Annotated in this window: 47 protein-coding genes and 3 pseudogenes (1 of these 50 running past the window's edge); 15 read left to right on the forward strand and 35 right to left on the reverse strand. The window is 59.7% G+C overall.

What is annotated here, in order from left to right; translation table 11 throughout:
* Positions 1 to 114: 114 nt before the first annotated feature.
* From VC35_RS04320 to VC35_RS04335, 4 genes are read right to left on the reverse strand one after another with little or no spacing between them, the layout of a single operon-like run.
* A complete protein-coding gene (locus tag VC35_RS04320; RefSeq protein ID WP_046037983.1) occupies positions 115 to 1,728 on the reverse strand; it encodes an MFS transporter in 1,614 nt (537 codons plus the stop codon).
* Positions 1,725 to 2,921: a xanthine dehydrogenase family Fe-S subunit gene (locus VC35_RS04325; protein ID WP_046037984.1), complete on the reverse strand. Its 1,197-nt coding sequence runs from the start codon at positions 2,919 to 2,921 to the stop codon at positions 1,725 to 1,727. Before VC35_RS04325 ends, VC35_RS04320 begins: the two co-directional genes overlap by 4 nt.
* Positions 2,918 to 3,760: an FAD binding domain-containing protein gene (locus tag VC35_RS04330; protein ID WP_046037986.1), complete on the reverse strand. Its 843-nt coding sequence runs from the start codon at positions 3,758 to 3,760 to the stop codon at positions 2,918 to 2,920. The genes VC35_RS04325 and VC35_RS04330 overlap by 4 nt, the downstream gene beginning before the upstream one ends.
* Positions 3,757 to 6,141: a xanthine dehydrogenase family protein molybdopterin-binding subunit gene (locus tag VC35_RS04335; RefSeq protein WP_046037988.1), complete on the reverse strand. Its 2,385-nt coding sequence runs from the start codon at positions 6,139 to 6,141 to the stop codon at positions 3,757 to 3,759. The genes VC35_RS04330 and VC35_RS04335 overlap by 4 nt, the downstream gene beginning before the upstream one ends.
* Positions 6,142 to 6,490: 349 nt before the next feature.
* On the opposite strand from VC35_RS04335, the gene VC35_RS04340 reads away from it, so the two are divergent.
* Genes VC35_RS04340 through VC35_RS04355 form a run of 4 tightly spaced genes read left to right on the forward strand, consistent with a single transcriptional unit; the run spans position 6,491 to position 9,920 of the window.
* A complete protein-coding gene (locus tag VC35_RS04340) occupies positions 6,491 to 6,799 on the forward strand; it encodes a non-heme iron oxygenase ferredoxin subunit (protein WP_046037990.1) in 309 nt (102 codons plus the stop codon).
* Positions 6,800 to 6,803: 4 nt separating this feature from the next.
* On the forward strand, positions 6,804 to 8,096 hold the full coding sequence (locus VC35_RS04345; protein ID WP_046037993.1) for an NAD(P)/FAD-dependent oxidoreductase: 1,293 nt from the start codon (positions 6,804 to 6,806) through the stop codon (positions 8,094 to 8,096).
* Entirely contained in the window at positions 8,089 to 9,378 is a 1,290-nt protein-coding gene (locus VC35_RS04350; protein WP_046037995.1) for an aromatic ring-hydroxylating dioxygenase subunit alpha, read from the forward strand. Before VC35_RS04345 ends, VC35_RS04350 begins: the two co-directional genes overlap by 8 nt.
* Complete coding sequence (locus VC35_RS04355) at positions 9,378 to 9,920, forward strand: aromatic-ring-hydroxylating dioxygenase subunit beta (RefSeq protein ID WP_046037997.1); 543 nt, start codon at positions 9,378 to 9,380, stop codon at positions 9,918 to 9,920. Before VC35_RS04350 ends, VC35_RS04355 begins: the two co-directional genes overlap by 1 nt.
* 131 nt (positions 9,921 to 10,051) lie before the next feature.
* On the opposite strand, the gene VC35_RS04360 is transcribed toward VC35_RS04355, so the two are convergent.
* From VC35_RS04360 to VC35_RS04385, 6 genes are all read right to left on the reverse strand, one after another.
* A complete protein-coding gene (locus tag VC35_RS04360; RefSeq protein ID WP_046037999.1) occupies positions 10,052 to 10,555 on the reverse strand; it encodes a MarR family winged helix-turn-helix transcriptional regulator in 504 nt (167 codons plus the stop codon).
* A 131-nt stretch (positions 10,556 to 10,686) separates the two neighbouring features.
* The gene (locus VC35_RS04365) at positions 10,687 to 11,304 is read right to left on the reverse strand and encodes an N-carbamoylsarcosine amidohydrolase (RefSeq protein ID WP_046038000.1); all 618 of its coding nucleotides are present in this window, start codon (positions 11,302 to 11,304) and stop codon (positions 10,687 to 10,689) included.
* Positions 11,301 to 12,347 (reverse strand): 2,5-dihydroxypyridine 5,6-dioxygenase NicX family protein, encoded by a 1,047-nt coding sequence (locus VC35_RS04370; RefSeq protein WP_046038001.1) that lies wholly within the window; start codon positions 12,345 to 12,347, stop codon positions 11,301 to 11,303. Before VC35_RS04370 ends, VC35_RS04365 begins: the two co-directional genes overlap by 4 nt.
* Positions 12,348 to 12,349: 2 nt before the next feature.
* Positions 12,350 to 13,189 carry an alpha/beta fold hydrolase gene (locus VC35_RS04375; RefSeq protein ID WP_046038002.1) on the reverse strand — a complete coding sequence of 280 codons (840 nt, stop codon included), beginning with the start codon at positions 13,187 to 13,189 and terminating at the stop codon, positions 12,350 to 12,352.
* 9 nt (positions 13,190 to 13,198) lie between these two features.
* Positions 13,199 to 13,951: a maleate cis-trans isomerase family protein gene (locus VC35_RS04380; protein ID WP_046038003.1), complete on the reverse strand. Its 753-nt coding sequence runs from the start codon at positions 13,949 to 13,951 to the stop codon at positions 13,199 to 13,201.
* 53 nt (positions 13,952 to 14,004) lie between these two features.
* Entirely contained in the window at positions 14,005 to 14,928 is a 924-nt protein-coding gene (locus VC35_RS04385) for an amidohydrolase family protein (RefSeq protein WP_259674423.1), read from the reverse strand.
* Positions 14,929 to 15,607: 679 nt separating this feature from the next.
* Between VC35_RS04385 and VC35_RS04390 the strand changes: the two are divergent.
* Positions 15,608 to 16,271: pseudogene (locus tag VC35_RS04390) on the forward strand (tyrosine-type recombinase/integrase); the annotation flags it as partial.
* A gap of 172 nt (positions 16,272 to 16,443) precedes the next feature.
* On the opposite strand, the gene VC35_RS29870 reads toward VC35_RS04390, so the two are convergent.
* A complete protein-coding gene (locus VC35_RS29870; RefSeq protein WP_311132821.1) occupies positions 16,444 to 16,596 on the reverse strand; it encodes a hypothetical protein in 153 nt (50 codons plus the stop codon).
* A 40-nt stretch (positions 16,597 to 16,636) separates the two neighbouring features.
* Positions 16,637 to 17,335: a DNA-binding transcriptional regulator CsiR gene (gene csiR, locus VC35_RS04395; RefSeq protein ID WP_046038007.1), complete on the reverse strand. Its 699-nt coding sequence runs from the start codon at positions 17,333 to 17,335 to the stop codon at positions 16,637 to 16,639.
* Between the two features lie 192 nt (positions 17,336 to 17,527).
* On the opposite strand from csiR, the gene glaH reads away from it, so the two are divergent.
* The 3 genes from glaH (at position 17,528) to gabD (ending at position 21,342) form a co-directional block, all read left to right on the forward strand.
* Positions 17,528 to 18,505: a glutarate dioxygenase GlaH gene (gene glaH / locus VC35_RS04400; RefSeq protein ID WP_046038008.1), complete on the forward strand. Its 978-nt coding sequence runs from the start codon at positions 17,528 to 17,530 to the stop codon at positions 18,503 to 18,505.
* Positions 18,506 to 18,594: 89 nt separating this feature from the next.
* Positions 18,595 to 19,866, forward strand: coding sequence for an L-2-hydroxyglutarate oxidase (lhgO, locus tag VC35_RS04405; RefSeq protein ID WP_046038056.1), 1,272 nt, complete (start codon positions 18,595 to 18,597; stop codon positions 19,864 to 19,866).
* A 27-nt stretch (positions 19,867 to 19,893) separates the two neighbouring features.
* A complete protein-coding gene (gene gabD / locus VC35_RS04410) occupies positions 19,894 to 21,342 on the forward strand; it encodes an NADP-dependent succinate-semialdehyde dehydrogenase (RefSeq protein WP_046038009.1) in 1,449 nt (482 codons plus the stop codon).
* A 67-nt stretch (positions 21,343 to 21,409) separates the two neighbouring features.
* Here gabD and VC35_RS04415 read toward each other — a convergent pair whose 3' ends face one another.
* From VC35_RS04415 to VC35_RS04425, 3 genes are all read right to left on the reverse strand, one after another.
* Positions 21,410 to 22,078: a TetR/AcrR family transcriptional regulator gene (locus VC35_RS04415; RefSeq protein ID WP_046038010.1), complete on the reverse strand. Its 669-nt coding sequence runs from the start codon at positions 22,076 to 22,078 to the stop codon at positions 21,410 to 21,412.
* Positions 22,079 to 22,160: 82 nt separating this feature from the next.
* On the reverse strand, positions 22,161 to 22,598 hold the full coding sequence (locus VC35_RS04420; RefSeq protein ID WP_046038011.1) for an acyl-CoA thioesterase: 438 nt from the start codon (positions 22,596 to 22,598) through the stop codon (positions 22,161 to 22,163).
* Positions 22,595 to 23,746: an iron-containing alcohol dehydrogenase gene (locus VC35_RS04425; protein WP_046038012.1), complete on the reverse strand. Its 1,152-nt coding sequence runs from the start codon at positions 23,744 to 23,746 to the stop codon at positions 22,595 to 22,597. The genes VC35_RS04420 and VC35_RS04425 overlap by 4 nt, the downstream gene beginning before the upstream one ends.
* Positions 23,747 to 24,114: 368 nt before the next feature.
* On the opposite strand from VC35_RS04425, the gene VC35_RS04430 reads away from it, so the two are divergent.
* The 3 genes from VC35_RS04430 to VC35_RS04440 are packed head-to-tail and all read left to right on the forward strand — an operon-like array spanning position 24,115 to position 28,134.
* Entirely contained in the window at positions 24,115 to 25,554 is a 1,440-nt protein-coding gene (locus VC35_RS04430) for a phenylacetate--CoA ligase family protein (RefSeq protein ID WP_046038013.1), read from the forward strand.
* Positions 25,555 to 25,558: 4 nt separating this feature from the next.
* A complete protein-coding gene (locus tag VC35_RS04435) occupies positions 25,559 to 27,016 on the forward strand; it encodes an acyl-CoA reductase (RefSeq protein WP_046038015.1) in 1,458 nt (485 codons plus the stop codon).
* A 59-nt stretch (positions 27,017 to 27,075) separates the two neighbouring features.
* Positions 27,076 to 28,134: an NAD(P)-dependent alcohol dehydrogenase gene (locus tag VC35_RS04440; protein WP_046038017.1), complete on the forward strand. Its 1,059-nt coding sequence runs from the start codon at positions 27,076 to 27,078 to the stop codon at positions 28,132 to 28,134.
* A gap of 99 nt (positions 28,135 to 28,233) precedes the next feature.
* On the opposite strand, the gene VC35_RS04445 is transcribed toward VC35_RS04440, so the two are convergent.
* The 9 genes from VC35_RS04445 to VC35_RS04485 all read right to left on the reverse strand — a co-directional run bounded on the left by VC35_RS04445 (position 28,234) and on the right by VC35_RS04485 (position 42,795).
* A complete protein-coding gene (locus VC35_RS04445; protein WP_046038019.1) occupies positions 28,234 to 29,421 on the reverse strand; it encodes an acetyl-CoA C-acyltransferase in 1,188 nt (395 codons plus the stop codon).
* Between the two features lie 57 nt (positions 29,422 to 29,478).
* Complete coding sequence (locus VC35_RS04450; RefSeq protein ID WP_046038020.1) at positions 29,479 to 31,590, reverse strand: 3-hydroxyacyl-CoA dehydrogenase NAD-binding domain-containing protein; 2,112 nt, start codon at positions 31,588 to 31,590, stop codon at positions 29,479 to 29,481.
* A gap of 54 nt (positions 31,591 to 31,644) precedes the next feature.
* Positions 31,645 to 33,288 (reverse strand): fatty acid--CoA ligase, encoded by a 1,644-nt coding sequence (locus VC35_RS04455; RefSeq protein WP_046038021.1) that lies wholly within the window; start codon positions 33,286 to 33,288, stop codon positions 31,645 to 31,647.
* A gap of 17 nt (positions 33,289 to 33,305) precedes the next feature.
* A complete protein-coding gene (locus VC35_RS04460) occupies positions 33,306 to 35,084 on the reverse strand; it encodes an acyl-CoA dehydrogenase C-terminal domain-containing protein (RefSeq protein ID WP_046038022.1) in 1,779 nt (592 codons plus the stop codon).
* The gene (locus VC35_RS04465) at positions 35,077 to 37,641 is read right to left on the reverse strand and encodes an efflux RND transporter permease subunit (protein ID WP_046038023.1); all 2,565 of its coding nucleotides are present in this window, start codon (positions 37,639 to 37,641) and stop codon (positions 35,077 to 35,079) included. Before VC35_RS04465 ends, VC35_RS04460 begins: the two co-directional genes overlap by 8 nt.
* 16 nt (positions 37,642 to 37,657) lie before the next feature.
* Positions 37,658 to 38,752: a WD40/YVTN/BNR-like repeat-containing protein gene (locus VC35_RS04470; protein ID WP_046038024.1), complete on the reverse strand. Its 1,095-nt coding sequence runs from the start codon at positions 38,750 to 38,752 to the stop codon at positions 37,658 to 37,660.
* A 111-nt stretch (positions 38,753 to 38,863) separates the two neighbouring features.
* A complete protein-coding gene (locus tag VC35_RS04475) occupies positions 38,864 to 40,219 on the reverse strand; it encodes a DUF1329 domain-containing protein (protein ID WP_046038025.1) in 1,356 nt (451 codons plus the stop codon).
* 39 nt (positions 40,220 to 40,258) lie between these two features.
* The gene (locus VC35_RS04480; protein ID WP_046038026.1) at positions 40,259 to 42,130 is read right to left on the reverse strand and encodes a DUF1302 domain-containing protein; all 1,872 of its coding nucleotides are present in this window, start codon (positions 42,128 to 42,130) and stop codon (positions 40,259 to 40,261) included.
* A gap of 110 nt (positions 42,131 to 42,240) precedes the next feature.
* Positions 42,241 to 42,795 carry an RBBP9/YdeN family alpha/beta hydrolase gene (locus tag VC35_RS04485; RefSeq protein ID WP_046038028.1) on the reverse strand — a complete coding sequence of 185 codons (555 nt, stop codon included), beginning with the start codon at positions 42,793 to 42,795 and terminating at the stop codon, positions 42,241 to 42,243.
* A 258-nt stretch (positions 42,796 to 43,053) separates the two neighbouring features.
* On the opposite strand from VC35_RS04485, the gene VC35_RS04490 reads away from it, so the two are divergent.
* Entirely contained in the window at positions 43,054 to 44,073 is a 1,020-nt protein-coding gene (locus tag VC35_RS04490) for an AraC family transcriptional regulator (RefSeq protein ID WP_046038057.1), read from the forward strand.
* Between the two features lie 129 nt (positions 44,074 to 44,202).
* Here VC35_RS04490 and VC35_RS04495 read toward each other — a convergent pair whose 3' ends face one another.
* From VC35_RS04495 to VC35_RS29875, 11 genes and pseudogenes are all read right to left on the reverse strand, one after another.
* Positions 44,203 to 45,213 carry a YeiH family protein gene (locus VC35_RS04495; protein ID WP_046038030.1) on the reverse strand — a complete coding sequence of 337 codons (1,011 nt, stop codon included), beginning with the start codon at positions 45,211 to 45,213 and terminating at the stop codon, positions 44,203 to 44,205.
* On the reverse strand, positions 45,210 to 45,536 hold the full coding sequence (locus tag VC35_RS04500; RefSeq protein ID WP_046038033.1) for a Rieske (2Fe-2S) protein: 327 nt from the start codon (positions 45,534 to 45,536) through the stop codon (positions 45,210 to 45,212). The genes VC35_RS04495 and VC35_RS04500 overlap by 4 nt, the downstream gene beginning before the upstream one ends.
* Positions 45,533 to 46,195 carry a DsbA family oxidoreductase gene (locus tag VC35_RS04505; protein WP_046038034.1) on the reverse strand — a complete coding sequence of 221 codons (663 nt, stop codon included), beginning with the start codon at positions 46,193 to 46,195 and terminating at the stop codon, positions 45,533 to 45,535. Before VC35_RS04505 ends, VC35_RS04500 begins: the two co-directional genes overlap by 4 nt.
* Positions 46,192 to 47,523 carry an MFS transporter gene (locus VC35_RS04510; RefSeq protein ID WP_046038035.1) on the reverse strand — a complete coding sequence of 444 codons (1,332 nt, stop codon included), beginning with the start codon at positions 47,521 to 47,523 and terminating at the stop codon, positions 46,192 to 46,194. Before VC35_RS04510 ends, VC35_RS04505 begins: the two co-directional genes overlap by 4 nt.
* Before the next feature lie 108 nt (positions 47,524 to 47,631).
* Entirely contained in the window at positions 47,632 to 48,684 is a 1,053-nt protein-coding gene (locus VC35_RS04515) for a beta-keto acid cleavage family enzyme (protein WP_046038036.1), read from the reverse strand.
* A gap of 78 nt (positions 48,685 to 48,762) precedes the next feature.
* Positions 48,763 to 49,611 (reverse strand): TauD/TfdA dioxygenase family protein, encoded by an 849-nt coding sequence (locus VC35_RS04520; RefSeq protein WP_046038037.1) that lies wholly within the window; start codon positions 49,609 to 49,611, stop codon positions 48,763 to 48,765.
* A 14-nt stretch (positions 49,612 to 49,625) separates the two neighbouring features.
* Positions 49,626 to 50,606, reverse strand: a complete 981-nt coding sequence (locus VC35_RS04525) for a quinone oxidoreductase family protein (protein ID WP_046038039.1) — start codon at positions 50,604 to 50,606, stop codon at positions 49,626 to 49,628.
* 249 nt (positions 50,607 to 50,855) lie between these two features.
* Positions 50,856 to 51,824 carry a DNA-binding transcriptional regulator DsdC gene (gene dsdC / locus VC35_RS04530; protein ID WP_046038041.1) on the reverse strand — a complete coding sequence of 323 codons (969 nt, stop codon included), beginning with the start codon at positions 51,822 to 51,824 and terminating at the stop codon, positions 50,856 to 50,858.
* Positions 51,825 to 51,985: 161 nt separating this feature from the next.
* Positions 51,986 to 53,338 carry a D-serine ammonia-lyase gene (dsdA, locus tag VC35_RS04535; protein ID WP_046038043.1) on the reverse strand — a complete coding sequence of 451 codons (1,353 nt, stop codon included), beginning with the start codon at positions 53,336 to 53,338 and terminating at the stop codon, positions 51,986 to 51,988.
* Positions 53,339 to 53,381: 43 nt separating this feature from the next.
* On the reverse strand, positions 53,382 to 54,722 hold the full coding sequence (locus VC35_RS04540) for a GntT/GntP/DsdX family permease (protein WP_046038045.1): 1,341 nt from the start codon (positions 54,720 to 54,722) through the stop codon (positions 53,382 to 53,384).
* Between the two features lie 204 nt (positions 54,723 to 54,926).
* A pseudogene (locus VC35_RS29875) lies at positions 54,927 to 55,247 on the reverse strand (transposase); the annotation flags it as partial.
* Between the two features lie 573 nt (positions 55,248 to 55,820).
* Between VC35_RS29875 and VC35_RS04545 the strand changes: the two are divergent.
* From VC35_RS04545 to VC35_RS04550, 3 genes and pseudogenes are all read left to right on the forward strand, one after another.
* Positions 55,821 to 56,432, forward strand: coding sequence for a hypothetical protein (locus tag VC35_RS04545; protein ID WP_046038046.1), 612 nt, complete (start codon positions 55,821 to 55,823; stop codon positions 56,430 to 56,432).
* A gap of 54 nt (positions 56,433 to 56,486) precedes the next feature.
* Positions 56,487 to 56,954, forward strand: a complete 468-nt coding sequence (locus tag VC35_RS29435) for a hypothetical protein (protein ID WP_185754734.1) — start codon at positions 56,487 to 56,489, stop codon at positions 56,952 to 56,954.
* 119 nt (positions 56,955 to 57,073) lie between these two features.
* Positions 57,074 to 57,671 (forward strand): annotated as a pseudogene (locus VC35_RS04550) (tyrosine-type recombinase/integrase) (its annotated part continues 194 nt past the right edge of the window); the annotation flags it as partial.

Raw genomic sequence — 57,671 nt, forward strand, 5'->3', positions numbered from 1 at the left:
GCCCTCGACCTTGACGACCGTAGCCAGTACAGCATCGATCTTTGCACTGCTGGCTTGATCCACTGCATCGAGCAAGGCGTACAAATCAGACATTGCCACTCTCCAAGGTCATGTTCAGTGGATGGCTGCGCCATCGTCTTCAAGGGATCGGCCCCGCGTTTCCGGTGCAAAAACCAACGTCACCCACAACCCGAATGCAATGATCGATACGGGAAACCACAGGCCAAAGTAAGGATCGCCATAGGCCACGTTCAGGGCCGAAACGATAAATGGCAACATGCCGCCAATCCAGCCCGCGCCCAGATGGAACGGCAGTGAGAGCGAGGTATAGCGGATGCGCGCGGGAAACAGCTCGACCATGAACGCCGCCATCGGCCCATAGATCATCGCCAGATAAACCACCAGCAAGAGCATCAACACGAACAGCATCGGCCTGTTGATCTGCGCCGGGTCCGCGGTCGCCGGCCAGCCAGCGCTCACCAATGCCCGATGCAGATCCTCAGCGCCAGGGTCTACCAGCCGTTGCTGGCCGATGGTCACGATGACCGTCCCGGTGACCTCGGCGGATTGAGCCCGATAACCTACCCCTTGATCGGTCAGGTAACTGCGGGTGCGATCGCAGGCGCTGACGGGTGCAGAGAACAAGCGAAACTCACAGCCATCGGCAGCAACACTGATGGGTGTTTCCAGAAAGGTCTCCAGGGCCGGATTGGCGTAATGGGTCAGGCCTTTGAAAATGGGATAAGTGGTCAGGGCTGCCAGCAGGCAAGCCGCCACCAGAATAGGCTTGCGCCCCCAGCGATCAGACAGCCAGCCAAAGAACAGGTAGAGCGGGGTCGCGCATAACAACACGCAGGCCAGAATCAAATGGACGGTCTCAAGTGGCAACTTGAGCGTGCGATTGAGAAAGAACATCGAGTAGAAATGCCCGGTGCCGAAAATCGCCCCCAGTGCGGCGGCCACACAAAACAGCATCAACACCAGGCGCAGGTTACTCCAGCGCAGGAAGCTCTCGCGGATCGGCGAGCGGGAAGTACGGCCAGTGGCTTTCATGCGCTGGAACGTAGGCGACTCCTCAAGTTTGCCACGCACATAGACCGAGATAGCCAACAGCACCAATGACAACACAAAGGGCAAGCGCCAGCCCCACGCGCGAAAATCCTCTTCATTGATAAACCCCTTGAGGCTGTAGACCACCGCCAGCGACAGCAACAACCCAACCCCTGCGGTAATTTGCAGACTGCTGGTGTACAACCCCCGACGAGCCATGGGCGAATGCTCGGCAACGTACGTCACCGCGCCGCCGACTTCTCCCCCCAAGGCCAGTCCTTGCAACAACCGCAACAGCACCAGGCAGATAGTCGCGGTGATACCGATGTGCTCAAAGCTCGGCAGCAAACCGATGCCGACGGTGGCCACCCCCATCAGTATGATGGTGACCATGAACGTACGTTTACGCCCCAGGCGGTCACCCATCTGCCCGAACAGCAAAGCCCCCAACGGGCGAACCAGAAAGCCCGCACCGAAGGTTGCCAGGCTGGCGAGAAACGCCGTCGTGGCGTTTCCGGGAGGAAAAAACAGCACGCTGAAGTAGCCGGCCAACGCCGCATAAATGTAGAAGTCATACCATTCAAGCAATGCCCCGAAGGAAGAGGCAAGAATGACCTTGCGCTCTTCACGGGTCATGCCGCGCGCCTGCGAAACCGTAGCATGGGTCGCATTGTTCATCGGCCGAACCAGCCTTTGATGCGATTCCAGATGATGCTCATCCCCAAGGCAAAGACATTCAATTTGGCCGGTTGCGTCGATGGCTTGGCATTGGGATCCATACGTCGTTCGACGTTGCGACCGAAGTCAAGAATCATCCGGGCCACGAAGTCCTTCACCAGGCCCGAGCGCGAAAATTGCGCCAAAGGCCCTTGCAACGAGTAGAGCATTTCGACTTCGACCAGCGTGGCCCAAGCGTTATCGGACAACACCCGGTAGGTAATCTCGCCATTGGCCCGCGATTGACTGATGGTGTCTTGGCCTCCTCCCTTGAGCATGCCCGAACGCTGTTCCTCGTTACGCGTCAAGCGTGCCGCCCCGGCGAATTTGGCAGCCATCGGGCCGAACTTGATGGCAATGAAGCCCTTGACCCGCTCGCCGTCGTTTTCTTCCAGGTTGGCACCGGGAAGACATCCGGCAACCGCTTCCAGGTCGGCCATGAAAGCCCAGACCTGTTCTGGCGGATAGCCGACACTGAAGCGTCCATCCATCCGGGTTCCGCCCTTGATTCCAGCAGGCGCACGCTCGCTCGAGGGTTCTGGCGCAGGGCTGGTGGAAGGCTCGACAGCAGGTGTCTGCGCGCTGTGCTCGGCGGTAAAAGAAGCGAAAGACCCGCCACTGGTTGGTATCGCAACGCCATGGCCCGCCAGGGCCTGTGCACGGGCGGACTCGATCACTGGATCGGGCTGTTCACGTAACTGCGCAAGGACGCTGCGAATGGCTTCGACGATGCCCATGTAGCCCGTACAACGACAGATGTTGCCGGACAGCTCGACACGAATCCGATGCTCATCGGCCTCGGGCAAGCGCAGCACAATGTCGCGGGCAGTGGTCAACATACCCGGCGTGCAGTAACCACACTGCAAGGCATGATGTTCGGAGAACGCCTCACGCAGGAGCGCCATCACCGGGTCTTGCTCAAAGCCCTCGACAGTTGTCACCTGCCGGCCTTCACAGGCCACCGCGAATGTCGTGCACGAACGTACCGGCTGGCCGTCGAGCAATACCGTGCAAGCACCACACACGCCATGTTCGCAACCCAGGTGAGTGCCGGTAAATCGACCCTCTTCGCGTACGAAGTCGCCCAGGTGCATTCTCGGCGCGACCTCACGCTCGAGCAGATTACCGTTGACGTTGATACGTACAGAAGTCATACCCGAGGTTCCTTGAATATTGAATCGAGACACCGGCGCAAGGCGGTGAGGCTTTGTTGTCGGTCTACTGCGTCTTTACCGGGTGTCACGCTTGCCACGGCTTTTGCCAACGCGGCAGGTTCAAGTGCTGCAGCTCCCTGTCGGGCGACCGCCACCGATAACTCCCCAAGCAGTGAAGGTGGGCCATCCAGCGCGCCGAGGACAATCCTGGCCAGGCCACGGTCCGGGTCAAACACCGCCGCGCAACTGGCTTCGGCGAACTCGCCGGTTTTTCGGCAAAGTTTGTGATAGGCCCAGGTGGCACGCGGCCCCAGACGCGGAATGCGCAGCCCGGTAATCAGCTCATCTTCAGCCAGCACCGTGGTATAGGCACCGAGCATGAACTCGGCCATGCTCAACCGACGTTTTGCGCGAACACTACGCAACTCCACTTCGGCGCCCAGGGTAAAAGCCACCAACACCCAGTCAGCCGCCGGGTCTGCATGGGCCAGGCTGCCGCCGAGGGTTCCGCGGTTGCGAATAGCCCTGTAGGCGATCTGAGGAGCCACTTCGGCAAGCAAGGTTCCACGCAGTGCGGCGAACACGCCATCTTCAATCTGCGAGTGAGTAATCGCTGCGCCGACCAGCAGCCACTCGCCGTCCTCGCTCACCTGTTGCATCTCGGTAAACCCGCTGACATCCACCACCTTGTTCGGACGTGCCAGACGCAGGTTGAGCATGGGGCCCAGCGACTGACTGCCGCCCATGACCTTGACGATACCCGCGGACTGATCGGCCAATGCCTGCAGCCCGGCCGACAGGGTTGCGGGGCGTAGATAATCGAACGCAACGGCTTTCATGCGGCCACCTCCTGCTTGTTGCTTGCTGCCCGGGCATTGGCCAGCGCCTGTAGCAGGCGGCGCGGCGTCAATGGGGTTTCGGCGACCTCAACACCAAGATCCGCGAGGGCATCATTGACCGCATTGAAGATGGCGGCAGGCGGGGCGATAGCACCACCCTCCCCCATGCCTTTGGCGCCAAATTCGGTATGAGGCGATGGCGTCTCCATGTGGTGAATCCGCAAGCTGGGTACTTCGGTTGGACCTGGCAGGATGTAGTCCGCCAGCGTCGAAGCCAATGGCTGACCATTGACGTCATAAGGCGTTTCTTCGTACATGGCCGTGCCGATACCCTGGGCGATCCCGCCATAGGTCTGCCCCTCGACCAACATGGGGTTGATCATCGTGCCGCAATCCTCGACCACCACGTAGTCAAGGATTTCGACCTCACCGCTGTCGGTGTCGACGGCAACGAGTACCGCATGAGTGGCGTAAGTAAAGGCACCGGTATCGACGGCTGGCTTGAATCCCGTGGTGACTTCCAGCCCGGCAGGGTTAACGTCAGCCGGTAGCGTGTGGGGCCTGATGTACCAGGCCGCCCCTACGTCATCCAGCGACACCGAGCCTTGATCACACACCACCCTGCCGCCCTGCAGCTTGACCTGCGCATCGGGCACCCCCAGCAAAAAAGCGCCTATATGGGTCAGGCGCGGTAACAACTCACGACAGGCGCGCGCGATGGCGCCTCCCGCCATAACCATCGACCGCGACGCATAGGTACCGGTAGAGAACGGTGTCTGTCCCGTGTCGCCATGCAGCACTTTGATCCTTGCAATATCGATCCCCAGTACCTCGTGGGCCACCTGGGCGAAGCTTGTTTCCATGCCCTGACCGTGGGAATGCACGCCTACCCGCACTTCAAGACCGCCATCCGGCGTCATGCGCACAGTCGCCTGCTCGTGGCCGGGTATGACAGGCGTACCCCAGGTCGCGAACACCGAAGTACCGTGGGCCGACTGCTCGGTGTAGGTTGCGTAGCCAAGACCGATGCGGCGACCGTCCGCTTCGCCCAGACGCTGGCGCTCACGAATCGCCGACGCATCGATCAGCTCGGCAGCCTTGCGCAGGCTGGCCGGATAGTCACCACTGTCGAGATGCTTGTTGGCGACGTTGATGAAGGGCATTTGCTCAGGACGCACCAGGTTGTCCAGGCGCACGTCCAGGGGATCGCGCCCGACGGCTCGAGCCACCGCATCCATGGTCAGCTCCATGGCGAAGCAGACACCGGTACGAGCCACCCCGCGGTAAGGAACAAAGCCTGGTTTGTTGGTTGCCACGCATTCGGTGACGCAGCGGTAACCCTGAAAGGCATAGGGGCCTGGCAAATTGCCAACCGCCTGGCCCGGCTCCAGACCGATAGTGAACGGCCAGACCGAATACGCACCGCCATCGATGACGATCTTGGCATCGAGCGCCAACACCCGCCCCTTGGCATCCGCATGAGCGGTCATGACATATTCATGCTCGCGACTATTGGCCCCCGCCGTGAGGTGCTCCCGGCGATCTTCGATAAAACGGAACGGCTGCTTGAAGGTCATGGCCAGCCAGGCGATACATAGCTCTTCCTGCTGCAACACGCATTTGTAGCCAAAGGCACCGCCGACATCCGGCGAGATGACCCGCACCTGCCCCTGATCCAGCTTCAGGCACTGGGCCAGGATGGTGCGAATCATGTGCGGCACCTGGGTGGCAGTGACGACCACCAGTTGATCCAGGCTGTGATCCCAGTAAGCCAGAACCGCCTTGCCCTCCATCGGCACCATGCATTGACGTGCCAGCTTCATTCGGCGCGTGACCGTCACGCTCGCCGCCGCCGCACGCTCGGTAAATGCCTTGTCGGCATACAAGGTGACGAAGCGGTTGTCGTGCCAGTCGTCATGGATGAAGTCACCTGTAGCAGCGACGCTGCTGGCAGCGTCGGCGTACACGGGCAGGTCTTCGTAATCGACCATCACCTGTTCCACCAGGTCTTCGGCCTCGGCACGGGTCGCCGCGCAGGTCATTACCACGGGCTCGCCCACAAACCGCACCTTGCCACTGGCCAGCGGCGGCTGGACAGAGGGTTGATAAGTAGGGAGCGTCGAGTCGGCAACGATGTCGCTGGCACTGATCATGTCTGCGCGCACGAATGCCTGGCCCTTCAGGGCTGGCGGTACGTCTATCGAGGTGATCCGGGCATGGGCCAGAGGGCTGCGCAGAAAGGCCACTTCCCGAAGTCCTGGCATGTGGTAGTCGGCAACAAACTTCCCGCGACCGTGCAGGTGCCGTTCATCTTCCTTGCGCCTCACTCGGGCGCCCACACCCTGACCCGATTTGGCAGGGTACTCGTTCACTTCGCTCATACCTTACGGCCCCCTGAGTTTCCGATGTTCAACCGGTCGGCATGCGCCACGAAATGACGGGGGCACTGACACTCGGCACCCAGATTTTTCAGGAAACGGCGAAGCTGCATGATCAGTGTCCTTTAAGGCTGTTTTTATAATTTCGTCAGCTAACGTATGAATTTAATCAGTACACTTACATAATAATCATCCCCCCAGCCACGTCAACGACTAGCCGCTAAAAATTCACAGACGGGCGTTTCTTCCGTTCACGGGCTCAATGAGGATGTCGATCCGGGGCTCAAATCATTTGACATATTAGTCAGTACACTGAATATTATTTGTGGGCATACTGACAATGGACAACCTAATGAACTGGATAAAAATAACAACGGTGGACGTCCTTCAGGACGACCAGGTAATGGCCTTCAAACTACCCGAAGCACACCTGGCGCTGTATCGCTGCGATGGGGAGTTTTTTGCAACAGACAACATTTGCACCCACCAGCATGCCTTGCTCTCGGAGGGCTATCTGGAGGATGGCTGCATCGAATGCCCGCTGCATCAGGCGACATTCGATGTACGCACCGGCGCGGCCCAATGCGCGCCCGCCACCGAATCCCTGAAAACCTACACCGTAAAGGTCGAAGGTGACGCTGTACTCGTGAACCTGGGTTAACGCCATGACCATTGAACGCATTCTTATCGTCGGTGCCGGTCAATGCGGCGCCATGGCCGCCGCCTCATTGCGCCAGCGTGGTTTCAGTGGACGGATTGTGCTGGTGGGCCGAGAGTCTCATCCGCCCTACGAGCGCCCCCCTTTGTCCAAATCGGTGCTGACAGAGTCCACGCAAACGGTCAGCGGCCTGCACAAAACCGACTTTTATCGCGAACATGAAATCGAGCTGCACTTGGGGACCGCGGTCCAGTCACTGGACCCACTCAAGCGTACGGCTTTGCTGGACGATGGTACCTTGATCGAGTGGGATCGCTGCCTGCTGGCGACCGGTGGACAGCCGCGCATTCTGGAAAAATTCCCGCGAACGATGGCCAATGTCCATTATCTGAGAACGGCCGACGACGCCTTCAAACTCCGCCAGACCCTCCAGGAGTCTCAAGGTCGACTGTTAATTGTCGGCGCCGGCTTCCTTGGCCTGGAGGTCGCCTCTACCGCTCGTTCTCTGGGTATGGAGGTGACTCAACTGGAAGCCGGGGAGCATTTGCTCAAACGGGCACTGCCCTGCGAAATCTCGATCTGGCTGGCGGCGCGTGCGCGTCACTACGGCGTGGATTTGCGCCTGGCAACCAGCATCGATCAGCAGCACCCTGGCGAGCCAGGCGTATACCGCTTGAGCGACGGTACCGACATTACACCCAGCACTATTCTGGTCGCCGCTGGCATGCAACCTGAGACAACACTGGCCAAAGCCATTGGCCTGGAGATGGCTAACGACGGTGGCATCGCCGTAGACCCCCAATGCGCCACCAGCATCGGCGGCATTTATGCCGCGGGCGACTGTGCCACCCAGAAGGTCGCTCACTGCGGTCAACCCATGCGCCTTGAGTCCTGGCAGTACGCCAACGAGCAGGCACGCATCGCTGCGGCCGCCATGCTGGGAGAGGACGACAGCCCCACCCCGCTGCCCTGGTTCTGGAGTGATCAATTCGATTGCAACCTGCAGATGCTCGGGCTTCCCGAACCAGACCTGACCTATGTCCAACGCACCCTGAGCACGACTCCCGAGGCACCGAAATGGGTGAGCTTTGGCCTGCGCAACGGTCAACTCAGGCATGTGGTGTGTGCCAACGCAGGCGGCGAGTTACGCCCGCTCAAGAGCCTCATGGAGGCTGGCATCGCGTGCTCTGCAGAGGCACTGGCAGACATCAACCAGCCGCTCAGGCAGCTGGAAAAACAATTCAAGACCTCGAACCAGTCCACCTATCCAGCCCCAGCTCAGGAGCCGCTCCATGTATAACTCGCAAGATGTCATTGCCCGCACCGGGGGCAACAAGGACCTGGCCCTGGCCGATTGTAAGTGGCCTAACGATGACCTTCACTATATCCCCGACTGGGTCTACACCAGCCATGCCGTCTATGATCGTGAAGTCGAACGCATCTTCCACGGCCGCACTTGGAACTTTGTCGCACTGGAAGCCGAGCTCCCCAACACCGGGGACTACAAGCGCTCCTTCGTTGGCCCGACCCCAGTGGTGGTGGCACGGGCAGAGGACGGCTCGGTCAATGTCTTCGAGAACCGTTGCGCGCACCGTGGTGCGGAGTTCTGCCGACACAGTCAAGGCAATGCCAAAGAGTTTGTCTGCCCGTACCATCAGTGGTCCTACGACCTCAAGGGCAACCTGCAGGGCGTGCCATTCAAGCGTGGCGTGAATCGACAGGGCGGCATGCCCAAGGATTTTCGCAACGAAGACCACGGCCTGAAAAAGCTCCACGTCACCACCTGGAACGGTGTCGTCTTTGCCTCCTACCACGCCGATGTCGAACCCATCGAAGAATACCTGACGCCGGAAATCATCGAAGATATGGGCAAGGTTTTCGATGGCCGCAAACTCAAAGTACTCGGTTACTACCGCAACGAGTTGCCCTGCAACTGGAAGATGTACCACGAAAACCTGAAAGACCCTTACCACGCAACCTTGTTGCATTCCTTTCTGGTGGTCTTCGGTCTGTTGGTGGCAGGCAACAAGTCCGCCATGATTGCCGACCCGGTTCACGGCCGTCACGGCACCATGGCCTCGGCCAAGAGTGAAGACAAATACGCAGCCGTCAGCGATGCCAACAAGGCCGAAATGCGCTCCTACCATGAGGGCATGCGCCTGCTCGACGAGCGCTTCCTGGATTACATCAAGGAATCCGACTCGCCATGGTCAGTGACCATGCAGACCATCTGGCCGAACCTGATCGTGCAGCGGGAAATGAACACCCTGGGCGTACGGCAGATCGTACCTAACGGCCCGAACAGCATGATCATGCAATGGACGATGTTCGGCTATGAAGACGACACCGAGGAGATGACGCGCCATCGATTGCGCCAAGGCAACCTGATGGGCCCTGCCGGATTCCTCGGCCTGGAAGATAATGAAGCGATGAAGTACGTCCAGGAAGGGCTGCGCCGCTCCAGCAGTGACGTCAACATCCTCAAACTTGACCACGGTCAGGTGGGTACCACCAACTCCCTTATTTCAGAAGCCGCGATCCGCGCCCTCTACCGCCACTACCGCGAAATCATGGAGCTGTAATGAACGCCTTCGCCAACGAACTGAACCGCCCCTACCCCCTTTATCGCCCCTGCCGGCTTGACCGGGCCACGGCCCTGCGCCTGCGACTGGAGATCGAGACCTTCAATGCCGACTACTGTGCCGTGCTGGACGACGGCCTGGTCGAGCAGTGGCCGAATTTCTTCACCAGCGATGCGTTGTATCGCGTGACGTCAAGGGAAAACGCCGAGATGGGCATGCCCGTCGGCCTGATCTACGCCGAGGGCCGTAACATGATGCATGACCGCGCGGTGGCCATCTCTCGCACGCAAATGTTCGCACCACGCTATCACCTGCACCTGCTGGGCAATACCCGCGTGATCGATGAATCAAGCAGCGGCATTATCACCGCCCAGGCCAACTTCATACTGCTGCAGACACTGGTGGAAGGCCCGACAACGACTCACATGGCCGGCACCTACCACGACCGTTTCCAGCGAGTCGACGGCGAGCTGCTACTGCTGGAGCGTCAGGTGATTTATGACAGCACTCTGATCGCCAACGACTTGGTGTACCCACTGTAATGTAGGAGCGAGCTTGCTCGCGAAAAACTCGAGGGCACCGCGTTCATCCCGGCAGCCCTCGTCATCGTTAACGTCCATCGTCGGAACGCCGCCCGGAGCAAGCTCGCTCCTACATGTTCCCGAGCCACCCATCAAAGCCCGCGCAATACCGTTCGACTGTACTGGTTGTTGGATTCCACCAGGATGGCCAGCAAACCCATGAACTGCTTCTTCTGCGCCGGACGCAATGGCTGGAGCATTCGCTCCTGAGCCCTTGCCATGCTTTCATGCATGACGGCCACAACCTCTCGACCCTGCGCAGTCAGAAAAACGTTGCGCGTACGCCGATCGTGGGGATCCGGCTGGCGATAAAGCAATTCGTTGGTTTCGAGACGCTTTACCACATCAGCGGTATTGGTCCGATCAAGACCGACCTCCTGGGCCAGCGCTGTCTGATCCAACCCGGGCATGACCGAAAGGGTCGTGAGAATGGCATATTGAACGGGGGTAATGTTCGTCCCTTTGCATTCTTCGAAGAACAATGCGACATGGATCTGATGCAGGCGGCGAACGAGAAAACCCGGACGCCCCCAAAGAAGCTCTTTGGCCGGATCGTCCAGCTCAGAGTCGGGTGTCGTACTACCAGGGGCTGTCATGAAATTTCCTTGTCATAAATGACGCAAGCATAACCGTACCATGGGGTTCTTGGCACGGTCACGTTGCTAGCAGGGTCTGTCATCAAGTCGTTTTGCACGTGGCAATGATAGATGACAGCCCCCTAGTTCGATCAGCCTACTGTCGCCAGCGCTTCCTCCAGCGTCATCACTGCCGCGTACTTTTGCGCCATGTCGAAGAGGTTGGCCTCATGGGGCTCCAGCGCCCGATCCCCGACGCAATCAGACACCACGAGCGGGCGAAAGCCATGGCTCATGGCGTCGACCACACTGGCGCGTACACAACCGCTGGTGACAGCCCCGGCCACCAGCAGCGTACGCACGCCATTAAAGTTGAGCCAGGCGGCCAGATCCGTACCGAAAAAGGCTGAAGGCAGGGTCTTGCGCACCACCAATTCGCCCTCGATCGGCGTCAACGACGGCACAATGGCACTTCGATGCGCGTGTTCGAGCAACGTCAGCATTGAAGGTACTTTCAGCGTAAATACATTGCGGTCGGCCCCATCATCGGCGAAGACAATGCGGCTGTGGGCTACCGGCCAGCCTTTATCGCGCGCGTAAGCCAATAGCGGCCGGGTACGCTCAATCGCCTCGGGAATATTGCCACCACCGAAGATCGCGGGGTCGGCAAAGCCTTCAACCAGATCAATGATCAACAGCCCATAGGGTCCTGGCAGTTCCATCTGCGTGCCAAACCCCTGGCGTTCGTAGGTGTGTAGTTTTTCGCTCATTGCATGTCCTCTCGGTCCATTACCCGGCCTTTGTCGACGACCACCCGATCATCCAGGTGCACTGTGCAATTACGCAGCGGTATATCGATGTGACAAGCCGTGGTGCGCTTGCCGCCTGCTTCGTTGTTCGGGCCCATGGAGAACAGGAAGTTGCCTTCATAAGCACGGGCATCCATCCCGATATGGGCCTCCCGATCGAGCAGGCCCAGGGTCGACCAGCGTGCACGGGGTTGAAGGCCCCAGCCGATATGAGACAGCGCATAAGCCTCAGGGTCGTTGAACACTTCCATGTAGTCGCGCAACAACGCAGCCTCCACGCCACCCTCAATGCTGGTCACGTAGCCATTTTTAACCTGCAGCTCAATCGGATCCTGCACATAGGACTTATGGGGCAGCAGGATATCGCCGCGATCGATCACAATCCGCCCATTGGCGCCTAGTTCGTTGGGCCAGGTCAGCACGAAACCGCTGGGCCAGTGATCCCAGCGGCCGGGGGCATCGACAAAGCCATATTCACTGATCGCCGGAAACTCACCCAATGGACAGGTCAGTGCAGTACCGGCCGCCGAGGTAACGTGCATCTGACTGGCGCGCTCTATCAGCGCCGCCGCCGCCAGTACCCGTTGTCGATCTGCAACGCTAGGCAACAGGCGCACGAGGATTTCCGGCGGCTCCACCGCCAAAAGTATCCGAGTACCGCTGGCAAGAATTTCGTGTTGCTCGGGTGAGAACAGCAACGTCATCAGATCCAGCACCAGATCGCTGGCTTTCAATGCCGCCAGCGCTGGCGCATTTCCAGTCAACGGAGTGACCCCCAGGTACGCCAGGGAATCCCGGCTAAGCGCCTTCTCCCCGTTTACCGGTGGCAGATCCAGCCGATTGACGATCGCCCCCAGGGCCTGACACGCCACTTGAGCCGTGCGCAACGTTTGCGGATGAGTATCGGCCCCCGTCAGGATGGTTACACTCTGACCGCGCTGCAGATCGCTGAGGGTAAGCACGTGCTTCCAGGCTTCGATCAAATCATAATCGCTGACAGCCATGTTTATTCTCCACTGACTGAGGGCAGCGAAGCCCCCAGAAAATTGTCGAACGCCCGATAGAAATACTCTTCGTTGTCCCAAGGGATCATATGACCGGCATCGGCCACCCGGACGACCGCCAGGTTGCTCATCAACCCCTGGATTTCAGCGATATCCTCATCCAGTATCACCCCACCTCTCTCGGCAACCATCAGCAGTGCCGGGCAGTTGACGTGGCGTAGATCGGCATGGAAATCTTCGGTATGAAAAGCCTCGAAGCTGGCTTTGATCGCGCGCTCGTCACAGGTGTGCAGCCACTCGGCGCGCAGTGACAATTGCTCATCGGTCCAGGTCGGGCAGAAGCTGCGCATGTCATCTGCGCTCATCCCGGCTTGAGACAAGCGAATCGAGTCGACATACCACGGCAACTGCGACGGGTAGGCGCGTCGACCAGGGCCCGAGACAGGTGGGTCGACCAACACCATGCGCGCCAGGCTAGCGCCACCTTTGCGCGCCATCCGCGCGGCAATGCGCGCGCCCATGGAGTGCCCGATCAAACTGAAGCGGGAAAAACCCATGGCTTCGGCGAAAGCGCTGACATCAGCAGCCTGCGCCTCCACGCTATAGTCCAGATCCGCACCGGACTCGGAAAGGCCCCGCCCCCGCACATCCAGCACATAGGTGTCGAATGCCTGGCCGAAGCGCTCGGCGACAAAAGCCCAGGTCACCGCCGGGCTGGTAATACCGGGAATGATGATGACCGGGTCACGCGTGGACCGCTCACCGCTGGCGCCGCCAAAGCGCAAGTAATGTTGACGGATATCATTGGCGCGGATGTTGGCGCCATATAGAAATTGGCTCATGACACTTCCTCAGTAGGCACCGGACAGTAGAGCACCGGCGCCTGGAACGATCGGTTCGAGGTTGAGCGCCTTGAGCATGGCGTAGGTCGTGGCGATGGCTGCGGTCAGCACCGGCTTTCCGGTTTGTGCCTCGACCGTAGCCACCGCGCTCAGCGAAGGCATTTGCACACAGGCCGACAGCACGATGGCATCCACACCCGTCAGATCCAGATCGGCAACGATGCCCGGAAGGTTGGCCGGATCATGGCGAGCGACCGCCAGGTTGTCCTGGATTTCCAGCGCGTGCCAGACTTTGACTTCGATGCCTTCATGCTCGATATAGTCGACCACCAGTTCCGTGAGTGGCCGCATGTAGGGCGCCACCAACGCGATGCGCTTGGCACCGAGCACTTTGATTGCGTCCACCAGGGCACCGGCACTGGTAATCACCGGTGCCGGCGCATCGTTATCCTGGGTCACTTTGCTCAAGCGTTGTTGAGACTCGCGATGGTAACCCTTGCCCATGGACATGATTGCCACCAGGCAGGCGTAGCCGAGGACATCGACACGGGCATCGGACAACTCAAGGGCGCAGCGGTCGGATTGAGCATCCATGGCCGCCAGCTCTTCCTTGCGCACATGCTTCATGCGCATACGACTGGAGTGAAAAGTGAAGCGCTCAGGCCGGATCAACTGGCGGGCGGCCAGCATCGCAGGGATTTCGGTTTCCATGGTGGTGTTGGAGCTGGGCACGATTTGCCCGATGCGCAGGAGCTTGGTCATGATTAAGGTCTCGGTATTGGCTGATTGACGTGGTCAGTGTGGCGTTGGCAGATTCAGAGCTTGAATAAGTGTTCGGCGTTGCCATGACAGATCTGGGCACGCACCTCTTCCTCAATATCAACCGAATCGATGAACTCGACGGCAACGGCCGTAGACTCATAGGGGTAATCGACGGAGAACATCACCGCTTCTGTGCCCAACTCCGCCAGTGCACATTTCAAGGCAGACGGGGAGCAAACCCCTGATGTCGTAATCAGGATATTGCTGCCGATGTATTCAGAGGGCGCTCGCTCCAGATGTACGCCATGGGGGTAAACCGCGAAGCGATTGTCGAGGCGCCACGGGATAAATGGCAGGCCTTCGCCCATATGGCCCAGAATGACCTTGAGGCCAGGAAAACGATCGAACACCCCACCGAACAGCAGGCGTAAGGCATGACTGGCCGTTTCAACACCCCAGCCCCACGCCGCTCCACGCATTTCCGGATGGCCGTCGAACACTTGGGGGAAAACAAAGGCGTCTGCAGGATGCAGGTAAAAAGGTACGCCAAGCGCCTGCATGCACGCCCAGAACTCGTCATAAGAACGATCGTCGTAATACATGCCTTGGGTATGACCATTTACCAATGCACCCTTGAACCCCAGGTCCTTGACGGCACGGGTGAGCTCGGCTGCTGCCAGTTTCGGGTCGTGCATGGGCAAACTGGCGAAACCGCCAAAACGCGTAGGATGACGTTGTACCTGTTGAGCCAGGTAATCGTTGCTGCGCTGGGCTTGTGCCAACGCCTGCTTGAAATCCTGCTCGCCTTGAACCCCGGGACCGGTCTGCGACAAGATGCTGAAATCGATGCCGTAACGATCCATTTCACTCAGTCGAAGCTCATCGAAATCGCTCAGCTGCGCGCTCAACCTGGAGAGCATTTCAGGTTTCATATGTTGGATGAAGCTTTTGGAGTACCCCTCGAAGCCTGGGGTCATGAAATGCTCTTCGAAAGTTATCTTTCGGGGTTTAGTGCTTGTCATCGTAAGGCCCTGTCAGAAGGTTCAGAACTCACTGTTGCTTCGCTTCGCCTCTCGGCAGCCATAAGATCAGTATACTGATCATTTAACCCGACCGGACTTATCCATCAATCGACTCTGGAGGCGGAGCGTGCCCAGCTACATCACGTGCTTTTCACGAAATGCCAATGCGTCAAATTAAATCAGTACACTGACGAAATTATCGTTGCAGATGACAGGGTGATTGTCAAAGTATTTGGGATCTTAGGGTGCTGGAAGACCTGGCTCTCGGGGCTGTCTTTAGACTTGAACCAGATGACGCGTCGCGGCAGGAATACGGTGTGAATAAATGGTGCGCAGCAACGGGGGCGGGAAATGCATCAACATCTAGATCCGCACCGTGGTCAACCGAGGCGCTCACCGGCAAGCCATTAGTTTCCTCGCCGACCTCACCCAGATGTTCAACTGGGCCAGAAAACGCCAGCCTTGGCGTAATGCTGTTCACTTAAGGACGAACACTGTATCTGTGGCGAGGGAGCTTGCTCCCGCTGGGGCGCGAAGCGGCCCTAAAATGGGACTGCTGCGCAGTCCAGCGGGAGCAAGCTCCCTCGCCACAGGTTACTTATTGCTCGCTCTATCTCTTAAATGAACGGTATTACAGCCTTGGCGGGCTTTATTGGTCGAGGGCGATCCAACGGAACTGGTCGATATCGCCCCCCTGATCCCTGCCGACTACGAAGCGAAAGGAAGCCGCATCCTTTCCCCGGCTGAGCTGTTGGAAATGCACAACCGCTTCCAGCAAATGACCACCGATTACAACGCCCTCCCCGCTGGTCAAAAGTACGAGGGTATTCGTCCATTAAAGAAGGAGACTCAACTCGCGCTCTGGATCAGTCTGGGCACCCTGTGCCGGATTGGCGAGTTGCTGCAGGCCGAATGGAAAAATGTCGATCTTGACCGGCAAACCTGGTTCCTCCCAAGTGAAAACGTCAAAGGCTCCCGGGGCAAGAAACAGGACCACCATGTCTTACTCTCCCCCTTCGCCCTGCATTTCTTTCAGGAACTCAAAATCCTGACGGGACATTCGCAGTGGTGCTTTCCGAACAAGCAGGATGATCGGCATGTGGACGTGAAGGTAGTCAGCAAACAGATCGGCGATCATCAGGCCCGATTCAAAAACCGCAAGGCCCTCTCCAGGCGGCGTCACGACGATACCCTGGTCCTTGCCGACGGCCAAAACGGCGACTGGACGGCATGACCTGCGCCGTACCGGTGCGACCATGATGCAGGCTTTGGGGGTCAGCCTGGACGTCATCGACCGGGGCGGTGTATCTGATCGAACAAGTAGTTCGCGACCATCTGTGATACGCGGTCAAAGAGGGTGTAAGCGCTGGAGTTGGTTTCCAGATAACCAACGCCAAAAAGCGTTTGGTGCTTCGGGTTGAAGGCAGTCAGATTCAACCTTGGCCGACCGCCTTGCCAATCAAAATATGACTAGGGAACGAACGGGGTACTCATGTTGTAACCCGTGGCGTATAGCACCAGATCGATTTCCTCACGCGATCCATCGGTGAACACGACGTCGTCGCCGTCAAAGCAACTGACGTCTCCCTTAGCCTTAATGTCGCCATGCTGCAGGTAGTGCAGAAGCTGGAAGCTTTTTTTCGTGGTATTGGTTTGCCCATTATCAGGAAAGCTTCGCCCACTCGTCGCGCTGCATTACCTCGACAATGATGGGTACTGGCGTCATCAGATGGGTGCGCATCATGGTTGTCGCTCGAACGGTGTCGCGGGCCAGAATGGCTTCGACCAGCGCGGCATGTTCCTTGCGTTTCAACGCCAGGGCCTCTTCGGAGAACACCGTTTGCGTCAACCACAAGTGACGATAGCGCTCGGCCTGGTCGAACAGGTAAGTACGCGCCTGAAGTAATTGCCTGGAACCGCAACCCGCCGCGATGGCACTGTGGAAGGCCTTGTGCCGCTCATCCCAAACGTCGAGCACCTTCTCGCGGGTTGTCACGTCCATGACCTTTGACAAGGTATGAGACTGCGCCAGGATCTGGGCTTCCCAGGCGTCATCACCTCGCTCGATGGCCAGGCCCACGATCATGGCTTCAAGATTGGCGCGAGCATCATAGATGTCCTGCATCTCTGACAGCGACATGGGGGCTACGCGGTAGCCTTTCTGACTGATGACCACCACCAGGTGTTCTGCCACCAACTGCGAAAGTGCTTCGCGCAGCGGGCCGACACCCAGGTCATAGCGCTCCTTGAGCCCGCTCATGAGGAGTTTTTCACCGGGCTTGAATGTGCCACGGATGATGTCCAGCTTGAGCCGTTCATACCCGCTGAATGCAGAGTTGAGCCTGGGGGTGACGCTATCCAAGGTGCTGCTCCAGAACTTGCCAAACCCCAATCATACCCAAACATCTATCAGACGAAAAACATTCGACAATTTCATGTTTTGTCGCTCAATTATAAAAATGTAGACATTTTAGTTTTATGGCGATATTTTTCTTCTGCCAGATCCAGACCACTGCTGGAAGGCGCCAATCACTACCTTCGCCCGGGAGTTGCCATGAACGCCTTTACTCAAATTCAGGACCTTGTGATGCCGCTGCCATCGCAGAGCAAGGGCTTCACCCTTACCCCTTCCAGCCAGTCGCCGCGCCTGCTTGAGCTGAAATTCGCCAAGGAAACCGTCGACGCGTTCGTCAAGGCAGTGGCCGAGTGGCCGGTCCAGGCACTGGAGTACAAGTCGTTCCTGCGTTTCCGGGTCGCCCAGATCCTTGACGAGCTGTGCGAAGGCACCCTGCGCCCGGTACTGGTCAACACCATCCTGGACCGCGCCACCGGTGGCATGTTGATCACGCCTGAAGGATTGAACGACGTGTCCCAGGCCGATGACATGGTCAAGTTCTCCTCTGCAGTCGCCCACCTGATCGGTCGCTCCAACTTCGATGCCATGAGCGGCCAGTTCTACGCTCGCTTTGTGGTACTCAACAGCGACAACTCCGACAGCTACCTGCGTCAGCCACACCGGGTCATGGAACTGCACAACGACGGCACCTTCGTCCAGGAGCGCACCGACTACGTGATGATGATGAAGATCGACGAGCAGAACATGGAAGGCGGCAACTCCCTGTTGCTGCACCTGGATGACTGGGAAGATCTGCACCACTACTACACTCACCCACTGGCTCGCCGTGAAATGCGCTTCACCGCACCACCGAGCAAGAACGTGCGCGAAGACGTGTTCCACGCAGTGTTCGACAACGACGCCGAAGGTCGCCCGACCATGCGCTACATCGACCAGTTCGTGCAGCCTAAAGACTTCGAGGAAGGAATCTGGCTGAACGCCCTGAGCGAATCGCTGGAAGGCAGCCCGCAGAAACTGTCGGTACCGGTGCCGGTCGGCAGCTTCGTGCTGGTCAACAACATGTTCTGGCTGCACGGCCGTGACCGCTTTATCGCCCACCAGGGCCTGCGTCGTGAACTGATGCGCCAGCGTGGCTACATCAGTTATCAGAAAACCCTGTACCAGCGCGGCCAATAAGGTTTGCCAAGGGTTGAACCGGTGAGGGCCGCCACGCGTGGTGGTGTTTCCAACAAGAACGTAATTCAGGTGGGTGCAGGCTAATGGCTGTGTACGACTTCATCATCATCGGTGCCGGCATCGTGGGCATGTCCACGGCCATGCAACTGGCCCAGGTTTACCCGGACGCCAAAATCCTCCTGCTGGAGAAAGAGTCCGGCCCGGCCAGGCACCAGACCGGCCACAACAGTGGCGTGATCCACGCCGGTGTCTACTACACCCCGGGCAGCCTGAAGGCGCGTTTCTGCCTGGAAGGCAATAAGGCCACCAAGGCCTTCTGCAACAAGCACAGCATCCCTTATGACGAGTGCGGCAAGCTGCTGGTGGCCACCAACGAGCTGGAAATGGAGCGCATGCGCGCGCTGTGGGAACGCACCGCAGCCAATGGCATCAAGCGTGACTGGCTGACGGCCGCCGAGCTGCGTGAGCGCGAGCCGAACATCGTCGGCCTGGGCGGGATCTTCGTGCCTTCAAGCGGCATCGTGAACTACGCCCAGGTCACTGCGGCCATGGGCGGCGAATTCGAAGCCGCCGGTGGCGAGATCCGCTACAACAGCGAAGTAGTCGCCATCGATGAGCGTCCCGATGAAGTGGTGGTGCGCTGCAGCGACCAGGAGCACCACGGGCGCTTCCTGATCACCTGCTCGGGCCTGATGGCCGACCGCGTTGTGCGCATGCTCGGGATAAAGCCGAACTTCATCATCTGCCCGTTCCGGGGCGAGTACTACCTGCTGCCCAAGCAGCACAACCAGATCGTCAACCACCTGATCTACCCGATCCCGGATCCGTCCATGCCGTTCCTCGGCGTACACCTGACCCGCATGATCGACGGCACCGTCACCGTCGGCCCCAACGCGGTGCTTGCGATGAAGCGCGAAGGTTATCGCAAGACCGATGTCTCGCTGTCCGATATGTTCGAAACCCTGACCACCCCGGGCATTCTCAAGGTGCTGAAGAAGAACCTGCGCCCCGGACTGATCGAGATGAAAAACTCGTTGTTCAAGGGCGGCTACCTCAAGCAAGTGCAGAAGTACTGCCCGAGCCTCACCAAGAGCGATCTCACCGCCTACCCGGCGGGTGTCCGCGCCCAGGCTGTCTCGCTGGACGGCAAGTTGATCGACGACTTCCTGTTCGTCAACACCGCTCGCAGCGTCAGCGTCTGCAACGCTCCGTCACCTGCCGCGACCTCCGCCATCCCGATCGGCGCGTACATCGTCGACAAGGTCCGCGAACAGCTTACCCGCTCTGGCGCCAGTTTCGTCAAACCCGACAGCTCCGTCCAACCCGCCCCTATGGCGGCCTCCATCGCAGCCCCCCATTAACGATAACCAAGCAGCGAGGAATCACGCGTGCAACTCAACGATCCGAAACTGTTCCGCCAGCAAGCCTATATCGACGGTGTATGGGTAGATGCCGACAACGGCCAGACCCTCAAGGTCAACAACCCGGCCACCGGTGAAATCATCGGCAGCGTGCCGAAGATGGGCGCTACCGAGACCCGGCGCGCCATCGAGGCCGCCGACAAGGCATTACCGGCCTGGCGCGCCCTGACCGCCAAGGAACGCGCCAACAAACTGCGCAAGTGGTTCGACCTGATGATGGCCAACCAGGAAGACCTGGCCCGCTTGATGACCCTCGAACAAGGCAAGCCGCTGACCGAGTCCCGTGGCGAAATCGCTTATGCAGCCTCCTTCCTGGAGTGGTTCGGCGAAGAAGCCAAGCGCGTCTATGGCGACATGATCCCCGGTCACCAGGTCGACAAGCGCCTGATGGTGCTCAAGCAACCGATCGGTGTCACTGCCGCCATCACCCCGTGGAACTTCCCTTCGGCGATGATTACCCGCAAGGCCGGCCCGGCCCTGGCCGCCGGTTGCACCATGGTCCTCAAGCCGGCCTCGCAAACGCCCTACTCGGCCCTGGCCCTGGCGGAACTGGCCGAGCGCGCCGGTATTCCGAAGGGTGTGTTCAGCGTGGTCACCGGCAGTGCCGGCGAAGTCGGCGCCGAGCTGACCGGTAACCCGATCGTGCGCAAGCTGACCTTCACCGGCTCCACCGAAATCGGCCGCCAGCTGATGGTCGAGTGCGCCAAGGACATCAAGAAAGTCTCGCTGGAACTGGGCGGCAATGCACCCTTCATCGTGTTCGATGACGCCGACCTGGACGCCGCCGTCGAGGGCGCGCTGATCTCCAAGTATCGCAACAACGGCCAGACCTGCGTCTGCGCCAACCGCCTGTACATCCAGGACGGTGTCTACGATGCCTTCGTCGAAAAACTCACCGCCGCCGTGGCCAGGTTGAACATCGGCAACGGCCTGGAAAACGGCATCACCACAGGTCCCCTGATCGACGCCAAGGCCATGGCCAAGGTCCAGGAGCACATTGACGATGCCGTGAGCAAAGGGGCTCGTGTGGTCGCCGGCGGCAAGCCGCACGCCCTGGGCGGGACCTTCTTCGAGCCGACTGTGCTGGTCGATGTACCGCGCAACGCTGCTGTCGCCAAAGAAGAAACCTTCGGCCCGCTGGCACCGCTGTTCCGCTTCAAGGATGAAGCCGAGGTGATCGCCATGGCCAATGACACCGAATTCGGCCTGGCCTCGTACTTCTATGCTCGCGACTTGAGCCGTGTGTTCCGTGTGGGCGAAGCGCTGGAATACGGCATTGTCGGCGTCAACACCGGGATCATCTCCAACGAAGTGGCGCCGTTCGGCGGCATCAAGGCCTCGGGCCTGGGCCGCGAAGGCTCCAAGTACGGCATCGAGGACTACCTGGAAATCAAATACCTGTGCATCGGTATCTGAGCCGCCACGCCGCCTGCGCTGCGTAACACCTGACGCCCCGCTTGCGGGGCGTCGCTTTGTTCGCGGTTCAAGGGCTCGGGTCCGTCAACATTGCGTGCAGCATGCGCGCCATCAACTTGGGCGTGTCCTCGTCAGTGAGGTAGCCCGGTCTTTCCAACAGCATGGCCCGAGGTAGCACCGACCAGGTCTGGTAAACCAGAAACTCGGCCTTTTCCCGGTCCTTGACCCGGATTTCGCTGGCGAAGCGTTTCATCAAGGCCGAACTCGCAGTGGCGGTCCAAAGCTGCTTGGCCTTGACCACATCCAGTCGCACCAGCTCGTCATAATGAGTGGAGCGCACGCTGAACGCAGGATCGTAGAGGGTTTTCTTGTGATGGGCGGCCAGTACGGCCCGCAGGGCCAGCAAAATCCCGTCTAACAACGTGGTGCCAGACGGCAGCGCCATAATGTCGGCGTACAGTCCGATGCGGGCTTCAGTCCGGTAATCATCAAACACTGCAGCGATCAACGACTCCATCGTCGGGAAGTACTCGTAGATCGAACTGATCGCCACCCCTGAGTCTTCGGCCAGGCGCATGGCGTTCAAGGCTTCCCGCCCCTCGCTTTCGAGAATCTGCCGACCGGCCTGTTTCACGGCCGTGACCAGCGCGATCGAGCGTGCCTGCCGCGGTTCCTTGCGCGGCTGGGCAGGTATTTCGACCTGCACGCCCGGCTTGTCAGGGGTTGGTTTGATCATGGTGTCCTCTCCAGAATGCTGCTCATTGCCACCGTGGCAAAACCGACAAGCAGCAAACTGGAGTATGACCGAGCCGACTCGCTTAGTCAGCGAGTCTCGCGAGTACACAACGCACCGTTTCCGGGATGGGCACCGAGGTGTTGCTGGCGCGGTCGACGTACACATAGACGATATGGGCCGCTGCGGCCGCTTCATGCTCATCGTTGCGAAACAGTGCCAGCTCGTAGCGTGCGCTGCTGTTACCCAGACGGGATATTTTCATTGCGACATTGATCTGGTCGGGGAAGCCGATGGACGCAAAGTAGGTGCAACCGGAATTGACGATCAACCCGATCACCGGGCTGTTGGCAATGTCCAGGGTGCCCTGTTCGACCAGGAACGCCGTGATCGCCGACTCACAGTACGAGTAGTAGACCACGTTGTTCACATGCCCAAAGGAGTCATTGTCACCAAAGCGCGTCGGCACTTTGGTGAAATGGCGAAACTCGTCCCGGCACGGCCGTTTGAGTTTGTTGCTCATAGGATTTCCCTGTAGATCGAGCGCACATCTTCCAGGCACAGCTGCCGCGGATTGTTGCCGAGCAGGCGCTGCTGCTTCATCGCATCGATAGCCAGCGCCTCGATGTCGGACTCGACGATGCCCAGGTCACGCAAGCGGGTCGACAGGCCCAGTTCACCGGCCAGGGTGCCAAGGTAGTTGGCCAGCGTAGCGGCTTTTTCTGTATCGGTACCCAGGGTGCCAGGCAGGACGATATCGGCCAGTTGCGCATACAGCGGCGCCACCGCCTCGAGATTGAAGCGCATCACCGGCCCCAGCACCAGCGCATTGGAAAGTCCGTGCGGTATATGGAAACGTGCGCCGAGGGGATACGCCAGGGCATGCACCGCCGCCACTGGCGCGTTGGCGAACGCCATGCCCGCCAGGCAGGCACCCAGCAACATGTTCTCCCGCGCTTGCAGGTTGCTGCCATCCAGGCAGGCCTGGAACAGACTGCCGGACAACAGACGCAGCGCCTCTCGTGCCAGGCAATCGGAAATCGGATTCTTCAGGTTCCTGGTGGTGTAGGCCTCGATGGCATGGACCATGGCATCGATACCGGTCGCTGCAGTGACGTGGGGCGGCAGGCCAAGGGTCAGCTCCGCATCCAGCACCGCCAGGTCGGGCAACAGCATTGGCGAATAAACCACGTTCTTCTCACCGGTACCGGTGGTCACGACCGAGACCGAAGTCACCTCCGAACCGGTCCCTGCCGTGGTCGGCACCAGAATCAGCGGCAGGCGCGGGCCCTTGGTCTGGTTGATGCCATAGACTTGACTCAACGACTCGCCACTGCTCGCCAACAGCGCAGCCAGCTTGGCGGCATCCAGCGAACTGCCGCCGCCCAGCCCCACCACGCAATCGGCGCCACAGCTTTTCGCGGCATCCACCGCCGCCAGGATCACCGACTCCGGCGGGTCGGCCTGTACCTGGGAAAACACGCTGACGGCTATGTCCTGACCCTCGAAACCGGCGAGCACCGCATCCAGAAGCCGAGCCGCAATAACCCCCGCATCGGTCACCAGCAAAACCGATTTGCAGCCCCTGGCGCGAACATGATCGGCGAGCCGGGTCGACGCACCGCGTTCGATGATCATTGATGGAGTGGTTTGAAATACCATTTTCAACATGGAAGCCTCACGAATAGGTGTGTGTTGCGCTGAGTTTTCATGGCGATTGCAAAGCCCATACGCCAACCGGAAACCCCTCACGAATAGCCGTCTGAGTGGCAGCGCTCCCCTCATTGACAGGAGTGAGCGAGACAGAGTGTATGCCAGCCCACTTCCTGATCCCGCCTGAAATCCGGTCACCCACCCCGAATCCGGAACGGCCTGCACGGGCACCTCGATACGCTTATTTTTTTCCTTGTTTATCAGCTACTTGTGTCATATCGACCGGCACATGAATCCGGAACAAATTCCGAAGCGGCATCCCCATACTTGAGCCGCACCCTTCCCCGGCCTCGCCGGTTCCCACTAGTCGAGTAGCGAGCCAGAAAATGCCCACTGCACAACTGTCGATAGAACAAAAAACCCAGCAGCTGCTGAACAACCCGGCAGAATTGGTCAACTATTCCCAGCAAGCCTGGAACCATTTGCCCCGCGCCGAAATCGACGCGCTACAACTCAACGCCCTGAAGCAACGCTTCGAAGAACTCCGCGAGCGCATACCGGTACTGAAGAAACTCGCCGACGCCCAAGGCGTGGAAAAGATCGAGCAACTCGACGACGTAGTGCCGCTGCTGTTCGAACACACCGTTTACAAGTCCTACCCGCCATCGTTGCTGGAGAAGCGCAGCTTCGGCCAGATCAACAAATGGCTGGGCAAACTGGTGACGCCAGAGGTTGCCGAAGCCATCGCCGCGGTCAACGTCAGCGATTGCCAAGGCCTGGATGACTGGTTCGAGACCATGGACGAAGGCGTGCCGCAGCTGCGCATCAGTCACACCTCGGGCACTTCCGGCACCCTGTCGTTCCTGCCCCAGGGTGTTCATGAGTGGGAAAAATTCGCTCAACTGCGCAAGATGATGGTGTGGAACATGGAGGGTCCGGACACCCCGGAGCCCAACTTGCACACGATCTACCCTTACTACCGCAAGGGTTACCTGAGCCATGTGCGCGTCCATGCCGCCATGATTCCAGCACTGTTGCCGGACGAATCGCATTTCCATGCCGCTTACCCGACCACCCTCAGCACCGACGTGCTGCACCTGGGGGCCAAGCTGCGCGCGGCACAGTCCAAAGGCACCCTCGACCGCCTGGTGATCAGCCCGGAACTGCTGGAAAAGAAGAAGGCTTTCGACCAGTTGCAAGCCGACATGCCACAGCACCTGGCGACCTTCTTCGATCATATGTCCACCAAGCTCAATGGTCAGCGCGTGTACATCGGCGCGACCTGGAACCTGCTGCACAGCATGGCCAAGGCCGGCCTTGCGCGGGGCCTGGAAGGTGTCTTCCACCCTGACTCGTTCGTGCACACCGCCGGCGGCGGCAAGGGTGTCGTACAACCCGAGGGCTGGCGTGAAGACGTGCTGCGTTTCACCGGTGCCAAGACGCTCAACGAATCCTACGCAATGTCCGAAATCGTCGGCGGCGCCCACGCGCGGTGCGAAGCAGGCCACTTCCACTTCGCCCCCACCGTCGTCCCCTACCTGCTCGATCCAGAGACCAGCAAGCCACTGCCGCGCAAAGGCCGCGTGACCGGTCGTGCAGCCTTCTTCGACCTCGGCGCCGAGATCCGTTGGGGCGGTTTTATCACCGGCGATGAAATCACCGTCGAATGGGACAAGCCTTGCGCATGCGGCCGGCCGAGTTGCTACGTCGTCGGGCCGATCCAGCGCTACAGCGAACTCAATGGTGGCGACGACAAGATCACTTGTGCAGCAACAGAAGACTCCCATCGCCAGGCGATGGATTTCCTGAACACTTTAGAGGGCTAACCCCATGAGCAAACCTATTGCGCCAATGATCATCCGCGGCAAAGTCATCACCGACAACCTGATCGACGTGGGTGGCCGCGGCGGTGACCTGGTGTTCCAGACCCCGGATGCGCACAAGTATATCGACCAGTTGCCGCTGGGTAATCCGGCCAGGCTGGCCGACCTGTACACCCTCAGTTTCAACGACATCCTCGACTACGCCGAAGCCCTCGGTGAACGTCTTGAATTCGACAAAAACCCCTACTTGCAGGAAGCCTGCGAGCTGTCGTACCTGACTGCGCCGGTCACTCCGAGCATGGTCAAGGGCAGCTACATGGGGCTGCGCCACATGCTCACCCGTGAGTCAGTCACCGAACAGGTGGAGAACTCAGTGGGCGTCAAGTACCTGGAAGGCTGGGTCAAGCAGCGCTTGATCGACGGCACCGAACTCGATGTGCGCTGCTTCGGCGCCCGCACCCTGCATATCGTCGCCGGCAACGCGACCGGGTTGTCCCTGCTGACCATCCTGCGCAACATGGTGCTGCGCAGCGACGCGATCATCAAGGCGCCGTCCAACGACCCGTTCACGGCCCTGGCCATCGCCCGCACCATGGTTGAGATGGCGCCGGACCACCCGCTGACCAAACACCTCAGCGTCGCCTACTGGAAAGGTGGCGACCAGGCCTTCGAAGAACGCCTGTACCAGCCGCAGAACCTGGAGAAGATCGTTGCCTGGGGCGGTTTCAATTCGATGAAGCATGTCACCCGCTACATCCAACCGGGCCTGGAGCTGATCTCCCTCGACCCGAAACGCAGCGCCAGCATCATCGGCAAGGGTGCCTTCGACAGTGAAGCGACCATGCGCGAGGCCGCCCTGCGCCTGGCCAGCGACATTGGCGCACTGAACCAGAAGGCCTGTGTGTGCGCCCGGGTGGTCTATGTGCAGAGCGGCACCGATGAGGCCGGCCTGGCGAATCTGAATACCTTCGGCCGTTATGTCTACGACGCCATGCAGACCCTGCCCAACACCCTCAGCACCGTGCCCAAACGCTACGACCAGGGCCTCAAGGCCGAAGTCGACGCGCTGCGCCTGGATGATGAGTGGTACCAGGTGATTGGCGGCCAGGACGGTGAAGGCGCCGTCATCTGCTCACAGATTCCGGAGTCGGTGTCGTTTGCCACCCGGCTCGACGACCGCACCGCCAACCTGGTGCCGGTCGATGACCTGACCGAGATGATGGATGCCGTGGATGCCTACACCCAGACCGTCGGTGTCTATCCGGAAAGCATCAAGGAAGATCTCAAGGACATTCTGCCCCTGTATGGCGCTCAGCGAATCGTCTCGCTGGGCTACGCGGCGGGGCTGAAATGGGCGGGTCCGCAAGACTCCATCGAGCCACTGCGGCGCATGGGCAAGTGGATCGTCAACCAGATCGCCTCGCCGGAAACGACCCCGGCGCCATGGTTGCGCCCGTCGATCTAACCCCTCCTGTACCCCTGGCCATTGCCGGGGGTACGCGTTGATTCCTACAGGACTTACCCATGACCACTTGCCTGGGATTTGCCGCCTTCGAGCCCCACTCCGCCCTCACGCCGTTTCGTTTCGAGCGTCGCGACTTGCGTGCCGATGACGTCGCTATCGATATCGCCTATTGCGGCGTCTGCCATTCCGATGCCCATCAGGTGCACAACGACTGGAACAACACGGTCTACCCCATCGTGCCAGGCCACGAGATCGTCGGGCATGTCACTGCCGTCGGCAGTAACGTCAGCCGCTTCAAAGTCGGCGACCGGGTTGCCGTCGGTTGCCAGGTCGATAGCTGCCTGCAGTGCGCACCTTGCCACGAGCATCAGGAACAACTCTGTGCCCATGGTCCGACGCCTACCTATAACGGCAAGGATCGTCACACCGGCGAGATCACCTATGGCGGTTACTCCGAGCATATTGTCGTGCGTGAACAGTTCGTACTGCGCATGCCCGAAAGCCTCGATCCGCGTTTCGCCGCACCATTGCTATGCGCCGGCATTACCGTGTGGAACCCGATGCGCCGCTACGGTGTGGGCAAGGACTCGAAAGTCGCGGTGGTCGGCCTCGGCGGGCTCGGGCACATGGCGGTGAAGCTGGCCGTGGCGCTCGGTGCCGAGGTGACCGTGATTACCACCTCACCGGGCAAGGCCGACGATGCCCGCGCCCTGGGTGCCAAACACGTACTGTTGTCCAACGATTCGCCGGCCATGACGGCGGCGGCCAATGCCTTCGAATTCATCATCGACACCATTCCCAGCCGGCACAACGTCAACCCCTACCTGATGCTGCTGGGTCGCGAAGGCGTACTGGTGCTGGTCGGTGCCATCGAACCACTGGAACCCATCCATGGCGGCTTGCTGATCCGCAACAACCGCACCATCGCCGGCTCGCTCATCGGTGGCATCCAGGCAATCCAGGAACTGCTGGATTTCTGCGCCGAACATCAGGTATTGCCCAGCTGCGAAATGATTGATATCAAGGACATCAATACGGCCTTTGACCGCCTGCAGCGCAACGACGTGAAGTACCGCTTTGTGATCGACATGACCAGCATGCGTGACGTAGCGCTTTAAACGAGTCCTACGCTGCGGTGCTAATCACCGCAGCGCCCTCTTGCTAGAACCGAACACCGCCCCGCCTCTGTGCAACCGCACACACAGTGCTCGACCCGTTCACTGGAACACCTCGAAGAGTCCGGCCGCGCCCATCCCGCCGCCGACGCACATGGTCACCACCACGTACTTCACACCGCGTCGACGGCCTTCCAGCAAAGCATGCCCGACCATCCGCGCACCACTCATTCCATAAGGGTGGCCGATGGCAATGGAGCCGCCATTGACGTTCAATCGGGCGTCGTCGATGCCCAAGGTGTCGCGGCAATAAAGCACCTGGCAGGCAAACGCTTCGTTGAGCTCCCACAGGCCGATATCGTCGACCTTCAGGCCGTGTTGCTTGAGCAACTTGGGAACCGCCAGCACCGGGCCGATGCCCATTTCTTCCGGAGCCAGGCCGGCTACCGCGATGCCGCGGTACAGGCCCAGCGGCTTGAGGTTGCGCTGCTCGGCCAGACGCGCATCCATCAGCACGCAGGCGCTGGCGCCGTCCGACAGTTGACTGGCGTTACCGGCAGTGATGCAGCCGCCCTCGATCACCGGCTTGAGGTTGATCAGGTCTTCCAGCCGGGTCTGCGGACGGTTGCCTTCATCCTGACGCAGGGTGACTTGCTCCAGGCGCGCCTCGCCTGTGGCTTTGTCGATTACCTGCCGAATGCTGCTGACCGGAACGATTTCGCCGTCGAACAGCCCTGCCTGCTGCGCCGCTGCGGTGCGTTGCTGCGATTGCAGGGCGTAGGCGTCCTGCGCCTCACGACTGATGCCATAGCGTTGAGCAACCAGCTCGGCGGTTTGCAGCATGGGCATGTAGGCGTGGATGGCGTTGCGCTCCACCTGCGGGTCGCGCTCGGCGTAGGCCCATTCCATGTTGCGATTCTGCACCGCGCTGATGTTTTCCTGACCAGCACCGATCGTCGCCGGCATGCCGTCGACGATAATCTGCTTGGCGGCCGTGGCGATGGCCATCAGGCCCGAGGCGCATTGGCGATCCAGGGTCTGCCCGCTGACCGACAACGGCAGGCCCGAGGCCAGTGCCGCCATGCGTGCGAGGTTCAAACCGGCAGTGCCGCTGGTCAGTGCGGTGCCCATGACCAGGTCTTCGATCTCCCCGGCTTCGATACCGGCACGTTCGACCGCCGCACGGATCGCGTGGCTGGCCATGGTCGGTGACTTGATGGTGTTGAACGCGCCCCGGAAAGCCTTGGCGATGGGGGTACGGGCGGTGGAGAGAATGACGGCTTCTTTCATGTTGCAATTCCTTGCGTGACGGGTCGGGGCGGCCAATGTGCAGTGGCCGCCGAAAAGTCAGATGCGTTCGATGCGGGTCTTGCCGCTGGCCACCAGGTGCTCAAGCAGTGCTGCCGGCTGGAACCACATCGCTCCGTATGCGCCGAGTGTCTGGCGGTAATGGCCGATACGTTCCAGCACTTGTGCCAGCCCCAGCCCTTCGGCGTAGTGCAGCGGACCGCCGCGCCAGGCCGGGAAGCCATAGCCGTTGATCCAGACCAGGTCGATGTCGCTGCTGCGCTGGGCGATGCCTTCGTCGAGCAACTGGATGCCTTCGTTGACCAGCATCAACAGACAACGGTCGTGAATTTCCTGATCGCTGATGACGCGGCGCTGGATGCCCAGTTCGCCTGCGATGCGCTCGGCCAAGGCGACCACTTCAGGGTCATCCTTGCGCTCACGGCCTTCGTAGCGGTAATAGCCGCGACTGCTCTTCTGGCCAAAACGGCCCAGGGCGTAAAGCGCATCGGCAAGCTTGCAGTAGCCGGGATCGTGGGCGATGACGTCACGGCGCGACTCGCGCACCAGGAAACTGACATCGATGCCCGCCAGATCGTGCATGGCCATGACCCCCATCGCCATGCCAAGGCCGGTGAGCACACTGTCAATCTGCGCCGGCGTGGCGCCTTCCAGCAGCAGACGGTGCGCTTCGCGGGAATAGGGTTCGAGCATACGGTTGCCGATGAAGCCGAAGCACACCCCGGACACCACCGGGATCTTGCCGATGCGCTTGGCGATTTTCAGCGTGGTGGCCAGGACATCGGCGGCCGTGGCCGTGCCGCGTACCACTTCGAGCAGGCGCATGACGTTGGCCGGACTGAAGAAATGCAGGCCGACGACGTCCTGCGGCCGGCGCGTGACGGCGGCAATGGCGTCGACATCCAGGGTGGAGGTATTGCTGGCGAGGATCGCCCCGACCTTGCACACCTCGTCCAGGGTGCGAAACACCTGCTGCTTGATCGACAAGTTCTCGAACACGGCTTCGATCACCAGGTCCGCGTCGGCGATATCGGCGTAGTCCAGGGTGCCGTGGATCAGCGCCAGACGCTCGTCCATCTGCCCGGCTGCGAGCTTGCCGCGCTGGACACTGGTTTCGTAATTTTTGCGAATCAGCTCAAGGCCACGTGCCAGGGCATCGGCCTTGAGCTCCAGTAGCGTCACCGCCATGCCCGCATTGGCGAAGTTCATGGCAATCCCGCCGCCCATGGTGCCGGCGCCGATCACCGCAACCTGAGTGACAGGACGGATCGGCGTGCCGGCATCCAGACCCGGCAATTTGCCGACTTCACGCTCGGCGAAAAATACATGGCGCAGGGCCTCGGACTCGCTGGAAGCCTCGGCCTCCTTGAACAGCTCGCCCTCCCTGGCAAGGCCCTCGGCCAACGGCAGGTTGCAGGCTGCTTCGATCGCCGTCACCACTCGCTGCGGCGCACTCTGGCCTTTCCAGCGAGCCTGATTGGCGGCGCGATAGTCGGCGAAATAATTCGCCGGCAGGGCTGCGCCCGGGTTCGCTTGTGGCCAGGTCGGGCGAGCCGGCGCCTGCCCGGCAATCAGTTCTGCGGCCAACGCCTTGGCCGTGTCGAGCAAGCTGTCAGCGCTTTGTGCCACGCGATCAAGCAGTCCTAGCGTCAGTGCTCGATTAGCGTTAATCGGCTGGCCGGAGGCAATCATCTCCAGCGCCGCCTCGGCACCGATCAGACGCGGCAAGCGCTGAGTACCACCGGCACCGGGTAGCAAGCCAAGCTTGATTTCCGGCAGGCCAAGCCGAGCCCCGGCTTCAGCCACGCGGTAGCCGCAGGCCAGGGCTAGCTCCAGTCCACCGCCGAACGCCAGACCACCGATGGCGGCGATCAGTGGTTTGTCCAGCTCGGTCAAACGGATCAGCAGGCCTGGCAGGTCTGGCCTGGCGAACGACGCCGGGCTGCCGAACTCGGAAATATCCGCGCCCGCGCTAAACGGCAAACCCTCGCCGTAGAGCACAATCGCTTTCACGCTGGCATCGGCGGCGGCGCGGTCACAGGCCTCCAGCAATTGTTCGCGCAAAGCCTGGCCCAGGGCGTTGACGGGGGCACGGGCGAGGCCGATCAGGGCCAGAGGACCTTCGTTTTGATAATGGATCAGGTCATTCATGGATGTTTTCTCGTTCGGAAAAAGGAGTGGGTGCCGTGGAATAGCTCGATTCCCTCAGCTCAACTCGCTTTCCCGAATCAGCTTCTTGTTGATCTTGCCGACGCTGGTCTTGGGAATTTCCGCGACGAACTTGAACTGCTTGGGGATTGCCCATTTGTTGATGCGGCCACTGGCCACGAACTGTTGCAGGTGGGCTTCGAGCATCTGTTTGTCGACGAACTGCCCCGGCTCACACACCACCAGAGCCATGGGCCGTTCGCCCCATTGCTCATCGGCAATGCCCACCACGGCAACAGAGGTGACCGACACGTGCTCGCTGATCAGGTTCTCCAGGTCCAGCGAACTGATCCACTCGCCACCCGTCTTGATCACGTCCTTGATGCGGTCCTTGATTTCCACCCTGCCTTGCGAATCGATGGAAGCCAGGTCGCCGGTGTGCAGCCAGCCGCCGTGCCACAGTTCTGCACCCTTTTCCGGGGCCTTCAGATAGCCTTGGGTCAGCCATGGCGCGCGGACGACGATTTCGCCCAGGGCTTCGCCGTCATGGGCGACCGCATGGCCGTTGGCATCAATGATGTTCAGGTCGACCATGGGTATTGGCATACCCGTCTTGATGCGAGTGGGTAACTGCGCCGGCATGGACTGTTCAAGTTCCTCGCCCCGCTGGAAGCTCAGGCAAAGCATCGGACAGGTCTCGGACATGCCGTAGCCACTGTGGACCTGAACGCCTTTGGCACTTGCCTGACTGGCGATGCCCAACGTCAACGCACTGCCGCCCAAGAGCATTTTCCAGCCGTCGAACCGGGTCGCCTTGCCTTCCTCACAGTTGAGGACCATTTGCAGGACGGTCGGTACGCAATGAGAAAAGGTGACCTTCTCTTCACGAAAAAGCCGGACCAGGCTATTGGGCTCGTAACGGCCGGGGTACACCTGCTTGATGCCCATCAGGGTCGCGACATAGGGCACGCCCCAGGCATGCACGTGGAACATCGGCGTGATCGGCATGTACACATCATTCGAACGCAGCAATGGCAGGCTTTGGTAAACGCCCAGGGTGCCCACGGCATTCAGGGTATGCAGCACCAGTTGGCGATGACTGAAGTACACCCCTTTCGGCTCGCCAGTGGTGCCGGTGGTGTAGAACAGCGTCGCCACCGAGTTTTCATCAAAATCGGCAAAGTCATAGTGGCTAGCTGCCTGGGACAACAGGCTTTCATACTCACCCAACACAGGAAGCCCGGTGTCGGTTGCGGCATCGTCAGTCAAGCGGATATAGCCTTTGACGGTGCTCAGGCCCTGATGAATCTGCTCGATCATCGGCAGGAAATCATCATGCACCAGCACCAGGTCATCCTCGGCGTGGTTCATGGTGTAGAGCACCTGCTCCGGTGACAGGCGAATATTCACCGTGTGCAGCACCGCGCCGATCATTGGCACGGCGAAGAAACATTCCAGGTAGCGATGGCTGTCCCAGTCGAGCATGGCCACCGTGTCCCCGGCCCTGACCCCGGCCGCCGTCAGCGCATTGGCCAGCCGATGGATTCGTTCGATGAGGGTCCTGTAGCTGTATCGAAGCTTGTCGGCGTAGACGATCTCATTGGCAGGTTCGTATCGCACCCCTGACAGCAACAAGCTCTTGATCAACAGCGGGTAGGTGTATGCGCCTTGTGCCGGTGGAATTATTTTTGTCTTCAGCATGGTTGTACCTTCCTGATTCAGAACTGCGCCGCATCCAGCGAGTAGAGGCTGTGGCTACCGGCCTTGACCGAAGTGCTCAGTGAGTGGATACGCGGCAGCAGGCGGGCGAAGTAGAAGCGTGCGGTGCCCAGTTTGCTGGCGTAGAAATCGTCTTCACCTTGCTTGCCCAAAGCCGCTTTGGCCATCAGGGCCCACATGTAGGCATAGGTGGTGTAACCGAATACCTGCAGGTACTCGACCGAGGCCGCGCCGATTTCATTCGGGTTGCCCTGGGCCCGGTCGAGCAGCCACGCCGTCAGTTCGTCAAGGGTGTCCATGGCGGCGTTCAACGGTTGGGTGAACTCGCCAAGCTCTACGCTGGCGTTGGCCGTGAAGTGGCGAACTTCAGCGGCAAACAAACGGTAAAGCGCCCCGCCGCTGCCGACGATCTTGCGCCCGGCCAGGTCCAGGGACTGGATACCATTGGTGCCTTCGTAAATCTGGGTAATGCGCACATCGCGCACCAACTGCTCCTGACCCCACTCACGAATGTAGCCATGGCCGCCGAAAATCATCTGCCCGTGCAGGGTGGTTTCCAGGCCCATGTCGGTGAGAAACGCCTTGGCGATCGGGGTCAGCAAGGCCACCAACTCTTGGGCGCGGGTGCGCGCCGTCGGGTCTTCGCTGTACTTGGCGGTGTCCAGTTGCAGGGCCACGTAGCTGGAGAACGCCCGCCCGCCCTCGTTCAAGGCTTTCATGGTCAACAGCATGCGGCGCACGTCCGGATGCACGATGATCGGGTCGGCGGCCTGATCCTGGTGCTGCGCACCGGTTGGCGCACGGCTCTGCAGACGATCACGGGCATACTCGACGGCGCTCTGGTAGGAGCGTTCGCCCTGCGCCAGGCCCTGGATACCCACGCCCAGGCGTTCGTAGTTCATCATCGTGAACATAGCCGCCAGGCCCTTGTTCGGCGCGTCGACGATCCAGCCCGTCGCCCCGTCAAAGTTCATCACGCAGGTGGCGGATGCCTTGATGCCCATCTTGTGTTCGATGGACCCGCAGGACAGCGAATTTCGCTCGCCCAGCGAACCGTCGTCATTGACCATCACCTTGGGCACCAGGAACAGCGAAATGCCTTTGGGCCCTGCGGGTGCGTCCGGCAGTCGGGCCAGCACCAGGTGGATGATGTTCCCGGTCAGATCGTGTTCGCCACCGGTGATGAAAATCTTGCTGCCACTGACCTTGTAGCTACCGTCGGACTGGGGCTCGGCCCGGGTGCGAATCAGCCCCAGGTCAGTGCCGGCATGGGCCTCGGTCAGGCACATGGAGCCGCTCCAGACCCCGGCATACATATTGGGCAGGTACTTCTTTTTCAGGCCTTCGCAGGCATGCGCATCGAGCGACAGGCAGGCACCGGCGGTCAGCATCGGGTACTGGCCGAACGACAGGTTGGCCGAGGTGACCATTTCCTCGACCTGGGCGCAGATCACCTTGGGCATGCCCATGCCACCGAACTGCGAGTTGCCACCGACACCGACCCAACCGCCGTCGGCGAAGGCTTGATACGCCTCGGCAAAACCCTCCGGGACTTTCACCGCGCCATTGCTCCAGGAGCAACCTTGCTCGTCGCCACTGCGGCGCAGCGGTGCGATGCTGCCAGCACTGATCTTGCCGGCCTCTTCGAGGATGGCGGTAGCCGTTGCTTCGTCGACTGCCTCGGCCAGACCGGGCAGTTGTGCCCAAAGCCTGGACACCTCGAAGACTTCATTGAGTACGAAGCGCATGTCGCGCAAAGGGGCTTTGTAATCAGACATGGTGGGCTTGCTCGGTCAATGTGAGGGCATGAGGCATGCCTGTTTTTTGCGGATGGCCGGTCTCACTGACGGGCAGCAGCGACTCATGCACCACTGGCTCATCCGAGGCCGTACGACGGTTCAGCGAGGGCCCGCGCAACAGGAAGTACGACAGGGCCGGAATCAGGATCAGCGCCCCCAGCATGTTCCACAGGAACATGAAGGTCAGCAGGATGCCCATGTCGGCCTGGAACTTGATCGGCGACCAGACCCAGCACACCACCCCGGCAGCCAGGGTGATGCCCACCAGCCCGACCACCCGACCGGTGAACGACACCGCTTTTCGGTAGGCATCCGCCAGCGACAGACCCTGGCGCTGGTGGTACAGCTGAACGCTGAGCAAATACAGCGCGTAATCCACACCGATCCCGACGCCGAGGGCGATCACCGGCAGGGTCGCGACTTTCACACCGATGCCCATCACCACCATCAAGGCTTCGCAGAGGATCGAGGTCAGCACCAGCGGTAACAGGGCCACCAGCGTGGCGCGCCAGCTACGAAAGGTGATCAGACAGAACAGCGTCACCGCGGCATACACGTAAAACAGCATGGTGCGATTGGCTTCGCGCACCACGATGTTGGTCGCGGCTTCGATGCCGGCACTGCCGGCGGCGAGCAGGAACTGACGATCCTTGGTGCTGTTTTCCTTGGCGAACTTGTCGGCAATCTCCACCACGGCATTCAGCGTCTCAGCCTTGTGGTCAGTGAGAAAGGCAATCACCGGCATCAGCGAGCAGTCGTTGTTGAACAACTCAGGCGAGTTGACCGAGGCTTGTTGCGCGGCATAGTTCAGCACGTCCTGGTTGCGCTGGATGCTGTTGAGCTTTGGATTGCCTTCATAGGTGCCGGCCGTGATCTGGCGCACCGCGTTGACCAGCGAAGACGTGGCCTGCACGCCCGGATACTGTTGCAGCTCCCAGGCCAGACGGTCGGCGAGGACCAGGGTCTGGTAGTTCAGGCAGCCTTCCGGCGCGGTCTTGATCATCACCGCGAACATATCGCTGGACAGTGCGTAGTGGCTGGTGATGTAGGCGTTGTCGCGGTTATAGCGCGAATCGGCACGCAACTCCGGCGCTCCGCTGTCGAGGTCGCCGATTTTCAGTTGCAGGCTGATCATGAAGCCGCCGATGCCCATCAGCGTGGCCACCAATACCGCCCCCGTGGCCCACTTGCGCGTGGTGAAGCGATCGAGCGCGTCCCACAGTTTGCCGAAGCCTTTATGCTTTTCTGCACGAGTGTCGATTTTCAGCGCACGCTCGGCGGCCTTGGCGCCGACACCGATGTAAGACAGCGCCACCGGCATCAGCAGCAAGGAGGTAAAAATCAGTACCGCGACACCAATGCTGGCGGTGATTGCCAGGTCCTGGATCACCGGGATATCGATCAGCATCAGCACGGCGAAACCCACGGCGTCGGCCAGCAGCGCGGTGACACCGGCAATGAACAGGCGGCGAAAGGTGTAGCGCGCGGCGATCAGTTTGTGGGTGCCACGGGCGATGTCCTGCATGATCCCGTTCATCTTCTGTGCGGCGTGGGACACGCCGATGGCGAAGATCAGGAACGGCACCAGCACCGAGTACGGATCGATGGCATAACCCAGCCAGGCGACGATGCCCAGTTGCCAGACCACCGCGATCAGCGAACAGCCAACCACCAGCAGGGTGCTGCGCACGCAACGGGTGTAGGCATAGATAATCACCAGTGAAGTGACGACCGCCAGACCGAAGAACATCATCACCTGGATCAGGCCGTCGATCAGGTCACCCATGAGTTTGGCGAAGCCGATCACCCGCACCTTGTACTGGCCCGTACCCTCTGCCCCGGCCTTGCGCGCGGCGCTGTCGCCAGAGAACTCGATCTTGTCGCGCAACTGCTCTTCGAGTAACCGCGAGAACTGGTGGTAGTTGATGCTCTGGCCAGTGGCCGAGGCCTTGTCCAGCAATGGCACGATCAGCATGCTCGACTTGTAGTCGCTGGCCACCAGGCTGCCGACGATGCCGGCGCGGGAAATGTTCTGGCGCAACTGCTCGATTTGCTCGGGCTTGCCCTGGTAGGCATCGGGCATCACCGGGCCGCCCTGGAAGCCTTCCTGAGTGACTTCAGTCCAGCGCACCCCAGGACTCCATAGCGACTTCATCCAGGAGCGGTCGACGCCTTCGGTGAGGAACAACTGGTCGTTGACCTGCTTGAGTACGTCCAGGTAACCGGGGTCGAAAATATCGCCCTGGGTGTTTTCGACCACCACCCGCACCGAGTTGCCCAGGCCGCGCAGTGACTGGCGGTTCTCCAGGAAATTCTGGATGTACGGCTGGCTCTGCGGAATCATCTTCTCGAAGCTGGGCCGCAGTTCCAGACGGGTCAGCGCCATGTAGCCCAGCACCACGGTGGCCAGTGCCATCAGCAGCATGAACAGCGGGCGGAAGTTGAACACCAGCCGCTCCAACCGGTTGCCAGAGCACCGATCGAAGTCACGCAGCTCGCGGATCACCGGCATGGCGTCTTGTTTGATATTGCCCATGTCTGGGTTCTCGCTCTTAGGGTTCGAGGGCTGGGTCGACGGACAACGTCCGCGCACCACGGCTGCCGGCCAGCACCAAGGCGCCAGCGGCGGACTGGGTGGCGCCGGCTATCGGCGTCGGCGTCGGCGCCGGTTGCTGCACCAGATGCAGTTGCGCGCCAGTGCCCTGGCTGACCAGCAACTGCCCGCCCTGGGTGAACAGGCGGTAATGGCCACGGGCATCGATCAGGCCGGCGGTGATGCTGACGTGCAGGCCGGTGTCCAGCGCGGTCCAGCTCTGGCCACCGTCGGTGCTGCGCAGCACATTGCCGCGCAAGCCGTAGACCAACACTTCCCCGGGCTTGCCGAGCACGCCGAAGAAGCTGCCCTGATAGGGCGTCGGAACGGCGGCGAAGCGTTGGCTGTTGTCATCCCATTTGAGCAACAGGCCTTGCTCGCCGGCGATGTACACACTGTCACCGGTGGAGGCGATGGCGTTGAGGTGGAAACCCTGGGGGTTGTCGGTGCGATCCTGAAACGGCATCCAGCTCTGGCCACCGTCGTCGGTGCGCAGGATCAGGTTGAACACCCCGACCACATAGCCGGTCTTGTCGTTGGCGAACCAGACGTCGAGCAGCGGTTTGTCCGCGCCCTGCTCGACCAGGCGCTGACCCTCGGCGACCAGCAGTGGCCACTGCTCGTTGGCCGGCTCGGCACTGGCCAGCGCTTCATAATGCTTGACCAGCAAGGCGCCGATCTGACGACCGTCGAGCTGCTTGCGCCAGGTGGTGCCGGCATCGCTGCTATGCAGCACGACACCGTCGTTACCGACCGCCCAGCCCTGTTTGGCAGAAGGAAAAAACACCGCGGTCAGATCGCTGCTGACCGGGACGCCAGCCTGCAGCCAGTGCTTGCCAGCGTCATCGGAATAAAGAATATGGCCACGCTGGCCAACGGTGACCAGGCGCTCACCGGCGCGAGCGATGCCGATCAAGGGGCTACGCACGGCCAAAGGACTCGGCTTGGCGGGCAGATCCAGCACATCAACATAACCGGCCGCCTGAGCAACACCCTGCAATAGCGCCAGCATCGAACACAGCAGTACCAGTACGAAATTTTTCAAGGAACCCATACCGCACCTTCCAGGAAAACGGCACCGCACAGCACACGAGGTGCAGTCCGGCGCCGGAGTCGGTAACCGGGGGATCTCTACCGATCACCCCGGACTTCTGTCGCCTGACGCTTAGCGGATGCCGGACGCTGCCAGCGCATCCGGAGCCCACTGCGCCTTTGAGAGAGACTCGATGTACTTGATGCCGCCGTACGCGCCCGTGATGCCGTTGATGTTGTAGGAGCCGCCCACCAGGTCGTAGATCATGAAAGGCGAGACATCGGGGATGTTTTTGTCGTAACTCTGGCTGAGGAAGGCGAAGGAGCCACGGTAGAGCTTGCCGCTGGAGTCATACTGGTCAGAAGCCAAAGCGATCCAGCTGTCTTCATCCAGGTACATGCGGCGCTTCTGGTAGATGTGCCGCGCGCCGGATTTGAGCGTGCCTTCCACTACCCAGACGCGGTGTTTCTCCCAGCGCACAAAGTCAGACGCGATGTGGTTGGGGGTCGTCAGTTGCTTGGCGTCCACAGCGTAAGTCAGCTTGTAGGTGTTGTAGGGCACGACCATTTCCTGCTTGCCCACCAGCTTCCAGTCGAAGCGGTCCAACGCACCGTTGAACACGAACACGTCGTCGTAAGTACCGGCACCGCCCGTACCAGGGTTAGGCGTGTCATAGGCCAGGTCCGGCGCCAGCTTCACTCGACGCTGGCCAGGCAGGTACTGCCAGCTGCGGCGTGGCTGCTCCAATGGGTTGGCCGTGTCCTTGAGCATGATTGCCTCTCCCGCGCGGCGCGCGGGACCGGTGTAATACAGCTTCATCTGAAAGAACACGTCAGTGCTCTTGAACGGCTTCGACATGTCGTCGTAGATCGGATAGTTCGAGAACGACAGCGCCGTGGTGGACAGTGTCGGTACACCCGCCGAGTCAACGTTCCAGGAGTCATATTTGACATTTCGATTGCCCCCTACGCGCAGCAGGTGGTTCCACATGGCTTCACTGCCCGAGGTCGGGATCGGGAACGGCACGCCGGGCAGCAGGTTATCGATGGACAGACCGCCATTGATGGACTGGGTACCGGTGGCATTTTTCACGCTGTTGTCCAGCACCGCCTGAGGCAGGGCGACAGTGCGATGGGTCGGATACACATTGATGTGGTAAGTGGGATAGCGCCTGGCAAGCTCTGCCGTGGTGGCCGTCAACTGACTCTTGTACTGTTCAACGTTCTTGCCATCGATGACCAACAGCGGCTTCTCGTCGGCAAACGGGTCCGGACGCATGCCGTCGCCCGCCTTGAAGCCGGCTGGCGGGGTGGTCAGACCGCCTTTGTAGGCTGGAATCGAACCATCGGCATTAGCTGCCATCTCGGCGCCCACATTGGTCAGGCTGGTGCCCAACCTGGCTGCTTCCTGAGCCGATACAGCCGCTTGGGCCTGACCGGCAATGACAGCCGCCAGGGAAGCTGCCAACACGCTATTTAGCAATTTCATCTGAATTCTCTCCACTTGTTTTTGTGATCTGAGCGTCAATCAGAAGGTGGTTTTGAACGAGGCCGTGAGCATCCCGCGATCCTTGAGCAGCGGCGCCAGGCCGGCCTGCGAAGTGATCTGGCCGGGAATGCAGCGGTACTGCCCACTACTGCCGGGGGTGTTGTTATCGAGCCCGGTTTCACAGGTATTGAAAGGACCAAAAGAATCCACGTACTTCAGGTCGAATTTGTACTTTTGATAGACGTCCGCGGCGATGCCTACGGAGTAGCTGCCGGCGTTCTCGCTGCCACCCAACTGGACAGCCGAGTTGCCCTTGAGGCCGACGTTGTAGGAAACGGGCATGGACATATCCACACCCGGGAACACCTGGAACCAGGTCGGGGTGAAGTTGGTCGCGATGGAGTAGGCATTGGTGTCGACTTTGTCGACGCCCTGGTAACTGGAGTTGCCCTTGAAGGACTGCTGGCCCTTGTCGACGCTGACCAGATGGGTCATGGCACCTTCTACCGCCAACGAAGACGAGTCCCACAACGGGGTATTGCCAAAGCTCACCAGACCGTTGAGTACCACGTGGAAAGTCTTGCCACGGGCCGTTCCGGTGTCACCTCTGCCCGGCACGGCACCGATAAGGTTGTCGCCGTTGACCAGACCCTGCGCAGCCTGTGCACTCAAGGTCGGGTTGATGGTAGTGAAATTGCTCAGCAGCGGCATGTTCTCGCGATAGTTCACATCAAGCCCGACGCTGACCGGACCCACATTTTTCGACAGGCTGATGCCGTAGATGTCGATGTCATCGGCATAAGCGGCCAGGTATTCGGCACCCGCGAGCCCCGGCAGACCTGGCTGTTGCAGGTTGGGCGCATTGACCAGCACCACTGGCATCGGGTCCGAGGTGTTGCGGTAGTAGAAGCCCAAGGTGCCGTCCAGCCACTCCGGACTCCACTTGGCCATCAGCCCGAAGTCGCCGGAGTTGTTTGGCTTGACGTCATGCCCGCGCGGCGTACCAAAAAAAGCACCGGCCCCGCCCAGCGCCGTCGGCACTGGCAGCCAGAACACCTCCCCGCCTTCGCCGAACATGTCATAGCCGCCCATGTAGGTCCCACCCTCAGGCAGACGGGTGTTGCGGAACTCCAGGAAGTACTGCGCGCCCAAGGTCAGCTCCGGATTGACCGTGAAAGACATGGAAAGCTGGTTGCGCGGGAGGAACAGTTCCTTGGTTTCGGTGCCCGGCACGTTGTACAACTTGGCCAGGTCCAGGGCCGACTGACCATAGTTGATACCGTTGGCCGCATTGAACAGGGTCTCGCCCCAGAACATGTTGTGCCTGCCGAGCTTGCTGCTGAACATCGACTCCTCGCCGACTTCGGTGCTGTAGAACACAAAGGCATCAAGGATCTCACCGGAGGGACCGTTGTAATAACGGTCGCTGTAGTTGCTCAGCCCATGCTTGCGTGCAACGTGGCCGTTCAGCGAGTCGCCAGGCTGAATAGAGCCGGACTGACGAGCCGCTACCAGGTTACCCGCATTGCCGGCCTGCCCTGGAAAAGGGTTGGAGTTGGAACCGACATCGTCATAGGCATGGTCATACCAGCTCGCGGCGCTGACACGAAAACCCATCTTGCGCTGGTAAACCACATCGAGCTCGGTCAGCAGATCGACCCGCTGGGTCACAGCACTGCCGACACTGAAGTTTTTGTCGCCGTCGTTATAGTTGGCGGCGTTGGCAATCTTCGAATTCTGACCTTGCACCCGTTGACCGTAACTGGCCTTGAGGGTGTTATCGAAGCGCACGGTCCAATCTTCACTGGCATTGCTCAGTTCAAAGGCATGGGCAGCCGGCATGGAGGCGAGCAGCAGGGCGTTAGCCAGCAGACTGCGACGCAAAGGGCTATGCCCTGTCGTGGTGTGCATTACGTTGTCTCCGTTTTTTGTTGTTTTTGTTTTTTGGCTCTAACAACGGCTCACATCAGGTCCGGCAGTGATGCGAGCTTCTTCAGGCGGTTCTGTTCAGGCGTTTGCGTCTAGCGATCCAGCGTGCGGATAAAGTCTTCTGCCTGCGGCCACTCGCCGTAGCCGGAGGCTGGATTGAGGTGGCCTACGGCGCCGAGGTTGACCAGTTCGCTGCCCCACTGACGGGCCATTTGGGTCACCGACTCCAGGCGAGCAAGGTGATCGTTGGTACTGGCCGCGACAATCGTCGGGAACGGCAGCGGCCCTTTTGGCAGCGAGTCCCAGCCATTGGCCCGCAGGCTCTCAGCGGTCGGATAACCGATTGGCCATTTGGCCTCGAGGTCCGGTGGTGCGGCCAGCAAAGCGCCCTTGATCGGGCGGTCATGACAGGCGGCCCAGTGCACCACCATCAGCACACCGGCACTGTGGGCCACCAGGATCACCGGACCGGAAATCTGCTCCAGCTCGCGCTGGATCGCATCCACTCGTGCCGCCAGACTGAGCTTGTTGTCTTCCAGAGGTGGTACTGAGCGGACCTTGTCCAACCTGGCTTCCAGCAGCGTTTGCCAATGCGCTGGCACGTGATCGCGCAAGCCCGGAACTATCAAAATCGTGGTGTCATTCATCGCGCTATTCACCCTTGAACAATCCATCGAGCGGGTCCGCGAATGTTTCGAACCCTGCCAGCAGCACAGTAGGATTCGCCTTGTCGGAGCGGGTTACATTTAGCGTCAGCCACTTCCCTTTTGATGACAGCGTCCGTGAGTCGGCCCGGTTGGATTTACCGCACCCGGCGCTTTTCATTTCACGATCAAGTCTCTATAACTGGCAGGTAACTGCGACAGCGAGATCTCATTTGTCACAACGTGGAATGTATGCACGCCATGCCCGTACAAGCACGAACCGCCGTACTGACCAACTACCTGGATGTGGCTCACCATCTACGGCTGAACGCGATCACGCTGTTAGCCGAGGTGGGTTTGAGTCCCGCACTTCTGAGCGATCCGAGCCAACGCATCCCGGCCACCGCCAGCATCATCCTGCTGGAGAAGTCGGCGCGCCTGAGTGGTTGTGAAACCCTCGGCCTGCGTATGGCCGAGCTGCGTCAACTCGCGGACTTTGGTGAAGTGAGCCTGCTGCTCAGTCACCAGAACACGCTTCGCGATGCGCTGAATGTGATCGTGCATTACCGTCAGCAGATCAATGAGTCACTGGCGATTTTCGTAGAGGAAAGCGGCAGTACGGTGATCATTCGCGAAGAACTGGTTACCGACATGGGCACGAACAACCGCCAATCCATCGAACTGGCCATCGCCGTGATGCACCGCTTTTGCGCCGCCATGCTCGGCGCGCACTGGCACCCGATCAATGTCTGTTTCTCCCACGACGCTCCGGCAGATCTCTCCGTGCATCGACGGATCTTCGGTTGCAAGGTGGAGTTCGGCTGCGAGTTCAACGGCATCGTTTGTCCCGCCACCAACCTCGACACCGCCAATCCTCTGGCCAATGCGGCCATGGCCCGACATGCGCAGCGCTACATGGATTCGCTGCTGGGCAAAAACGACCATTCCGTGGCGTTTGAGGTGCGCAAATCCATTTACCTGTTGCTCCCCATGGGTCGCGCGACCATTGCGCAGATTGCTCAAAGCCAGGGCATGAACGTGCGCACCCTGCAGCGCCGCCTGGACGAAGAAGGGGCCAGTTTCAGCGAGTTGATCAATAGCGTGCGCCGCGACCTGGTGATTCGCTACCTGGAGAACCCCGGGTACTCGCTGGGGCGGATCGCCGACATGCTTGGCTACTCCATGCCCAACTCATTCACTCGCTGGTTCGTTTCCCAGTTCAACATGCCGCCAGCCGCCTGGCGCAGCGAACACAATATCGTGCCGCGCAAAGACAGTTGATACGCCCCGCAGCAAAAAAACGGTCATCTGCTGAAACAGACGACCGCAAAAGGAGCACATCCGGGGTACGACACTTGACTCACGCTCGCGCTGTCCAGTGAGTCGCGCAGTCCTCGATAGCGCGTCTGTTTACAAACCCCAGCGCATCAGTAACAGCACCAGAACAATCAGGAAGACTGTCTCCCCCACCATCAGCAGAATGGGCTTGATACCCACCGCGGCAAGCTCCTTGAGCTGGGTCTTCATGCCCAGGGCGCTGATGGCGATGACCAGGCACCAGCGCGATAGTTCGTTGGTGAACCCCTGCACTGCCGGGACGACCCAGCCAGTACTGTTGACGCACGCGAGAATCAGAAAGCCCACCGCGAACCAGGGTAACAACGGCGGTCGTTTACCCGTCGGGTCGACGCCCTGCGTGCGGGAAATCATCGCCGCGCAAACGATCACCGGCAAGAGCATGGCCACTCGCATCAACTTGACCACAGTGGCGGTATCGCCAGTCTCGGTAGACATGCTGTAGCCGGCACCCACCACCTGGGCAACATCGTGAATGGTGGCGCCGAGGAACACCCCGGCCAACTGGGGATTCAGCTCGAGCCAGTTGGCGATCATCGGGTAGACGATCATGGCCAGGGTCGACAGTGCCGACACGCCAATCACAGTGAACAGCGTGGCGCGCTCTTTCTGCGGATGGCTGGGAAAAGACGCCGCCAGCGCGAGCGCCGCGGAGGCACCGCAAATGGCCGTAGCGCCACCGGTGAGCATGCCGAACAGACGCTGGAACCCCATGGCCTTGGCCGCCGCCATCGAGACGAGGATGGTCACCACGACCGAGATCACCACCAGGGCCGCCGGTTTCCAGCCCAGCGCGGCGATCTGTTCGAGGGTGATACGCATACCCAGCAACGCTACGCCGATGCGTAGCACGGTTCGTGAGGTGAACTCGATACCGGCCTTGCACTTGCCATCGCTGGCGAGAAAATTCAGTGCCATACCGAGCAGCAGCGCGAACAGCATGACCGGCGCACCATAGTGCTCGGATAGAAAACTCGCCGCTGCAGCAACAATCAGGCTGACGATAAAACCGGGAACCCGTTCTTGTACGCGGCCATGGACATAGGCCAGAGCAATGGCACTCATAACGCGGTCTCCCTGGAAGTGATGACAATGAACACCTGGCCGTCGACCACCTCGACCGGGTAGTTGCCGACCTTCACGCTGTTTGAATTGAGCAGGTAGCCGCTCGCCAGGTCGAAGCGCAGGCCATGGGCACAGCACTGGATCACCCGGCCCTCAAGTCGGCCACCACACAGTGAAGCCCCCTGATGCGGACAGCTGTCGTCGATGGCGTAGAGCTGGCCGGCGACATTGAACAATGCCAGGCTGCTGCCCGCCGGCTCGAACAGCGTGCGCATGCCAAGTGCCGGGACCTTCTCGGGCGGCACCGCAATGCGCCGGCTCATGCCGATTGACTCCCGGTCACGTCCTGCGCAAGGGCTTGGTGCATGGCCTGCAACAGCACCTCGGCCGGCTGCGCACCGGACACCACCTGGCGCCGGTTGAAGATGAAATAAGGCACCCCCCGGGCGCCCATCCCGTCATCATCGAAGGGGCAGTGAGCACCCAGCAGACAGTCGGCCAGGGCCGCGCGCGGATAGCCACAGGACTCGGCGATCGCCAACAGGGTGGCACTGTCTGCGAGATCCTTGCCACGATGAAAATAGGCGGCGAACAGCTGCTCCAGCAAGGCGTCGCGCTGCGCCACACTCCCCAGTTCAGTGGCGCACTCAAACAGCCGATGAGCATCGGCAGTATTGGGCATCGTCTTGATGCTACTGAAGTCGATGCTCAAGCCTACGGCGGCTGCGGCCTGCCGGACTTGCGCCTGGCGCGCTCGCACGGCCTCGGCGCTGCCCAGACGCTTTTGGTAGAACTCGACAAAAGGCACACCCTGCGCCGGCAGGTGCGGCAGCAACTGCACGCCATGCCAGACCAGCTCCAACTCGATCTCCGGGTGGCTGGCGCGCAACTTCGTGAGTGCGCGATTGAGCTGACGCTTGCCAATCAGGCACCAGGGGCAAATGAAGTCGAAGAACGCATCAACACGCAATACCCTCGTCACGGTGACACCTCCATCACCGCTTTAGCGGGCGCTTGATCGACCGCCTCACCCTGCACACGGGACATGTCATCGAGATAGTGACAGCGGATATAGAAGAACACCGCCGCTGCCGCGATGCTCATCAGCGGCACCAGCTGGAAGGCCCCGTGCAGGCCGATAAGATCGGACACTCTGCCGGTGACGAAAGGCCCCGGGGCCAGGCCGAGCAAATTATTGACCAGGGTCAGGGTGGCAAAAGCAGTGCCATGCACTTTGTAGTGGGTCAGGTTCGCGATCGTGGCAATGGTCGGGCCGTTGACGCCAGTCACCAATAGCATGGCCAGGCCGATCAGCCCCAACTGCACAGGACCGGTCGACTGAACCAACGCCAGCGACATCAGCAGGCAACTGCCCAGGCAGAACACCATGGACATCTCGATCTTGCGCAATGGAGATTGACGGCACAGGCGATCACTGAGCATGCCGCAGAGAATCGCGCCGGCGCCGCAGCACAGCACCATGACGCCTGCCACAACCCCGGCCTTGCCCTCGCCCATCCCGTAATAGCGGTTGAAAAAGCTCGGCATCCACACAATCATGCTACCGGCAACGAACGTCTGCAGGCCGCTGGCGACATAAGCGGCGATCACCGAACGCGTGCCGTACAAGGTGCGCAGCGGACGCTTGACCGCCGTTTTGGCATTGCTCCCGACCGTGGCTAGGCGCTGCGGGGCAATACGCGCCTCCTTGACGATGATCGGGTAAAGCGCCGCCAGCAGCAGGCCAAACAGCGCCATGCTGGCGAACGACCAACGCCAGCCCAGCTTGACCGCAATCGCCCCACCGATGGAGATACCCAACACCGAGCCGAACATGGCGCCCGCCATGAAGGCACTGGCGAGGGTCGCACGCATGCTTTTGGGAAACACCGACACCACCACGGCGATGCCGACGCTACCGTAGGCCGCCTCGCCGACGCCCACCATGAAGCGCGCAAACAACATTTCCGGGTAGTTCTGTGCCAGGGCGCAGCCCAGGGTGGCCAGGCTCCACAGCATGGCCATCAGCGCCAGGCTCTTGACCCGGCCAAAGCGGTCGGCCAGCAGCGACAGGGGAATGGTCAGTAGGCCCACCATCAGCGCGACAATGCCGCTCAGCAGACCGAGTTGGCCGTCGCTCAGCGTCCACTCGTTCTTGAGAATCGGGAACACGGCATTGAGTACCTGCCGTGACATGTAATCGGAAATCAACAAGCCAAAGGTCAGCACAAACACAATCCAGGCGTACCGTCGCGGAATGCCAATCGAAGTATCCATTTCATCGGCCACAGTACTGTGATGAAACGCCATGCTGCCTCCTCGGTGTCTAGCACCCGTTTTGTTATTGTTTTTGGTCTTGCTCACGCGTTCAGGTGGGCAGGGGCAGAACGCCATTGGCTTCCTGCCCCGCCATCTGGATTACCCGCGCTGTGGTACGCCCTTCTGACTCGGCTTGCGGTTCGGTGCCATGCCGTTGGCCAACAGGGTTTCTTCAACAGTCTTGTACTGCACTCCGATACGGTAGATGTCGCGCGCCTCTTTACCGGTGGCGATTTCACGCCCCAGCTCGTGAGCGATACGCACCGTCTGCTTGACCTGCTCTACGGAAGAGAAGCGCTTGCCGTGTTGATCGATAATGGTGTCTTCATTACCGAGTCGTGGGTGCAAGCCCATGGCCAGGGCAATGGTGTTAAGTGGCAGGACGTTCTTGAGCAGCGACTCGGCAGTCAAGGTACAACGATCCGGTACGCGATTGATGAAGTTCATCAGGTTCATCGGGTTCGGGCCGTCGAAACCACCGCCAATGCCGATCCAGGTCAGGTTCAAAGGGCCCTTGTAGACGCCCTTGCGCACCAGGCGCTCGAGGGTTTCGTAGGCATGAATGCCGGTCAGCTGGAAGTGCGGCTGGATATTGCTGGCTTGCAGGCGCTTGAGGTGTTCGGCGACCCAGGCAGGGCCTGCCGGTACGGTCATTTCGCTATACGCGGCATTGGTCACCGGATCAAGCAGGGAGGTGCCTTCAATGCCTTGCGGGAACAGCAGCTCCGCGATATTCATCTGAATGGTGTTGATGGCGATGGTGACCTGATCCGGCTTCGGCGTCAGTTCCGCCAGCATGTGCCGGGTATCATCTGAGAGCCAAAGGGCTTCCGCGCCTTCGCCTTCAGGGGCAAAGGAAATCGAGCCGCCGACCTGGATGATCATGTCCGGTACGGCTTCACGCACACCGGCGATCAACTCGTTGAACTTGGACAGGCGCTTGGAGCCTTTACCGTCCAGTTCGCGCACATGCAAGTGCAGCACAGTGGCGCCTGCTTCATAGCAGTCAACAGCCGCCTGCACGTGCTCGTCCATGGTCATCGGAATGTCTTCAGGGAAGTCTCCCGGCATCCACTGTGGGGCGTAAGGGGCGACAGTAATCACCACTTTTTCCATGTTTTCCGGGTGCAGGGAATCGTCGAAAAACTGCATGCTTATCTCCTGTTTTTATTGTTGCCCGCCCGACGGGCTGTACAGAGCGGGCGCTGGCACGGGTGTCGGTGAGGTTGCTCAGTAGGTCTTTTCGCCAATGATCCCGGCACGCTCCATCTTGCGATGGCAGGGTGGGTAATCCATCACGGCGTAGTGCTGTGTGCTGCGGTTGTCCCAGATGGCGATGCTGTTAGGCTTCCAGCGCCAGCGCACCTGATACTCCGGAATGTGGGCCTGGCTGGTCAGGTGACGCAGTAGCTCGGACGAGCCCTGGGTGAAATCCTGGCCGACACGCACACGTTCGGCCGTGTGGAAGTTGGTGAAGTGAGTCGTGAAGGAATTGACGAACAGCACCTTCTCGCCAGTCTCTGGATGAGTGCGCACCACGGGGTGCTCAGCGTCCGGGTACTGGGCCTTGAGCGCCAGGCGCCGTTCGATCGGCATCACCGCACCGAAGGTCGCCTCGATACTATGACGGGCACGAAGGCCTTCGATCTTCGCTTTTATCTCGTCTGGCAGATGCTTGTAAGCCTCCACCATGTTGGCCCACATGGTGTCACCACCAACTGGCGGGCACTCCAGGCAACGCAGCACGCTGCCCAGCGGCGGCGCCTCGCGCCAGGTGGCGTCGGTGTGCCAGGAGTTCTCGTAACGGTCGATCGGGCTGTCCGGATTCTTGTAAACCTGCACCAGGCCAGGATAATCCGGGTGGCTGCCGATGACCGGGTGATCCTCCAGTTCGCCGAAGCGTTGGGCAAAGGCCACATGCTCGGCGCGACTGATGTCCTGGTCGCGCAAAAACAGTACGCGATGCTTGAGCAACTGGACGCGGATCTCGGCGAACAGACCGTCGTCATGGACGGCATCGGCAAGGTTGACGCCCGTCAGCTCTGCGCCAATGCTGCAGGTTAGTTGTTCGACTTGCATGGCGGCAGACCTCCTCAGATGACGAAAATCGATGAGCCAGTGGTCTTGCGCGACTCCAGATCACGGTGAGCCTGCACGGCGTCCTGCAAGCAGTAATGCTGGTTGATCCCGATCTTGATCTTGCCGCTCCCGACCAGGCCGAACAGCTCACCGGCCAGGTCAGCCTTTTCTGCCGGGTCGGCGATGTAATCTGCCAGTGCCGGACGCGTCATGAACAGCGAGCCTTTCATCGCCAGTTGCGCTGGACTAAACGGCGGAATCGGACCGGATGCCGTGCCGACGCAGACCATCAGGCCACGACGTTTGAGAGAGTCCAGCGAGCCTTCGAACGTGCTTTTGCCAACACTATCGAACACCACATTGACGCCGACACCGCTGGTCAATTCACGCACGCGCTTGGCCACATCTTCGTGGCTGTAATTGATCACATGATCGCAACCATGAGCACGGGCGAGTTCAGCCTTGGCCTCGCTGGACACGGTGCCGATTACGTTCAGGCCCTGTAGCTTGGCCCATTGCGAGACAATCAGGCCGACACCACCGGCGGCAGCGTGCAGCAGGATGCTGTCGCCGGCCTTGAAGTCATAGATGCGACGCATCAGGTACGCCGAGGTAAGCCCCCGCATGGTCATGGCCGCTGCGGTCTCAAACGAAATATCTTCCGGCAGCTTTATCAACGGCGCGGCCGGGATCAGGCGCTCGGTGCTGTAGGCGCCGAGGGTGTTGGTAAAGCCGGTATAGGTGACCCGATCGCCGACCACCACATTGCTCACGCCCTCGCCCACTGCCTCCACCACACCGGCGGCTTCAACGCCGATGCCATTGGGCATCGGGATCGGGTAAGTGCCATTGCGAAAATAGGTGTCGGCATAGTTGAGGCCGACCGCTACGTGGCGAAGTCGAACCTCACCAGGACCTGGGTCGCCGACCTCTACCTCTTCAAAGCGAAGAACCTCGGGACCACCGGTTTCGTAAAATCGTACGACTTGGGCCATGCTTTTTTTCTCCAATCAGCGTTCTGGGTGCACTACGGCGATGACGTTGAGTGGAATGTAAGCTGCAGGCCTTTTGAGCGCGTCTCATCAGACGACACCGTCGGCACATTTCATGACAAACGGCGTCGTTGGGCACCTTCCTCCCCCGGTGACGTCCCTATCTGCATATTTGACTCAGGCGTGACGCTCGATAGCGGCGGCTTCACCGACTGGAGGCTGGCCCGACCACCCACATGTACGCATGCCGCATCAGAACAGGTCGTCGTTCTCATCCAGGGGTGATGATTGACGCGCGCATTCTCTTAGCCAGTTCATGAAAACCAGCAATCGCTTGGGGATAGTGCCGAGCGACGGGTGAACCAGATAGTAATCGTAGTGGCCTGAGCGGCTGAATTCAGCGAGCGGCAGAACGAGCTCGCCGCGATCAACCCGCTTCTGCACAAGCTGTTGGCGGCCAATTGCAATGCCGGCGTGGTTCATGGCTGCGGTCACACATAAATCAGAACGATCGAAGGTCAAGCTACGTTTGGGAAGTGCCGTGAGCAGGTTGTGTTGCTCTGCCCAAAGCGTCCACTCGGCATCATAGGCCGCATGATCCCAGGCCAGGGAGTCATGCAAGGTTGTGCAGTTCCTTAAGTTATCCGGATTCTCCTCCAGGCGATGGCGTCGCGCATACTCGGGACTGCACACCGGGGCCAGTCGCTCGCGCATCAACCGATGGCTCGTCAGCCCGGGAAACTCGCCATTGGCATAGTACAGGGCCAAGTCGATTTTACGGGTTCGAAAGTCGACATTGTCATTGCCTACCCGCAGGTCCAAAGACACCAAGGGATATCGCTCGATAAAGTCCGCCAGCCTTGGAACCAGCCAGCATTGGGCAATGGAAGGCCTGACATAGAGCGCGATCGAGCCGGCAATTTCCACCTGTGACGATTGCTCGAGTGCCTCGGACAATTCTCCCATCGCATTCTGGAGTATATCGAAGATACGTTCGCCCTCGTCCGTCAGGCTGACCTGCCGGGTCAGGCGCTGGAACAGCTTCATGGATAAGGCGGTTTCCAGCCGACTTATACGGTGGCTCACGGCGCTTGCGGTCAAACACAGCTCCTCTGCTGCACGGGCGAAGCTCAGATGACGAGCGGCAACCAAAAAGGTGTGAAGGTTCGCGAACTGGCTGCTGTTGAGCCTGGAACTGATACGCGGAGGAAGGTTGAGCACGACAGTTTTCCCTCAAACCCAAAAGCCGCCTTGCGTTGTACGCATTTCCAGCGGGTAAACGTAAAGAATGTGGCAAGACGTTCATCTTGCCACATTCGGTTTACGCTTAAATCAGCGAGAACTCTGTCGAGTCCAGGCAATTCGGGTCCATCCAGGCCCGATTAACCTTTGGCGAGCAATTCACGGCCCTTGGCCAAATAAGCTTCCATCTCGTCGCAAGGCACCATATTGCCGCCCGTTGCCCACACCAGATGGGTGGCTTGCATCATGGCCTGGCTGTCCAGGCGCGCGCGCGCCAAGTAGCCCTGCTGGTCGGCCAGGACTCTGGCAATGCCGGGCACGCCGGCGAGCGCGGATGGCTCGAGGCGCACACCTTCGCTGCGTTCCATCAGTGCCAGCAAACTGTACATTTCCTCGTCGCTGACCGTGTAGAAACCATCAAGCAAGCGCTGCATGGCCTTGCCGACAAAACCTGAAGCGCGTCCGACGGCGAGGCCGTCAGCAGCCGTCACGTTGTCAATGCCGAAGTCTTGCACGCTCACTTCGTCGTGCAGGCCGGTGTAGACGCCCAGCATCATGCACGGCGAGTGTGTGGGCTCGGCGAAGATGCAATGGACAGCATCGCCGAAGGCTAGCTTCAGGCCGAAGGCCACGCCGCCAGGCGCGCCACCCACCCCACAGGGCAGATAAACAAACAATGGATGTTGCGCATCCACAGTGATGTCAGCCACTGCCAATTGCTTTTTCAGGCGCTCGGCAGCCACCGAGTAGCCGAGGAACAAGTTGACCGAGTTTTCATCGTCCACAAAATGGCAGGCTGGATCGGACTCCGCTTGTTGGCGGCCTTGCGCAACGGCCACGCTGTAATCGGAGGAATACTCAATAACGGTAACGCCGTGTGAGCGTAACTTGTCTTTCTTCCATTGCCGCGCATCCGCCGACATATGCACGGTCACCTGGAAACCCAATGCCGCCCCCATGATACCGATGGACATTCCAAGGTTGCCGGTCGAGCCGACCGCTATTTTGTATTGGCCGAAAAAGGCACGAGCCTTATCGCTGTCCAGCACTGCGTAGTCGTCGTCAAGCGTCAACAGATTCGCGGCCAACGCCAGGTCTTCGGCATGCTTGAGTACTTCATAGATTCCACCGCGCGCCTTGATGGAACCCGAAATCGGCAGATGGCTGTCCCGTTTGAGCCACAGCGCCCCTTCCAACGCCTGACCGTATCGCTCGCCGAGCAATTGCTGCAGGTGTGGCACGGGCAGAATGTCCGATTCGATAATGCCGCCACTGCTTTCCGTTTCCGGAAATGCACGCCGCAGGTAAGAAGCAAAACGCGTCAGTCGCGCGCTGGCATCGGCGACGTCTGCGGCCGTCAACCCCACATCGCCAATCGATTCCGCGACCGGCGCCACGGCAGGGTTGAACCAAGTGGTTTCTTGCAGCGTGACCAGATCGCGAATCAAAGGATAACTGGAGTACCAGCTTTCAAGGGGTCTTCCCAAAATCATGACGTGGTCCCTTTAAATAATCAGGATGAAAATACGGGTGAGATCAAACAAATTGCGACAGCAGCAGGGTCAGCCCCAGCGCAATCAATGAAGCCAACACGGTGGCCGAGGTGAACTTCTTCAACGCCTCGGCGAGCGAGACACCCAGGTACTCCTTGACCACCCAGAAGGCAGAGTCCGTCACATGGGTCCAGCCAATGGCGCCGGCACCGATGGCAATACAGATAATTTCTTTACTTACGGTTGGATGAGCACTCAGCATCGGCATCACCATGCCGGCGGCGCTGATCATTGCCACCGTCGCTGAACCGACCGCGAAATGCATCAACCCGGCCACCAACCACGCCAGGACGATGGGATTCATGTTCAATTGCGTCAACGAACCGGACAGCGCGTTACCCACACCGCTGTCGACCAGGATGCCGTTGAATGCCCCACCGGCACCGATAATCAGCAGAATGCTGGCCAGCGGAGGAAAGCTCTTCTGAGTGTGCGCGAGCAAGTCAGGCATTGATAAACCGCGGCGCAAACCCAACGCCCAGTAAGCGAACACCACAGCAATGAACAGTGCTATCAGCGGCGTCCCCAGAAACGAAACGATGCTGAAGAGCACGGAGTCATGGGGCAGTCCGGCTGCAAGACTTTTGCCGACCATCAGCAGAAGTGGCAACAGGATGGTCATCAGCGTCAAGCCAAGGCCTGGCAAGTCCCGGGTCGCGCTGTCAACGCAATGTTCGTCCAGAAAAGCTTCTTGAGAGTCGGGCGCTTCACTCTTGCAGACCAGCTTGATCCACAGCGGCCCGGCAATGATGGCGGTAGGCAGCGCGATAATGAGGCCATACACAATCACCTTGCCGACATCGGCTCCCAGCAGCCCGGTGATGGCCATGGCGGCAGGATGCGGGGGCAACATGCAATGAACCGCCATTAGCGACACCGCCAAGGGCACGCCCAGGTATAGAAGGTTGATCCGGGTCTCTTTGGCGACCACATAGATCAGGGGAATCAGCAGAACGAATCCAACCTCGAAGAACACAGGTATGCCCGCGATAAACCCAACAAGCATCATGGCCCATGAGGCGCGCTCTTTACCCAAGGCGCTCAATAGCGTCTGGGCAATGCGCTCCGCGCCACCGGACTCTTCCAGCATCTTGCCGAGTATGCCGCCAAGGCCAATGATCGTTGCCAGGAACCCGAGTGTTCCACCGACACCTTTTTCATAGGAAGAGGCCATTTGCGCCAGTGGCATGCCTGAACCGATACCCACCACAAAGCTCGCTGCGGTCAAGGCCAGGAATGCATGGACACGCACTTTGACGATTAGAAAAACGATCAGAATGATGGCGCAAAACAACACCAGCAAAAGAGTGGGACCACTGTGCATACAATCTCCTGAAGAGCTTTTATTGTTGAAATGAGTGATCTGGGTCACTCAGCTTTTCGGCATTAGAGAGCGCTACACCTGGACCTGACAAAGGATGGATTTTCAAGGGATGGATGACATGAGGTCATCTATGGTGAGTGCATGGCGTGAAGTGATGAAAGTTCGAGCCTGCTGTCCCATCACACCTCAAGCCAGACCTTACGATTTACGAAAGTCGGCAATGGTTTTGAGAGCGGGAGCCAAACACCCCGTCAGCCACATCAACTCGATGTTTGCGCCCGACCTCATGCTTAAGCCGGCGGCTGGACTGAGTTCGATTGAGATAGCCGTAGATATAGAACTTCAGCAAGACTGCTGTGCGATAGACCGGATGACCTGTTGCGGCAGGTTCGACGCCCTCAAACCCAAGTCCCCCCCACGCCGAATTCATCGACAAAAATGTCGCCCCCCTCGCACTGGATTTTCCTCGGCTAAATGAGCGAGTGCTGAAGAACATCGGATAGTGGAATGCAAAGCGGCCGGCATGACTCGGTACAAGGCCAGCAAGCACCTCGGAATCCTTCAGCTGCAAGGATCATGGCGCCGATGCCGGAGCGATATCACCAACGCTACGAGCAATGAACCACTCGAACAGTCACGCCAACGCCGGCGGCCAGGTAGCCGTGTGCGTCACAGGCGAAGTCACCCACACTACAAGGCAATCGGGAACAGCAAGGCGGTCACCGTCGTTCGCTGGATCGGGATGCGGATTCTGCGACAGCTTTGATCCTACCTAACACCAGCCCATCGCACGGTTTAAGGTCGATCTTGGGGCTTACACGTCCGACAACGTATTGCCCCTGAATCCACATCTGCGTCCTGTCTACATCGATTCGATAATGATTTTTCGCCGAAAGAGCCAAAACCTCACCGGTGATTTCGTAGCGACCACATTCCCGGCAAGCCACTGCTCGACCACCATCCTCAGTAGCACGGATATTAGCTTCGTCCCCACAAACTAAACACTTCATGTCCAGCCCTCCCAGTTCGTAAACATTCAACTGTAGCTGATCACAAACAACCTTCACCGCTCGGGCATGCCCCGGCCAAGGACGCCCCATGCCCACAGAAAACAAACCGGCCGAGCCGATTCCGAGCTTGGCGAGCGGCGCCGACCTCAATGCAGCGACCTGGACCGACTTCGTAGAACGCCTGCGCTACGACTGCAAAGGCCCGCGGGTCGACGACCATTGCACCAGCGGCGCAATCTTCATTGTTGAAGAACGCAAGATCATCTGCGGCCTGGATACCGACTACACCGACAAAAAGCTGGTGTATTTCAACAGTGGCGAATCGGTCTGCTACAGCCCTACCGAGTACTGGCAGAACTGTGACCGCGACCAGAAACGCAAGCTAAACCAGTTGATGCAGGACGAGTGCGGCGTGCAGTTCATGAAAGCTCGTGAATGGCAGCAATGGGACGTGTTGGACGGGCTGCCCGAGCACACTGTCACCGGTTGGGTCGACCACTGGGATTATGTCAACGCGCACTTCACCCATGCCGCTGCCGAAGCCTTTATCCAGCGCAAGAAATACGACTATCGCGACGGCCTGCGCATCTACGTCGACAGTCAGTACTGGTGCTGGGAATTCGAGGCGATCAAAGCGGCGATCCTCGACGGCACGCTGACATATGATGCGTCACCATCATATTGTCCACCCAAGGGGTGACAGTTAAAAAATTCAGGTCATCCTCTATGGCTTTTGGCCATTAAGGATTTTTTCGTGATCACGTTAGGAATGAATAAAGGATTGATGCTGAGTATCAGCATTGCAGCTTTGCTATCCGGTTGTGCTACTACGCCTAAACCAATCATGCCAAATTCCGTGTATGACGATTTTGCTAGGGGATATGCGGTTGTCCAGATTTGTGGCATCTCAGGTCAGATGTCACCTGATACAGCTTTATGGGCAAAGCGAATGCTCAATAGCAGGGCTGGATCATATAGCTTTGACCCCGCCTTTTTGGAGAGTAGATATCAGGCAATATATCATCCAGGCCTAACAACGCCACCAGCAGAGGTCTGTAATCAATACGCTATGGCGTCGGAGGAATATAAACAAGTGGTACAAGCGAACAACGCCCAAGTTGAGGCTAATACACGCGCTATTCAGACTCAGATACAAAACAATAGGCCTGTTAATACCTACTGCAACAAGATAGGGACGCAGACCTTATGCAACTCTTACTAAGCAAAGCAAATGCAAGGGCAGGCAACTAGATCGTCGCGAAAAGTCGTTGATGCGGCACAGGAAAGAATCAGTGAGCTGAGCGAGGCCTCCGTGACTGCAGCTCTACGATCTTCAGTTGCGTCTCGCAGTGCACGATCAACATCTCGATCGAGCGGGTAATACGGGTTCTTTCGCTTTGTGCAAGGAAGTGGCGGGATGAAGAGCGCAGGCCCTGGCTTGATTCGGTGCCAATGCTGGCCAAGCTGGATCTAAAGAAAAAGGTTCGTGAGCCCTACCCCATGACATGGGAAGAGCAATCGATCCTTTTCGGAGAATTGCCGGCGCACCTGCAGACGATGGCCCTGTTCAAGGTGAACACGGGTTGCCGCGAGCAGGAGGTTTGCAAATTGAGATGGGATTGGGAAATCTCGGTACCGGAACTGGGCACCAGCGTATTCCTGATACCGTCCGACTTTGGCGGCCGAAACGAGCGGTCAGGTGTGAAAAGTGGTGATGAGCGACTGGTCGTGCTGAATAGCGTGGCGAAATCGATCATCGACAGACAGCGCGGTCAGAGCAAGGACTGGGTGTTTCCTTTCAATGGCAACGCGATGCACCGCATGAATGATTCAGCCTGGAAGAAAGCGCGGGTGAGAGCGGCGAAACTCTGGCAGGAGGAAAACCTTCGCCCCGCTCACCCTGGAAACGCATCCATCAGGGTGCATGACTTGAAACATA

Source organism: Pseudomonas fluorescens, from assembly GCF_000967965.1.
Taxonomy (GTDB): domain Bacteria; phylum Pseudomonadota; class Gammaproteobacteria; order Pseudomonadales; family Pseudomonadaceae; genus Aquipseudomonas; species Aquipseudomonas grandcourensis.

Excerpts from the sequence above, each read along its gene's own strand:
- VC35_RS04320 (WP_046037983.1), bottom strand. The coding sequence starts at position 1,728 with ATGAACAATGCGACCCATGCTACGGTTTCGCAGGCGCGCGGCATGACC.
- VC35_RS04325 (WP_046037984.1), bottom strand. The coding sequence starts at position 2,921 with ATGACTTCTGTACGTATCAACGTCAACGGTAATCTGCTCGAGCGTGAG.
- VC35_RS04330 (WP_046037986.1), bottom strand. The coding sequence starts at position 3,760 with ATGAAAGCCGTTGCGTTCGATTATCTACGCCCCGCAACCCTGTCGGCC.
- VC35_RS04335 (WP_046037988.1), bottom strand. The coding sequence starts at position 6,141 with ATGAGCGAAGTGAACGAGTACCCTGCCAAATCGGGTCAGGGTGTGGGC.
- VC35_RS04340 (WP_046037990.1), top strand. The coding sequence starts at position 6,491 with ATGAACTGGATAAAAATAACAACGGTGGACGTCCTTCAGGACGACCAG.
- VC35_RS04345 (WP_046037993.1), top strand. The coding sequence starts at position 6,804 with ATGACCATTGAACGCATTCTTATCGTCGGTGCCGGTCAATGCGGCGCC.
- VC35_RS04350 (WP_046037995.1), top strand. The coding sequence starts at position 8,089 with ATGTATAACTCGCAAGATGTCATTGCCCGCACCGGGGGCAACAAGGAC.
- VC35_RS04355 (WP_046037997.1), top strand. The coding sequence starts at position 9,378 with ATGAACGCCTTCGCCAACGAACTGAACCGCCCCTACCCCCTTTATCGC.
- VC35_RS04360 (WP_046037999.1), bottom strand. The coding sequence starts at position 10,555 with ATGACAGCCCCTGGTAGTACGACACCCGACTCTGAGCTGGACGATCCG.
- VC35_RS04365 (WP_046038000.1), bottom strand. The coding sequence starts at position 11,304 with ATGAGCGAAAAACTACACACCTACGAACGCCAGGGGTTTGGCACGCAG.
- VC35_RS04370 (WP_046038001.1), bottom strand. The coding sequence starts at position 12,347 with ATGGCTGTCAGCGATTATGATTTGATCGAAGCCTGGAAGCACGTGCTT.
- VC35_RS04375 (WP_046038002.1), bottom strand. The coding sequence starts at position 13,189 with ATGAGCCAATTTCTATATGGCGCCAACATCCGCGCCAATGATATCCGT.
- VC35_RS04380 (WP_046038003.1), bottom strand. The coding sequence starts at position 13,951 with ATGACCAAGCTCCTGCGCATCGGGCAAATCGTGCCCAGCTCCAACACC.
- VC35_RS04385 (WP_259674423.1), bottom strand. The coding sequence starts at position 14,928 with ATGACCCCAGGCTTCGAGGGGTACTCCAAAAGCTTCATCCAACATATG.
- glaH (WP_046038008.1), top strand. The coding sequence starts at position 17,528 with ATGAACGCCTTTACTCAAATTCAGGACCTTGTGATGCCGCTGCCATCG.
- VC35_RS04415 (WP_046038010.1), bottom strand. The coding sequence starts at position 22,078 with ATGATCAAACCAACCCCTGACAAGCCGGGCGTGCAGGTCGAAATACCT.
- VC35_RS04420 (WP_046038011.1), bottom strand. The coding sequence starts at position 22,598 with ATGAGCAACAAACTCAAACGGCCGTGCCGGGACGAGTTTCGCCATTTC.
- VC35_RS04425 (WP_046038012.1), bottom strand. The coding sequence starts at position 23,746 with ATGTTGAAAATGGTATTTCAAACCACTCCATCAATGATCATCGAACGC.
- VC35_RS04430 (WP_046038013.1), top strand. The coding sequence starts at position 24,115 with ATGCCCACTGCACAACTGTCGATAGAACAAAAAACCCAGCAGCTGCTG.
- VC35_RS04435 (WP_046038015.1), top strand. The coding sequence starts at position 25,559 with ATGAGCAAACCTATTGCGCCAATGATCATCCGCGGCAAAGTCATCACC.
- VC35_RS04440 (WP_046038017.1), top strand. The coding sequence starts at position 27,076 with ATGACCACTTGCCTGGGATTTGCCGCCTTCGAGCCCCACTCCGCCCTC.
- VC35_RS04445 (WP_046038019.1), bottom strand. The coding sequence starts at position 29,421 with ATGAAAGAAGCCGTCATTCTCTCCACCGCCCGTACCCCCATCGCCAAG.
- VC35_RS04450 (WP_046038020.1), bottom strand. The coding sequence starts at position 31,590 with ATGAATGACCTGATCCATTATCAAAACGAAGGTCCTCTGGCCCTGATC.
- VC35_RS04455 (WP_046038021.1), bottom strand. The coding sequence starts at position 33,288 with ATGCTGAAGACAAAAATAATTCCACCGGCACAAGGCGCATACACCTAC.
- VC35_RS04460 (WP_046038022.1), bottom strand. The coding sequence starts at position 35,084 with ATGTCTGATTACAAAGCCCCTTTGCGCGACATGCGCTTCGTACTCAAT.
- VC35_RS04465 (WP_046038023.1), bottom strand. The coding sequence starts at position 37,641 with ATGGGCAATATCAAACAAGACGCCATGCCGGTGATCCGCGAGCTGCGT.
- VC35_RS04470 (WP_046038024.1), bottom strand. The coding sequence starts at position 38,752 with ATGGGTTCCTTGAAAAATTTCGTACTGGTACTGCTGTGTTCGATGCTG.
- VC35_RS04475 (WP_046038025.1), bottom strand. The coding sequence starts at position 40,219 with ATGAAATTGCTAAATAGCGTGTTGGCAGCTTCCCTGGCGGCTGTCATT.
- VC35_RS04480 (WP_046038026.1), bottom strand. The coding sequence starts at position 42,130 with ATGCACACCACGACAGGGCATAGCCCTTTGCGTCGCAGTCTGCTGGCT.
- VC35_RS04485 (WP_046038028.1), bottom strand. The coding sequence starts at position 42,795 with ATGAATGACACCACGATTTTGATAGTTCCGGGCTTGCGCGATCACGTG.
- VC35_RS04490 (WP_046038057.1), top strand. The coding sequence starts at position 43,054 with ATGCCCGTACAAGCACGAACCGCCGTACTGACCAACTACCTGGATGTG.
- VC35_RS04495 (WP_046038030.1), bottom strand. The coding sequence starts at position 45,213 with ATGAGTGCCATTGCTCTGGCCTATGTCCATGGCCGCGTACAAGAACGG.
- VC35_RS04500 (WP_046038033.1), bottom strand. The coding sequence starts at position 45,536 with ATGAGCCGGCGCATTGCGGTGCCGCCCGAGAAGGTCCCGGCACTTGGC.
- VC35_RS04510 (WP_046038035.1), bottom strand. The coding sequence starts at position 47,523 with ATGGCGTTTCATCACAGTACTGTGGCCGATGAAATGGATACTTCGATT.
- VC35_RS04515 (WP_046038036.1), bottom strand. The coding sequence starts at position 48,684 with ATGCAGTTTTTCGACGATTCCCTGCACCCGGAAAACATGGAAAAAGTG.
- VC35_RS04520 (WP_046038037.1), bottom strand. The coding sequence starts at position 49,611 with ATGCAAGTCGAACAACTAACCTGCAGCATTGGCGCAGAGCTGACGGGC.
- VC35_RS04525 (WP_046038039.1), bottom strand. The coding sequence starts at position 50,606 with ATGGCCCAAGTCGTACGATTTTACGAAACCGGTGGTCCCGAGGTTCTT.
- dsdA (WP_046038043.1), bottom strand. The coding sequence starts at position 53,338 with ATGATTTTGGGAAGACCCCTTGAAAGCTGGTACTCCAGTTATCCTTTG.
- VC35_RS04540 (WP_046038045.1), bottom strand. The coding sequence starts at position 54,722 with ATGCACAGTGGTCCCACTCTTTTGCTGGTGTTGTTTTGCGCCATCATT.
- VC35_RS04545 (WP_046038046.1), top strand. The coding sequence starts at position 55,821 with ATGCCCACAGAAAACAAACCGGCCGAGCCGATTCCGAGCTTGGCGAGC.